Source organism: Roseobacter sp. MED193, assembly GCF_000152965.1.
Taxonomy (GTDB): Bacteria; Pseudomonadota; Alphaproteobacteria; order Rhodobacterales; family Rhodobacteraceae; genus Pseudophaeobacter.
Genome location: NZ_CH902583.1, coordinates 2,353,912 through 2,411,582, shown reverse-complemented (window position 1 = coordinate 2,411,582; position 57,671 = coordinate 2,353,912). Strand labels below are relative to the sequence as shown.

Here is a 57,671-nt window from a genome sequence, read left to right as displayed (position 1 = left end):
TGAAGGTGGTTTTGGCCTGAGTGTCACCCTGTCGGTTAAACTCCCTGGGGTAGACACCGCAGAGGCGGAACGCGTCATTGAAGCGGGTCACAAGATCTGCCCCTATTCCAATGCGGTACATGGCAATGTCGAAGTTACGACAGAGCTGCTGTGACTTTGCAGAACTACCCGTTGCGAGGCCCTGCCTCGCGCCCTGGGCTATTTTAGCCAAATGAAGGCGCCACAGGCGACAACCGCACCGACAGGTGCTCATACAGAAAAAGCGCGGAAGTTACCTTCCGCGCTTTTCCATTTTGGGAACAGTAGATGGGATTAACTACGCACCAAGGCCTCGTAGGCGGCGGCAATGTCGCGTGTCATATCTCCGACTTCAAATTTATAGGGGCCAATTGCACCAACTGGCGTGACCTCGGCAGCAGTGCCCGTCAACCAGCATTGCTCAAACCCTTCCATTTCCTCTGGTAGGATGCGGCGCTCGTGCACTACGATACCCTTTTCCTTAAGCATAGAAATGACTGTTTGACGGGTGATCCCGTTGAGGAAGCAATCTGCCAACGGGGTGTGCACTTCGCCGTCTTTTACAAAGAAAATATTGGCCCCCGTCGCCTCCGCCACATAGCCGCGATAGTCCATGAACAAGGCGTCTGAGCACCCCTTAGCCTCGGCTTTATGTTTGGAAATGGTGCAGATCATATAGAGACCTGCCGCTTTGGCATGAACCGGGATAGTTTCCGGGCTGGGCCGTTTGTATTCAGCGATATCCAATTTGGCGCCTTCCATTTTGGCATCGCCATAATAGGCACCCCAGCCCCAAACCGCGATCGCCATGCGAACTGGATTTTGGGCAGAAGCAACCCCCATATCTTCACCAGAGCCGCGCCAGACTAACGCGCGCACATAGGCGTCCTGCAAACCTGAGGCCTTTAGGGTCTGCTCTTTTGCCGCTTCGATCTCATCCACTGAGTAAGGCATTGGCATATCCAGCGCCTCGGCGCTGGCGATCAGGCGTTCAGAATGTTCACGACTTTTGAAAATCTTGCCGTTGTAGGCGCGTTCGCCTTCAAAGACAGAAGAGGCATAGTGCATTGCATGCGTGAGGACATGCACCTTGGCGTCCCGCCAGTTTACCAGCTCCCCATCCATCCAGATCAAGCCGTCACGATCATCATATCCAGCCATGCCACAGCCTCCTCAAAGCAGAAAATATTTTCACAAATTGCGCCGCAAATGGCCGGATCGGACATATTGTTGCGCCAAAGCTGCGATTCGATACATCTTCACCCTTGGAATGTCAATATAGCTGACATAAACTGACTGTCAGGGACTTGAGGCGATCAAAGGGGAGAGCACCATGACTGAGGGTGGCTCACACGGACGGCCAATGGGGCATTTTGGCGGCGAAAGCCTATTGTTTTTGACCGATGAACAGCTACGACAAGGGATTGAGGCGATGTTTTTTGCCTATCGCGGCTTTACCGCGGATCCGGATCGCATTCTGGCCCTGATGTCCTACGGCCGCGCCCACCACCGCGCCATACATTTTATCAACCGCGCCCCTGGGACCACGGTGAACAATATGCTGACCATTCTCGGCGTCACCAAACAATCGCTAAACCGAGTTCTGCGTACCTTGATCAGCGATGGGTTGGTCGAAAGCCGGGTGGGAGTCACGGACAAACGTGAGCGCCATCTGCACCTCACAGAGGAAGGAAAAAAACTGGAGGCTCAACTCTCAGATGCGCAGCGCGCCCGCATGCGCGCCGCCTATAAAGATGCAGGGCCTGAGGCTGTACAGGGGTTCAAAAAGGTGCTGGAGGCGATGATGGATGCGGATATGCGCCGCGCCTATGTTAACCTGCGGGAGACCGGATCATGAGCACCTTTGACTCACATCTCCTCATCGTGGACGACGATGAACGCATCCGCGGTTTGCTGAAGAAATTTCTGATGCGGGCCGGGTTTCTCGTCTCTGCGGCACGCGATGCCGCCCATGCCCGCCGGGTCTTGGCGGGGCTCGATTTTGATTTGATCATCATGGATGTCATGATGCCTGGCGAAGACGGAATCTCGCTAACCAAATCCCTGCGTGAAACCATGAGCACGCCGATCCTGTTGCTCACGGCAAAGGGCGAAACAGAGGATCGCATCACCGGTTTTGAGGCAGGCGCAGATGACTACCTCCCCAAGCCTTTTGAACCCAAAGAACTGCTATTAAGGGTCAATGCGATTCTGCGGCGGGTGCCGGATACCTCGGCGCAGGACAGTGCGCCCAAGGTCCTGCATCTTGGCGACATTCGCTATGATGTCGAACGGGGGGAAATGTGGCAAGGCAGCGATCTGGTGCGATTGACCGGCACCGAAAGCCAGCTGATGAAAATCTTTTCAGCCTGCCCTGGCGAACCCGTGAACCGGACAAAACTGGTAGAAGATTTGGGCCGGGATCGGGGCCAGGCGCAGGAGCGTGCGGTGGATGTCCAGATCACGCGGCTACGTCGCAAGATTGAACCGAACCCAAAACAGCCACAATACCTGCAAACCGTGCGGGGAGCGGGATATATGCTGGCACCTGACTGATCCTGTCGGCTGAGCAGCTCAGATAGGTGAGACCTCTCGGCGCCATCTTGTGACCCATGGCCCTTGATCCTTAGGTGTGGCAGGTTGAATATACCCGGGTTATTTCAATTTTGGGACGCGCCGAATGACCACCGCCCTGATCACCCATGCTGACTGCCTGCACCACGTGACTCCTGAGGGTCATCCTGAACAGGTGGCGCGACTGGAACATATCCTGCATGCGTTGGAGCCTCTGGATCTGAAGCGGGTTCCCGCGCCGATGGCGGCAGAGGACGATGTCCTGCGCATTCATCCCGTGGATCACCTGCGTACCCTGCGATCGGCCCACCCCAGCGAAGGCTATACACAGGTCGATGGCGATACCTTCATGTCGCCCGGCACGCTGGATGCAGCGTTTCGTGGGGCGGGTGCCGCGGTGCGCGCCGTCGATATGGTGCTGGGGGGGCAGGCGCAGAATGCCTTTGCTGCCATTCGCCCGCCCGGCCACCATGCCGAAACGGAAACTGCAATGGGGTTTTGTTTCTTTGGCAATGCCGCCCTGGCCGCCAAACACGCCCTCGACCATCACGGGCTGAAGCGCGTCGCGGTGGTGGATTTTGATGTGCATCACGGCAATGGCACCCAAGATCTTTTGTGGGACGAGCCCCGTGCCCTGTTTATCTCCAGCCAGCAGATGCCTCTCTGGCCCGGTTCAGGCCGCCCGGATGAGGATGGCGCCCATGGCCAGATCGTCAACATGCCGCTGCCCCCCGAATCGGGCGGCACCGAAATGCGCGCAGCCTATGAAGGGCAGGCTTTTCCGCGCCTGCGGGCCTTTAAGCCAGAGCTGATCATCATCTCAGCGGGCTTTGACGCCCATCGCGATGACCCTCTCGCCAGCCTGAACTGGAGCACAGAGGATTTTGCCTGGCTCACGGCTGAGCTGTGCGTTCTGGCAGAGGAACTGTGCCAGGGTCGTATCGTCTCGACTTTGGAAGGCGGATATGATCTGAAAGCCCTGGCGCAGGCCACCCGTGCGCATGTGAAAGAATTGATAAAGGCAGCGACGAGATGACCACCGAAACACCCGTGAACGAGATGAGCTTTGAACAGGCCATGCGTGAGTTGGAAACCGTTGTCGGCCAATTAGAACGTGGCGACGTGGCATTGGATGCCTCGATTGCGCTCTATGAGCGCGGTGCCCAGCTGAAAAAACGCTGTGAGGATGAATTGAAGCGCGCCGAAGAAAAGGTGGCCTCTTTGACGTTGGATGCCAACGGCACGCCGGTTGCGACCCAGGCTCTGGACGCGGGCTAATAGCATGGCCGTCCAGTTCACCGTTGCGCTGCAACAGGCGCAGCAAGAGATCTCTGCCCGCTTGAACACCATCATTCCGGTTGGAGCGACCCTGGGAAAACCAATGTTGCATGCCGTTTTGGGTGGCAAAATGCTGCGCGGTTTTCTGGTGCTGGAAAGCGCCCGCCTGCACGGTGTTGATGCCGAGGCCGCCCTGGATGCAGCCGTCGCCATTGAGTGCATCCACGCCTATTCTCTGGTTCATGATGATCTGCCCTGCATGGATGACGATGATCTGCGTCGCGGCCTGCCGACTATCCATAAAAAATGGGACGAGGCCACCGCCGTTTTGACGGGCGACGCGCTGCAAACCCTGGCCTTTGACCTCTTGGCAGATAGCAAATTCGGCCCCAATGCGCTTGAACTTATCCGGCTGTTGGCCCGCGCCGCAGGGCGTTCTGGCATGGTGCAGGGACAAATGCTGGATATTGATGCCGAAACCGCCAGTACCCCGCTGACATTGGAGCAGATCACCCGCCTCCAGGACCGGAAAACCGGCTGCCTGATCAACTGGTCAGCCACAGTTGGGCCCGTGATTGCCGGTGACGATTCCCGTGCCCTGTGGCAATATGCAACTGCCCTTGGCCTTGCTTTTCAGATCGCCGACGACATCTTGGATATCGAAGGAGACGCAGAAAAGGTCGGCAAAGCCCTGCGCAAAGATGCCGATGCCGGCAAGGCGACCTTTGTCTCGCTCTTGGGGTTGGAGCCCGCAAAACAGCGCGCGCGGGATCTGATAGACGAGGCCTGCGCCGCGCTCGCGCCCTACGGGGAAGCGGGAGAAACCTTGAAGCAGGCCGCCCACTTCGTTATTGCGCGAGACAGCTGACACCGGGGTGCCCCTGCTCCGCCCGCCACAAGGAAACATCATGTCTGACCGGCCCTCTACCCCGCTTTTGGACCAGATCGCGCGCCCTACAGATATGAAAGGGCTGAGTGATAGCCAACTGGTGCAGCTGGCCCATGAATTGCGGCAAGAGACCATCTCGGCGGTGTCCGAAACTGGCGGCCATCTGGGCGCCGGTCTGGGTGTGGTCGAGCTCACCGTGGCCCTGCATGCGATCTTTGACACCCCGCGTGACAAACTGATCTGGGATGTTTCACATCAAAGTTACCCGCATAAGATCCTGACCGAGCGCCGCGACCGAATCCGCACCCTGCGCACAAAGGGCGGGCTGTCGGGTTTCACCAAACGCTCTGAATCCCCCTATGATCCCTTTGGCGCTGCTCATAGCTCCACCTCGATCTCGGCGGCCCTGGGTTTTTCCGTTGCCCGCGATCTGGGCGGCGTGGTGCCCGAAGGCCTGGGTGAGGCAATCGCGGTGATTGGCGATGGTTCCATGTCGGCCGGCATGGCCTTTGAGGCAATGAACAACGCCGGTCATCTCAAAAAACGCATGATCGTGATCCTCAACGACAATGAGATGAGCATCGCTCCCCCGGTCGGTGCGCTGTCGTCCTACCTGTCGCGCCTCTATGCAGAAGAGCCCTTTCAGGAATTGAAAGCCGTGGCCAAGGGCGCCGCCTCGCTGTTGCCGGAACCCTTCCGCGAAGGGGCAAAACGCGCCAAGGACATGCTCAAGGGCATGGCAGTGGGCGGCACAATGTTTGAATCCTTTGGCTTCTCATATCTCGGCCCCATCGATGGCCATGACATGGACCAGCTGCTGCCGGTGCTGCGCACTGTCAAAGCCCGCGCTACTGGCCCGGTGTTGATCCATGTGCTGACCAAAAAGGGCAAAGGCTACGGTCCCGCCGAGGCCGCCCGTGACAAAGGCCATGCCACCGCCAAATTTGATGTGGTGACGGGCAAGCAACATAAGACCCCCTCAAATGCGCCCTCCTATACCGGGGTCTTTGGTGACGAACTGGTGAAACTGGCCGCCAAGGACGACAAGATCTGCGCCGTCACCGCCGCCATGCCCGATGGCACTGGTCTGTCGCTGATGGCAGAACGCTACCCCTCGCGCTGTTTTGATGTGGGCATTGCCGAACAGCATGGCGTCACCTTTGCCGCCGCTCTGGCGGCCGGCGGGATGAAGCCGTTTTGCGCAATGTATTCGACCTTCCTGCAGCGCGGCTATGACCAGGTGGTGCATGACGTCGCCATCCAGCGCCTGCCCGTGCGCTTTGCCATCGACCGCGCCGGTCTGGTCGGCGCCGATGGCGCCACCCATGCGGGGTCCTTCGACATTGGCTATATGGCCAACCTGCCTGGCATGGTGGTCATGGCCGCCGCTGACGAGGCAGAGCTGGTGCATATGGTCCATACCGCCGCCGCTCATGACGCGGGCCCCATTGCCTTCCGTTATCCCCGTGGTGAGGGCGAAGGCGTCGAGATGCCGGAAGAACCACAACTGCTGGAGATCGGCAAGGGCCGGATGATCCAGGAAGGCAGCCGCGTTGCTCTGCTCTCCTTTGGCACTCGTCTAGGTGAGGTCAAAAAGGCCGCCGAGGCGCTGGCGGCCAAAGGCATCACGCCAACAATTGCCGACGCCCGCTTTGCCAAACCATTGGACCGCGAGATGATCCTGGATCTGGTGGCAGGTCACGAAGCGCTGATCTCAATCGAAGAGGGCGCGGTGGGCGGCTTTGGCTCCCATGTGGCGCAGCTTTTGTCCGATGAGGGCGTGTTTGATCGCGGCTTCAAATTCCGCTCCATGGTGCTGCCAGATATCTTCATCGACCAATCCAGCCCGGCCGACATGTATGAAACCGCCGCAATGAACGCGCCGCAAATCGAAGCCAAGGTGCTGGAGGTTCTTGGTGTTGCGCAGATCGGGGAAAAGCGTGCGTAAGATTGGCGTAGAAGAAAACCGCGAACGGGACTCTCAACTTCCAGAGGCCTTCAAGTCTGCCAGATCTCGCATCATGTACATCGAGGACAAGTCAGAAGGGTTGAACGGCCCAGCCTGGATTGGACGCGTCTACTTTTCCAAATCTGGAAAATCTCTCTACTATCAAGGCAAGATGTTTCAAAGCCTCAAGGGATCAGGCTTTAAGGCTAACTTTTTTGAAACTGAAACCGGAGGTCATTACTGGATTTCCGGACCGCGCAAGGATCAGAACGACCGACTATATGGCGGTTTCAAAGATGTCTCAATCGACGAAGATGTTCAGGACGAATATCTGCAATACTTGAAATCTTGACCTGTTCCCAAGCCGGTTCGCGCGTCACAACGCTGGCGGCTCTTCCGGCGGTACAAAACGCTCCATGTCTTCTGCTGCAAGTACTGCCTGCAAACCCTCGCGGTAGCTCGGATACAAGAGCTCAACCCCCAACGCGTTTTTGATACGACTGTTGCGGACGCGCTTGTTCTCGCCGTAAAAACTGCGCGCCATTGGGGTCATGCCCGCCTCGTCAAAGGGTACTTCGGCGGGCACGGGCAGGCCCAGCAGCTCGGCCGCATGGCCCAGCACATCCTGGGGCGGCGCCGGATCATCATCGCAGAGGTTATAGATGCCGCCCGGGTTGGGCTGATCCATCGAGGCCAGCAGCGCCTGCACAATGTCATCCACATGAATGCGCGAAAACACCTGGCCCGGTTTGACAATGCGCCGTGCTTTGCCCGCCATCAGCTTGGCAAAGGGGCCACGACCGGGGCCGTAAATGCCGGCCAAGCGAAAGATATGCAGCGGCAGATCAGGGATTTCTTGCCATTGACGCTCTGCCAGGGCACGCCAATTTCCCCGTTCACTGGTCGGGGCGACCGGGGTTGCCTCATCCACCCAATCTCCGCCACGATCACCATACACAGCCGTGGTCGACAGATAGCCGAGCCACTCTAGATCAGGGGCAATGGTGGAGATTTCGCGGCTCAATGCTGCCAAGACCGGATCGCCCATTGCATTGGGCCCGATCGAGTTCAACACATGGGTGACGCCCGGCCAGATGATCTGCTCGCCAGGCCAGGTGATCATCTCCACACCAGGTGCATCTACCGGCTCACGCGCAGTCCCAATCACCCGCCAGCCACGCGCCAGTAGATGCGGCGCGAGATTGCGCGCGGTATACCCATATCCAAGACAAAGAAGCGTTTTCTGCATGGGATCTATTTGGGCAGAACCACGCGACGGTGCAAGGCTTGTTTCATCCCCGGCACCGCTCTTTTATGCCGCCATCACCTTTGACGCCCAGTTCAAATAGACCTGACAGAGGCATTTGCCCCCGCGATTTGCAATAACGCGGTAAGCAGCGCGCGTAAGCGCGCTGCCGGGCCCAACCCTAAAGCGGCAGTCTCTGACTGCTGTGGCAGGGGCGGGAGCCACACCTGGGCCTGTTTAACGCCCTTTCCAGACAGGATCGCGTTTCTCGGCAAAGGCACGCGCCCCCTCCATCTGGTCTTCGCTGGAATAGAGCACATCCACCGTGCGCAGCTGGCGCTGGGTGATATGGTTCATCGCATCCTGGAATTTGCTATCCTCTGCGTCGCGCACCACTTCCTTGATCGCGGCATAGACCAGCGGCGGGCCCGAGGCGAGCAAGCGTGCCAGATCCCAGGCGCGATTCATCAGCTGATCGGCGGGCAGGATCTCATTCACCAGCCCCCAGCGGTTGGCCTCCTCAGCGTCAAACCAGCGCCCAGTCAGCAGCAGCTCCATAGCGATGTGATAAGGAATACGCTTTGGCAACTTGATCGAGGCCGCATCAGCCACGGTACCAGAGCGGATTTCTGGCAGTGCAAATGTCGCGTGATCCGCCGCCAGGATCATATCGGCCGAAATCGCCAGCTCCAGCCCGCCACCACAAGCGATGCCATTCACAGCAGCAATCACCGGTTTGTTCATGTCACGCATTTCTTGCAGACCGCCAAAGCCACCCACACCGTAGTCGCCGTCAACCTCATCGCCATCAGCTGCGGCTTTGAGATCCCAGCCTGGGCAAAAGAACTTGTCGCCACCGCCCGTCAGGATCGCCACGCGTAATTCCGCATCATCACGGAAATCGCGAAACACCTCGCCCATGATCCGGCTGGTGGCCAGGTCGATAGCATTGGCCTTGGGCCGGTCCAGCGTGACCTCCAGAATGGCGCCTTCACGGCGGGTTTTCACTGGCCCATGATCTGTCACAGCATCGCTCATCGCAAAATATCCTTTCTCCGCATCAGCGCATCCGCCGCCACCGCCCCCTCAGGCGTACAAAGCAGCGGGTTAATTTCAATTTCTTCCAGGCCGATGGGATCAGCCTGCACATAGTCCTGCACCGCTTGCACCGCCTGCAGGATCGCCGCACGATCCGCTGCAGGCTGGCCGCGATAACCCACCAGCAATTTGGCGACCTTAAGCCGGTCCAGCGCCGCATTAACATCCGTTTCACTGGCCGGGATCAATAGCGAGGTGCTATCCTGCAGGATCTCGGTCAGGGTGCCCCCGGCGGCCAGGGTCAGCACAAAACCATGGGCTGGATCTTTGACCACCCCAATCAAAAGCTCAGCCACAGCCCCGGTGACCATCTCTTCGACCAGAAAACGCTGGGCGGGCATCTGGCTGGCCGACTCGCTGACCGCAGCGCCAGAATGGAGATTGAGCACCACCGCCCCGGCTTCGGTCTTATGGGCCACCCCTTCGCCTTTGAGCACCACCGGATAGCCGATATCCGCTGCCGCCGCCCGCGCGGCCCCAGGTGATTTGGCGCGGATTGATTTGGGCACACGCAGCCCATAGTCGGACAACCGCTGTTTTGCCTCGGCCTCGGAGATAAGGCTTGGCTCCACACTGGGTGTTGGCAGCAACAGCGGCTCTGCATCCGCTTGCTCTGGCACCCTGGCCGCCTCACTGGCAATGGCGCAGGCCATCAGAGCCTCACTGAGCCCGCAAAAGGGCACCACACCCGCCGTCATCAGACGCTCGGCCACCTCCTCTGGCATCAGTTCCGGGAGGGTCGCGACCATGGCGACATTGGCACCCGTTTGCTGACGCGCGCCAATGGCAGCGGCAATGGCGCAATCCCAATCACTGGCCGAACAACGGTCAGAGCGCGGGAAATCAACCACCAGCAAGGTCATCGCAAGGGAAGGATCCATCATCGCCGCCCAGGCCCGTGTCATCGCCTCTGTGTCACGCCAGATATAGGTGTGATAGTCCAGCGGATTGGCCAAAGCCACCATCGGCCCCAGGGCCGCGCGCAGATTGACCTGCTGGGTCTCGTTCAACGGTGGAAAGACCACCGGCAGGCCATGGCCGGTATCTGCCGCCAGGCTGGCCTCGCCTCCGGAACAACTGATCGAAGCAATGCGATTGGAGGGCAAAGGCCCGGTCACATGCATGAGTTTCAGCACTTCCAGAAAAGAGGGCAGATCATCCAGACGCGGGATACCAAGGCGTGAGAGCAAGGCTGAGGCCCCCGCGTCCCCGCCTGCGAGCGAGGCCGTATGAGAAATCGTCGCGGCCTGGGCCTCGGCGGATTTGCCAACCTTGAGCGCGATGATCGGCTTGCCTAAGGCCCGGGCCTTGGCCGCCAGGGCTTCAAAGGCGCGCAGATCGCCAAAGCCTTCGATATGCAGACCCAGTGCCGTGACGCGATTATCCTCCAGCAGTGCTTCGCCGATTTCGGCGATGCCGGACTGGGCCTGATTGCCCGCCGCCACCACATAGGCGATGGGCAGTCCCCGCATCTGCATGGTCAGATTGATGGCGATATTGGAGCTTTGGGTGACCAGGGCGACGCCCCTTTCCACCCGCTTTCCGCCATGCTGATCCGGCCAGAGCAAGGCCCCATCAAGGTAGTTGATGAAGCCATAGCAATTTGGCCCCAGAAAGGGCATATCGCCCGCCGCCGCCAGCAGCTGCGCTTGCAGATCCGCGCCTTCGGCATCTTCGGCCTGAGCCTCGAGAAAGCCCGAAGCAAAACACACTGCACCGCCTGCATCCCGTTCGGACAGAGCCCGCACCACCTCGATGGTGGCGAAGCGATTGACGCCGACAAATGTCGCATCCGGTGCGTCGGGCAGGCTGGCGACATCTTTGTAGGCCTGCAGACCTGCGAGTTCTTCCGCCTTGGGGTGTACTGGCCAGATTTCGCCGTCGAACCCCATTTTCTGGCACTGTTCGATCACCAATTTGCACCAGTCACCGCCGCCGACAACGGCGATGGTTCTGGGCCTAAACAGCCTGTTTAGAGACTTCATTTCTGTCTATTCACCACTTTTACTCCGGTCCAGATGACCGAGATCCTGTTGCGGATTAATCTGGTCGCGCACGCGGGTTTTCAGCTCTTTCACATCGGGAAATCCGCCGTCGCGTTTACGCTCCCAGATCAGTTCATCATCGACCGAGATCTCAAAGATCCCGCCGACCTCTCCTGGAACCAAGGTCACGCTGCCCAGCATATCCTGAAAAGTGCTGAGCAATTCCTGCGCCATCCAGGCCGCTCGTAACATCCAGTTGCAGCCAATGCAGTAGGTAATGGTCACCTTGGGTTTTTGGGGAGTGGTCATCGCGTATCAGCCTCCAAGCGCGCGTAGCATTTCCCGGCTGATGATATGACGTTGGATCTCGCTCGTCCCCTCCCAAATGCGCTCAACCCGCGCATCGCGCCAGATGCGTTCCAGCGGCAGCTCATCCATCAGGCCCATGCCGCCATGGATCTGGATCGCCTCATCCGCGACCATGGCCAGCATCTCGGTTGCTTTGAGTTTGGCCATGGACATGTCAGATTCAGTCACAGTGCCCTGATCGAACTTCCAACCCGCTTCCCAGGTCAAAAGATTCGCCGCCTTCAGCTCCAGCGCCATATCCGCCAGCTTGAAAGACACGCCCTGGAATTTGCCGATCTGCTGGCCAAATTGTTTACGCTCGGCGGCATATTCGACCGAATGCTGCAGCGCCCGCTCCGCCCGGCCCAGACAGGTTGCCGCCACCTGTAGGCGAGTTGCACCCAGCCAGGTGTTGGCCACATCAAAGCCTTTGTCGACCTCGCCCAGGATGGCCGAAGACGGCAGGCGGCAGTCGTCAAACTCCAGCACCGCATTGGTGTAGCCCCGGTGGCTCACGTTGCCGTAACCGTCGCGCACGGCAAACCCTGGCGCGCCCTTATCCACAAAAAAGGCGGTGATCTTTTTCTTAGGCCCACGCGGAGTGTCCTCAACCCCGGTGGCCATAAAGCAGATGGCAAAATCGGCGATATCTGCATGGCTGATGAAATGCTTGGTGCCGTTCAGGATCCAGTCATCGCCATCTTTGCGCGCTGTGGCCTTCATGCCGCGCAGATCCGAACCCGCGTCCGGTTCGGTCATCGCAAGGCAGTCCCATTTCTCGCCCTTCATGCAAGGGTACAGATATTTCTCTTTCTGCTCGTCGGTGCCCGCCAGCAGGATATTCGATGGACGCGCCACCCCGGTCCAGTGCAGCGCATAATTGGCGCGGCCCAGTTCCTTTTCGTACATAAGCCAGCTGAGGGTATCGAGCCCTGCCCCCCCCACCTCTTCGGGCATATTCGCCGCGTACAGCCCAGCCTCCATCGCCTTGGCCTGGATGTCTTTGATAACCTCCATATCCAAGTGCCCGGTGCGTTCAATTTCCAGTTCATGGGGGTAGAGCTCTTTTTCCACAAAGGCACGGGTCGTCTCGACGATCATTGCCTGTTCTTCAGTCATGCCAAACTGCATCGCGCCTATCCTTCTCTTTGACTTGCAGATCAGTCTAGTCTCGAGCTAGGTTCTGTTTGTGCAGCAATGGAAAAAATCATGCAGAGTTGGGTGAAAGAAGACGCCGCAGCGCAGCAGATTGATTTGCTGTTGTTTGATGATTTTTCCGGTCATTGCCTTGCCAATACAGTCGAGCCCCTGCGCGCCGCCAATACCCTGGCGGGACGACAGATCTATCGCTGGCGGTTCCTAACCCTGGATGGGGCCCCCGCAACCTCTTCCGCCGGAATGGAGGTGAACCCCCATGACAAGCTGGCCCGCTGCCAGGGCGATATGCTGATTGCGATGCCCTCTTATCGCTACCGTCCGCTGGCGACAGAGACAGCCAAGAAATCACTGCGGGCTGCTGCCACACGATATGCGGTGATGGCTGGGTTTGATGCTGGAGCCTGGCTGCTGGCTGCCGCTGGATTGTTGGAACAGCGCCGCGCGACCATTCATTGGGAGGAGCTGGCAGGCTTTACTGAAGATTTCCCTGAGGTCCACGCCCAACGCCTGCGCCATGTGCAGGACGGTAACCGCATCACCTGCACTGGCGCGTTGGCGGCCTTTGATTTGATGATGGAACTCATCGGGCAGGCCCATGGCCAGGCCCTGCGGCTAGAGGTTGCGGCCCTGTTTATGAGCCCCGAAGTCACTGAGGCAGAACCTGCCACCCCTGCGATAGGCTCAGCCCGCAGCCGCTCCGTCGCCAGGGCACTGGCCTTGATGCAGGCGCATATTGAAACACCTCTCTCGGTGCCTGAAATCGCCCGCCAAATCGGACGCAACCGCAAGGACCTGGAACAGCGCATGAAGGCCCAGCTGGGTGCTCCCCCGCAGGCAATCTACCGGCATCTGCGCCTCATACAGGCTCGAAAACTTGTATTAGAGACACAGTTGTCGATCGCTGAAATTGCCCTGCGCAGCGGCTACGAGGATCCCAGTGCCATGACCCGTGCCTATCGCGCCGAGTTTGGCGCCACCCCACGCCAGATGCGCAGCGACATCAAATGAGGCCCCCACCCCCGCAGGGCGCGTTAGCTTGCATAGCTCGAGCCTTCTCCATCAAGGATCAGCTTGACCTCCCGCAATAGAGCCTCTGCCTGGGAGGGGTAGTCTTCCAGCTCCTGCGCGGTTTTCTCCGCTATCTCATCGGACAACACACGCAGCTTCTGGCCAGTTTGCAGCGCCCGAATATAGGTCTCAGCGGCGCGTTCAAAGTAATAGAGCCTGTTCAGTGTATCCGCCGGGTCAGAACCAATCACCAGCACGCCGTGGTTGCCCATGATCATCACCTTTTGCTTGGGATCAGTCAGCATCGCCGCACAGCGCGCGCCCTCGTCCTCGAATGCCAAACCGCCATAGCCATCATCAATGACATAGCGATTGAAAAAGGTCGCGGTGTTTTGATCAATTGGCGGCAGAGTGCTATCCGCCAGCGAGGCCAGTACCGTGGCAAAAATCGAATGCACATGCATCACGCAACGCGCCTGCGGACACAGACGATGGATTGACCCATGCAGCCCCCAGGCGGTGGGATCCGGAGCGCCAGGTTTGGCCATTGTGTCCGGGTCATTCGCATCCAGAAACAACAGATTTGACGCCGTAATGCGGGCGAAATGCATCTGATTGGCATTCATCAGGAATTGCGTGCCCTCTTCATTTACCGCCAAACTGAAATGATTGGCGACACCTTCATGCATATTGAGCCGCTCAACCCAGCGAAAGCTGGCGGCAAGATCAACACGCTCTTGCCAGTGGTCCATATTGGGGCGTGTCTCTGGGGTGTTCATCCGGGGGCTCCTGAAGCAATTTTGATTGTCCAGAACCTGAGCCGCAACGGCGCCTTTGACCAACGAAAAAAATATCGGCTTGGCATTAGCTGAACTTATGACAAACTTATGGCATGAAAAATTCTCTCCCTCCGCTCGGCTGGCTGCGAACATTTGAGGCGGCCGCCCGACACCTGTCCTTTACTGGCGCGGCCCATGATCTGAACATGACCCAAAGCGCGGTCAGTCAACAGATCAAGGGGTTGGAGTCACACCTGGGCAAAACCCTGTTTCATCGCCGCCCTCGCGCACTGGAGCTGACCCCCACCGGAACCACCTACCTGCCAGTCGTGCGCGAAGCCTTTCGCACCCTGACCAATGGCACCCGCGCCATTTCTGGCCCGTCAAAGAATGTGGTGCAGGTGCAGTGCAATATCTCCTTTGCAGTGCAGTGGCTTTCGCCCCGGCTAGGGTGCTTCTACGATTCCCACCCGGATGTGCTCTTGAATATCTCGACTGAGATCTGGGAACCGCGCGATATGGCCGAAGGCGCAGATGTGGAGATCCGCTTTTCGCTGGGGCTGGCCGATACGGTGCGGGGCGAGCTGTTGCACCGCGATCATTATTACCCTGTCTGCGCCCCAAGCTATGAGGTGACACTGGAGACGCTGCACCAGCACCGGCTGTTTGACTGTGCCAACCTGATGGCGAATTTCCCGGCCTGGGCCGAGGACCGAGGCATCGACTGGCCCAACCCGCCGGTGACCTATACCACCACCTATATGGCCTGCCTGCCCGCCGTGGTTGCGGGCGCAGGTGTTGGCCTAGCACATGATATCGTGGCTGGTGATTTGATCCGGCAGGGCAAACTGGTGGCACCGTTTGAGCACCGTACCCCCGTCCCTGAGGCCTATTACCTGCTGCTGTCCGTGCAGGCAGAGCAGTCTCCCGGTGCGTGTGCCTTTGCAGATTGGCTACGCCAAGAGATGGCCCAGGACCACACAGGCGGCAAAGACTGGCCAGCTGACCTACGCCACAGCTGACAGGCTCCTTCAGAATCCGCCGCTTGACTGCAGATCTGTACTTGCTGTCATCCTCTTGCCATATCGATAGGTCTTTCTAAAGGAACAACAGAGTGCAGGGCTTGCACTTGCCCTCGCAATCATAACAATTGGCACATGACAGATAACGCTTTCCCGAGTTGGCCCGATATCGCCCCTGAATTGATCGATGTTGCAGCAGGACGCGCGTCCGCTGACACAGTTATCCGGCAGGGCAAATGGGTCAATGTCCACACCCGCGAGGTGCTGGACAATCACGACATCGCCATCAAATCCGGTCGTATTGCCTATGTTGGACCCGATGCCAGCTATTGCACCGGGCCGGATACGCAGGTGATCGAGGCACAGGGACGCTTTATGGTTCCCGGCCTGTGTGATGCCCATATGCACATTGAATCCGGCATGTTGACCCCGGCGGAGTTTGCCCGCGCGGTGATCCCCCATGGTACGACTTCCATGTTCACCGACCCCCATGAAATCGCCAATGTGATGGGGCTAGAGGGCGTGCGCTTGATGCACGATGAGGCCCTCTTGCAGCCAGTGAACATCTTCACCCAGATGCCATCCTGTGCACCCTCCGCGCCAGGTCTGGAAACCACCGGGTTTGAGATCACCGCCGAAGACGTGGCCGAGGCCATGGCCTGGCCCGGCATCGTCGGACTTGGCGAAATGATGAACTTCCCGGGTGTTGCCAATGCCGACCCCAAAATGTTGGCCGAAATCGCAGCCACCCAGCGTGCTGGCAAAACCGTCGGCGGACATTATGCATCGCCAGATCTGGGGCGGGACTTTGCCGCCTATGTAGCCGGTGGTCCAGCGGATGATCACGAAGGCACCTGCGAGGCCGATGCCATCGCCCGGATGCGCCAAGGCATGCGCGCCATGGTGCGACTGGGGTCCGCCTGGTACGACGTCGAGGCCCAGATCACCGCCATCACGGAGAAGGGCCTGGACCCGCGCAATTTCATCCTCTGCACCGATGATTGCCACTCCGGTACGCTGGTGCATGACGGCCATATGAACCGGGTGGTACGCCATGCCATAGCCTGCGGCTGTGACCCGCTGATTGCGCTACAGATGGCGACGATCAATACGGCCACTCATTTTGGCCTGGAACGCGACATCGGCTCTATCACGCCAGGACGGCGCGCCGATGTGATCCTCACCTCGGATCTGACCGACCTCCCGATCGACCTGGTGATCGCCCGCGGACAGATCGTAGCTGAATCCGGCTCTATTACGGTAGATTGTCCGCATCTTGACTGGCCTGAAAGTGCCCGTGGCACCATCCATCTGGGCCATGAACTGACGGCGAAAGATTTTGAAATTGCAGCCCCCGAGGGTGCCAATGCTGTCACCGCCAATGTCATTGGAATGGTGGAAAACCAGGCTCCAACCAAGGCGCTGAAGGCCGAGCTGCCGGTGCATGACGGCTTGGTCGAAGCCACCATGGCCACCGAAGGAGAGACCTGCCAGATCGCGCTGGTAGAACGTCACCAGGCCACTGGCGGCGTTACAAATGCCTTTGTTTCGGGATTTGGCTATCAAGGCAAAATGGCCATGGCTTCAACTGTGGCCCATGACAGCCACCATATGATTGTGGTGGGCACGGACCGGGACCAGATGGCGCTGGCCGCCAATCGCCTGGCTGAGGTCGGCGGCGGCGTCACCATCTTCCGCGATGGCCAAGAACTCGCCCTGGTCGAGCTGCCCATTGCGGGCCTGATGTCCGATAGCCCAGCGACCGAGGTTGCCGCCAAGGCGCAAAAACTGGGCGAGGCGATGGAGGCCTGCGGCTGCTCGCTCAACAACGCCTATATGCAGCATTCCTTGTTGGCGCTGGTGGTAATCCCTGAACTCAGGATCTCTGACCTAGGATTGGTGGACGTGCGCACGTTTGAAATGATTCCAGTGATCGAGACCATTACATGACACCAGCCACCCCCATTGCGCAGATCAAACAGCCCGAAACACCCGCCCCCGAGAGCTTTACCGATGCTGGTGCCGCTGTCGCCCGGTTGGAAGAGCTCTATTCCCAGGCCACCACCTTCCTATGTGATGAATTTATTTCCAGCATGGCGATGGCAGAGAAGAGCACGCAGCGTATTCGCGCCTTTTATCCCGAAATACGCTTTACCACCTCCAGCTTTGCGCAAGTGGACAGTCGTCTCAGTTTTGGCCATGTTTCCGCGCCTGGCACCTATGCCACCACGGTGACGCGGCCGGATCTGTTTCGCCATTATTTGACCCAGCAAATCGCCCTGTTGATCAAGAACCACGGCCAGCCGGTCACCATTGGTGCCTCAACCACGCCAATTCCTGTGCATTTTGCCGTTGCCTCGCGCCCGGACCTGACCGTGCCGCAAGAGGGCGCAGCAGGCTTTACCCTGCGCGATGTCTTTGACGTTCCGGATCTGGCCACCACCAATGATGATATCGTCAACGGAACCTATCAATCCGAAGACGGTATTGGCCCACTGTCCCTGTTCACTGCACAACGCATTGACTACTCATTGGCACGGCTCTCCCACTATACCGCCACCGCGCCTGAACATTTTCAAAACCACGTTCTGTTCACCAACTACCAGTTTTACGTGGCCGAGTTTGAGGCCTATGCCCGCGCCCAGCTGGCGGATCCGAACTCCGGCTACACCAGCTTTGTCAGCACCGGCAATCATGAGATCACCGATGCAGAAGCAGAGATCCCCGCGATCGCCAAGCTGCCGCAGATGCCAACCTATCATTTGAAACGCGCTGACGGCAAAGGCATCACCCTGGTCAATATCGGCGTCGGCCCTTCCAATGCCAAAACCGCCACCGACCATATTGCGGTCCTGCGTCCCCATGCATGGATGATGGTCGGTCACTGCGCTGGTCTGCGCAATACCCAGGCGCTGGGAGACTTTGTTCTTGCCCATGCTTACCTGCGCGAAGATCATGTGTTGGACGATGACCTGCCAGTCTGGACGCCTATTCCAGCCTTGGCAGAAATCCAGATCGCGCTGGAACAGGCCGTGGCCGAAGTGACCAAATTTCAGGGCTACGACCTGAAGCGGATCATGCGCACTGGCACAGTCGCCACCATCGACAACCGTAACTGGGAGCTGCGTGATCAATCCGGCCCGGTGCAGCGGCTCAGCCAGTCTCGTGCCATCGCCCTAGATATGGAAAGCGCCACCATCGCCGCCAATGGCTATCGCTTTCGGGTGCCCTACGGCACGCTTCTATGTGTGTCGGACAAACCGCTGCATGGTGAGTTGAAACTGCCTGGCATGGCCTCGGACTTTTACCAAACACAGGTTGCACGTCATTTGCAAATTGGCATATGCGCTATGGAACAGCTCAGAACCATGCCCTTGGAACGCCTGCACAGCCGAAAACTGCGCTCCTTTGATGAAACCGCCTTCCTCTAGCACGAGTTTTCCACTGTTTTCTGCAAAAAACCGCTGGTTTCTATAGTGTTTTGTAACACAACGCGTTGTGTTCCTACACAACATAACGATAATGTTGCGCGATGAGGCCCCATAGTTCGGGCAGTTTTAAGGAGATCTGAGAATGTCCAAACCAATGACAAAGACCCAGCTGGTTGCAGCTCTGGCTGATGAAATGGGCGAAGACAAAAAGACAGCAGGCGCAGCACTGGAAGCTGTTTGCGCGCTGATCACAAGCGAAGTGTCCGCTGGCGGCGCCGTGACTTTGCCTGGCGTTGGCAAAATCTATTGCCGCGAGCGTCCCGAGCGCGAAGTGCGCAACCCAGCCACTGGCGAGAAGTTCATGAAAGAAGCTGACAAGGTCGTGAAAATGACCATTGCCAAGGCTCTGAAAGACAGCGTCAACGGCGAAGCCTAATCCAGGAATTTCCGGATTACAGCTACCGAAATCAGGGTCGCCTTTGGCGGCCCTTTTTTGTGCCCGCAGATCTGCCGTCTGGGGGGTTAATGCCAATCCTGTGATCCCAGCACGAATGTGCATTCCCACAGTGTACTTGCCTTGCTAAAGACCTGAGACAGCTATCAGCCCCCTGGGAGACACCGGTATGGATCTACGCGCAGTTACCATGGGGCTCACCTTTGCCTTCATGTGGTCATCAGCCTTTACTTCAGCCCGGATCATCGTAATGGATGCATCGCCGCTGTTTTCCCTGGCAGTACGGTTTCTGATCTCAGGCTTGATTGGGGTTGGTATCGCCCTGGCCCTGGGCCAGACTTGGCGCCTGACCCGCGGCCAGTGGCGCGCAACCATGATCTTTGGCCTCTGTCAGAATGCGCTCTACCTAGGGCTCAACTTTGTCGCCATGCAATGGATCGAGGCCTCTCTGGCGGCAATTATTGCCTCCACAATGCCACTGCTGGTCGCCATGGCCACCTGGCTGATCTACGGCGATAAGCTGCGACCGCTGGGGGTATTGGGGCTGCTTGCAGGTGTGGCTGGCGTGGCCTTGATCATGGGGACTCGCATCAGTGACGGAGTGGATCTTTTTGGCATGCTTCTCTGCGTCATTGGTGTTCTCGCTCTGGCCGTGGCGACGCTAGCGCTACGCGGCGCCACCTCAGGGGGCAACTTCATGATGGTTGTTGGGCTGCAGATGCTGGTTGGCTCTGCCATCCTGTTTGTCGCCGCGCCGCTGACCGAAGAGATCTTTGTCAATCCAACCCTGCGGCTGGGCCTCGCCTTTGCCTATACCACCATCGTGCCCGGCCTGATGGCGACCTTTATCTGGGTCTTGCTCCTCAACCGTATTGGCGCCATCCGCGCTGCCACCTTTCACTTTCTCAATCCGGTCTTTGGCGTAGCCGTTGCCAGTGTCCTCTTGGGCGAAAAACTGGGGTTGCTGGATATCATTGGCGTGGCCGTCGTGACCCTGGGTATTCTGGCGGTGCAACTGTCACGCCAGGCCAAGCCGCAATAGTCGCCCCTGCCGCCAACCGGCGCTTCCCCACACAGAGACGCGATCGCGGTGAAATGCTCTTTGCATTTTGCCCACAACACCCCATCTTTACCAATACAGCGAACAGAGCGGCCTGAGAGAGAAGACCGCACCAGACGGAGAATGATATGCGTAAATACAGCAAAGACCCGGCAGCCATTGCCGCCCTTTCCGAAGAACAATTCTACGTCACGCAAAACGCTGGCACCGAACGTCCCGGGACCGGCCAATTGCTCGCCAACAAAGAGGTCGGTATCTATGTTGATATCGTCTCTGGCGAACCGCTGTTTGCTTCAAGCGACAAATATGATTCTGGCTGTGGCTGGCCCAGCTTTACCAAACCCATTGAACCCGCATATGTCAGCGAGCTGGAAGACCGCAGCCTGGGCATGATCCGCACTGAGGTGCGTTCGACCCATGGTGACAGCCACCTCGGTCACGTCTTCCCTGACGGGCCCGTGGATCGCGGCGGCCTGCGCTACTGCATCAACTCAGCCTCGCTGCGATTTATTCCACTGGCCGAGATGGAGGCCGAGGGCTATGCAGACTACATTAATCAAGTGGAGGAAAACGCATGAGTGTGACCGAGCGCGCCGTCCTGGCAGGGGGTTGTTTTTGGGGCATGCAGGATCTGATCCGCAAGCGCAAAGGCGTGTTGAGTACCCGCGTCGGCTATACTGGTGGGGATGTGGCCAACGCGACCTATAAGAACCACGGCACTCATGCCGAGGCCATAGAGATCGTTTTTGACCCGAGCCAGACATCCTATCGCGATTTGCTGGAGTTCTTCTTCCAGATCCACGACCCCACCACGCCAAATCGCCAGGGCAATGATCTTGGGATGAGCTACCGTTCGGCCATTTACTACGTGGATGAGGCGCAAAAAACAGTGGCCCTGGACACCATTGCCGATGTTGAGGCCTGCGGCCTCTGGCCTGGAAAGGTAGTCACCGAGGTCGAAGGCGTTAGCGATTTCTGGGAGGCTGAGCCTGAACATCAAGACTATTTAGAACGCCAACCCAATGGCTACACCTGCCATTTTGCACGCCCTGACTGGGTATTGCCCAAACGTGCGTCAGCGGCAGAATAGCCCTTATTAGAGCCTCTTTTACGCCAAGGCCCGCCTCATCTCGGGGTGGGCCTTTTGATTTCTATCTCTTAGCCTCTGGCGACTCGTGGACGCCCACTGGCCTCAACCGTCAGCAGGGCCTCAACAAAAACTTCACGCGCCTCAACCTCGGCCATGCGCATATCCCGGGTGACATGAATATGAATATCCTCCGCCCCCGCCGCTTCGGCCTCAGCGTGGGCCTGTTTCCGCAGGGCCTGCTCCAACGCCTGCAAAGCCTCTTCAGAGGTGGTGAAATCTAACGGCTCACTGTCAAGGTGGACCCGAAACTTTCCCTCCGCCGGCGCGGTGACGCTGCCGCTGCGCCGCATGGTGATCCGCCCCACAACCGCGCCAATTGCATTGGCCACCCCTGCATGTTCTGGCAGCAACATCTTGCATTTCAGACGCTCTCCCACGGCTGGATAATAGCAGGGTGCCGAGGCACCAAGCCCAACCACATCGATGTTGACCGACAAATCCAGAGAGAGCACCCCACGATGCGAGGAAAGCCCCTGCTGCGTGAGCACATGCCGCGCCAGATCTCCGGGCGGTAGAGGAAAATCCTCTGCCTCCTCTGCAAAAGCAGACTCCAATAAGGTAATGGCGGTCTGTTCCGTCAGCTGATCCACAATGATCTGTGCCAGGCCCTGAGCATCCTTAGCCAGGCTTTCTCCACTGCCAACGCGCCGCCGGGCAAACAGCGTCAGTGCCTTGACTGCCGCTTCTGCATCCCAGGCCGCAACCCGGCCCAGAACATGACTGGCATCCGACGGGGTCACACCCGAGACCTGTACCAACCCACGATCCACCAGTCGGCTCAGCGCACCATGTTCCATCCGGGTACGCAAAATGGCGCCTAGGGGATGCACCTCGGTACCAATTCGCCCCAGCAGCGTATGTTCTCGCTCTCCCAATCCAGCCGCGGGGAGCCCCAGAACGGCACGTACAAACTTGCCATCATGCTCTCCGACCACAGGTGCCAAAAGCTGCTTATCCAACGTCGCGTGCACCAACTCCGGAGCTTCGGCCGCCATCAGAGAAATTGGTACAACGCGCCGCGGGCCAAGTGTCACGCCGCCCTGCAAGCCGCTGGCCTGCAAATGGACCTGACTGTCCCCGCCAAGCCCCGTGGTGCGCATCGCCACCGCCTCGACCATAGTGCGAAATTCGCCCACCCGCGCGCCTGCCGGATCAATGGCTGGTTTGCCATCCCGGATCAGCGCCACATCCGTGGTGGTGCCGCCAATATCACTCACCAGTGCATTCTCCGCCCCGGTCATCCAGCGCGCACCGACAATCGAGGCCGCAGGACCACTCAGAATGGTTTCAATCGGGCGTTCGCGCGCCTGATGTGCCGACATCAAAGCCCCATCCCCGCGCACCACCATCATAGGCGCGGTTACACCTAACTCGGTCAGCACGTGCTGCGCCCGGCCAATCAGCCGGTCAATCATGCCAATAAGGCGCGCATTCAGCACAGCGGTCACCGCCCGCTTGGGTCCGTTCAATTTGGCCGATAACTGATGCGAACAGGTCACTGGTGCCTGTGTCATCTCGCCAATGATCTGCGCCACCTTCAACTCATGCGCCGGGTTGCGGGTGGCAAAGACCGAGGCCACCGCAAACCCCGAGACCCCGGCCGAATGTGTCTTTAAAAAGCCTCTCAGCGCCTCAGTATCCAGGGCGCAGGCTTCCACGCCAGCGTGATTGTGACCACCGGCCAGAACCAGCGCCGGGTCGCCTTTCAGCGCATCCTTCAGCCCATGGCGATCGAGATCCCCCTCACCAAAACCCACATAGATCAGCGCGACACGCCCCCCCTGCCCTTCGACCAGGGCATTGGTCGCCAGGGTGGTCGACAGCGCAGCCATCGAAACCTCAGCAGCCGCACGGCCTGATTGCTCCAGAACCGCCCGTATGGCACCGCCAACTCCAATGGCAAGATCCGCCCGTGTCGTCAGCGACTTGGCACTTGCAATCACCTCTTTCTCGTCACGGATCAATACCGCATCCGTATAGGTTCCGCCCGTATCCACCCCCAAAAGCAGTGCCATTTCAATCGTCTCCAAGCCATTCGCCCAACAGGTTCTAGCGCCTATTTGAGACGGATCCATTCTGTTTGCGTCATGAAAGCTGCTGAACCGCCCATTGTGCCGCGTCAGCCACCGTCGGATCAGGATCCTCGACCAGCCCCTGTGCCACGCTACGCAGCGCCGGAAGGTCCGAATTGCCGATGGCATAAAGCACATTGCGCACAAAACGATCCCGCCCCACCCGTTTGATCGGTGAGCCTGAGAAAAAAGCCCTAAACTCGGCGTCATCCAACACCGCCAATTCAGCCAGCTTGGGCGCCTGTAACTCGGCCCGGGCCGCATAGCGCAGATCACTGGCCGCAACTGCAAATTTGTTCCAGGGGCAGGCTGACAGGCAATCATCACAGCCATAGATTCGATTGCCCAGCTTGCCGCGCAGCTCCTCGTCAACAGGACCTTTGTGCTCGATTGTCAGGTAGGAAATGCACCGTCGCGCATCCATTTGATAGGGGGCAACAAAGGCCTCCGTTGGACAGGCGGTTAAGCAAGACGAACAGGACCCGCACCGATCGGGCTCAGGAGCATCCACCGGCAAATCAAGCGTGGTAAAAACAGAGCCTAAAAAGGCCCAATTGCCCCAGTCGCGGCTCACCAGATTGGTGTGCTTTCCCTGCCAGCCAAGTCCCGCCGCCTGCCCCAGGGGCTTCTCCGGAACCGGAGCGGTGTCGACAAAAACCTTCACCTCAGCCGCCTCGTCCTGAGCCTTGGACTCCTCAATAAGCCAGCGCGCCAAACGTTTCAGGCGTTTCTTGACCAGATCATGATAGTCCTTGTTGCGCGCATAAACCGACACGGCGCCCCGATCAGGGCAGCCGACAACCGCCATGGGATCTTCATCAGGGGTGTAGCTCTCCGCCAGCATGATGACCGAGCGCGCCTCAGGCCACAAAACACTCGGATCACCGCGCCAATGGCTGCGCTCCGCCATCCACCCCATCTGCCCATGATAGCCTTTTTCAAGAAACTGCTGCAGCCGCTCTGGCACCTGTGGCACGTCCCAGGGGCGACAGATCTTGCAAGCGACAAACCCCTCGGCAATCGCCCGCTCCACCAGTCGCGCCTTCAAGTCAGCACCATGTTTCATTTGGCCGGAAATATCCTCGGGGGTGATTTGTCTTTAGCAAAAGGCAAGAGGGGGCAGACAGCCCCCTCACTGTGCCAGCAACTCCGCCATAACGCCAGCCGTTCAGAAATCGAGATCAGCATAATGTGCCGGCGGACGAAAACCCGATATCTGGTCAGCCAGGATAGAGCGAAAGGCAGGGCGGGATTTGATCTTGGCATACCAGTCCTTGACCACAGCCGAACGGTTCCAATCCACATCCGAAATATAGTCAAGTGACGACAGATGCGCTGCGGCGGCAAAATCTGCCAGGCTCATCTGATCCCCCGCCAACCAGCGCCGGTGATCCAACAGCCAGGTCATATAATCGAGGTGATACTTGATCGCTTTTGCCCCGGCCTTGACGTTCTTACTGTCCGGGTAGCCTTGCCCTGTGACCTTCTTGTTGACCCGCTCATACAGCAGTTTTGAGGTCACCTCAGAATGAAACTTATCATCAAACCAGCTCACGATGCGACGCACCTCATAGCGCCCGTCCGCATCGCTGGGCATCAACGAAGGCGTCGGTCGCGTTTCTTCCAGATATTCACAGATGGCGGCGCTTTCCGACATCATCTTCCCATCCAGACGAATGACCGGCACCTTTCCCGCCGGGTTACGGCGCAGGAAATCCGGATCTGCTTCCCAATAGCGCTCTTCGACCAACTCTACTTCGATCTTCTTCTCCGCCAAAGACAGGCGGATTTTCCGACAAAAGGGTGAAAGCGGGACATGATAGAGACGGGCCATAGGGTCTTTTGGAACTCCGGATCGAGCTGCGAGGGTCTGTTCCAGCAATGCCCTGTGCGCAGCAAAACTTCAATCCTCGAAACAGCGCGATCGTCCATCTGCGCGGATGGTAGCCGCCCCATCCTGGATTTTTGCCGCCCGACGCAGCAGGTTTTGACTCGGACGCGCAGCAGATCGCTGCTTTGGATTTGGCAAAACAGCCGCAATCAATGCCGCCTGACGTGCATTCAGCTCATCCGGTCCGACACCAAAATAGTGCCGGGCTGCCGCCTCTGCGCCAAAAATCCCCTCGTCCATCTCTGCAACATTCACATAGACTTCCAAAATGCGCTTCTTGCTCCAAATCGCCTCCACTAGCGGGGTCAGCAGGGTTTCCAGCGCCTTGCGCCCCCAGCTGCGTCCCTGCCAGAGAAAGACATTCTTCACCACCTGCTGCGACAGGGTAGATCCACCGCGCTGCCCTCCCTCAGCCAAAGCAGCCCGAATAGCCTGAACATCAATACCCCAGTGTTGGCAGAATCGCGCATCTTCCGCGGCCACAACGGAACGCGCCAGAACTGGCGCAATATCTTCCATCGGAACCCATTCTTGATCCACCTCACCAAGACGGCGCTTTTCACTCCAGATTGTATGAGTGGTTGGCGGGTTCACCACTGAAAACAACAGCACCATCAGAGTCGCCACCAGTACAAAAGCCAAAACCCCCCTCAAGATCCAGCGCCGTACCCAGCGCAGCGGTTGCGCCAGACGGGCTCTGATCCAGGAACGGCTCGATTTGGTTTTTTTGGTTTTTTTCGCTGCCTTTGCCATACCCCTCTATAGGATAGCCAAGCCCTCGGAACCAACCAAGAATCGCAGCTCACAACTCGGGTACCTCGGGAAAAGATACACAGCCCAAAACAAAAAGCCCCGCAAGCGACCAGCTTGCGGGACAATTCTTTAGGGACAGCGCTATCCTGATTTATTCAGCAGGAACCGCCGATTTTTCCAGGCTCAAAGGATGGGCCAGCTTATCGAGCATCTCGGTTGGGCAAACCTGCAAGAAGCTGCCTTTCTCCAGATCCCAATTCTGCAAGATCTCAGCGGCCTTGCGGCTACCGGTCTCTTCCAAATGTTGTTCAATCAGCCCCTTCATCTGAGCCTCCCAGTGATCCACAGTCACCGCGCAGGTCACCAGGCCTTCCATGTTCATCATGGTTTCAGCCTTGCCCTCTGGATCATAAAGATAGGCCATGCCGCCGGTCATACCGGCCCCAAAGTTGGCGCCAATGGAACCAAGGATCACAGCGACACCACCGGTCATATACTCACAGCCACAGGCACCGCAGCCCTCGATCACGACCGATGCGCCCGAGTTGCGCACGCCAAAGCGTTCACCAGCACGGCCCGCCGCAAAGAGATATCCATCAGTGGCACCGTAGAGCACGGTGTTGCCGACAATGGTATTCTCGCTGGCAGTCAGAGGAGAGGACATCGGCGGGCGGACGACAATGGTGCCTCCCGACAGGCCCTTACCCACATAGTCGTTGGCATCGCCAGACACTTCCAGTTTCAGCCCGGGTGCCGCAAAGGCCCCCAGGGATTGCCCGGCAGAGCCCTGCAGTTTCACCGTCAGGTGATCCGGCTGGAAGGCATTGCGCATGCCAAAGTTGCGCACGATGTGACTCGAAGTGCGAGTCCCCACCGAACGATGGGTGTTTTGCACCGCATAAGACAGCTGCATCTTTTCGCCATCCTGCAGGAAACGCGCCGCGTCGCGGACGATTTCGCTATCCAAGGTATCGGGCACTGCATTGCGATCCTTGTCGCGGTTGTAGACAATATCAGCCGCGCCATCGACGGTGATCAGCAGCGGGTTGAGATCCAGATCATCTAGATGCGCCGATCCCCGGCTAACCTGAGCCAGAAGATCCGCACGACCAATGACATCGTCCAGGCTACGCGCGCCGATAGAGGCGAGGATTTCCCGCACTTCCTGCGCATAGAAGGTGATCAAGTTGACAACCTTATCCGCATTGCCGGTGAATTTACCGCGCAACGCTTCGTCCTGGGTGCAGACACCTACTGGGCAGGTGTTGGACTGACACTGGCGTACCATGATGCAACCCATAGCAATGAGCGCCGCGGTGCCAATGCCGTATTCTTCTGCGCCCAGCATCGCCGCCATAACGATATCACGTCCTGTGCGCAGGCCCCCATCGGTCCGCAGGGTGACACGTTCGCGCAGGTTGTTCATCGCCAACACCTGATGCGCCTCGGTGAGGCCCATTTCCCAGGGCAGACCCGCATATTTGATCGAGGTCGCCGGGGAGGCTCCGGTACCGCCGTTATGGCCCGAGATCAGGATGATATCTGCCTTCGCCTTGGCCACGCCCGCCGCGATGGTGCCCACACCAGAGGAGGCCACCAGTTTAACGGTCACCTTGCAGCGCGGATTGATCTGTTTCAGATCGTAGATCAGCTGCGCCAGATCCTCGATCGAATAGATATCGTGGTGCGGCGGTGGCGAAATCAGGGTCACACCTTTGGTCGAGTGACGCAGACGGGCAATCAGGTCGGTGACCTTCATGCCGGGCAGCTGGCCACCCTCGCCGGGCTTAGCGCCCTGGGCCACCTTGATCTCCAGCTCTTCGCACTGGTTCAGGTATTCCGCGGTCACACCAAAACGACCCGAAGCCACCTGCTTGATCTTGGCGCTTGGGTTGTCGCCGTTTGGCTCTGGCACAAAATGCGCCGGATCTTCGCCACCTTCACCGGAATCGGATTTGGCACCGATGCGGTTCATCGCCACGTTCAGGGTCTTGTGCGCCTCAGGACTCAAAGCGCCCAGCGACATACCTGGGGTGACAAAACGTTTGCGGATCGAAGTGATACTTTCCACCTCTTCGATCGGAACCGCCTTGCCCATGGGTTTGATGTCCAGGAGATCGCGCAGATGGATCGGCGGGTTCGACTGCATCTTGGCGGAATACTGTTTCCACATCTCGAAAGAGGCGCGGTTGCAAGCCATCTGCAGCATATGCATCGAGGTGGCTTCCCAGGCATGGGTCTCGCTGGATTTGCGTGCCTTGTAGAAACCACCGATGGGCAGGATGTTATCTTCACCCCCCCAACCCTTTTTGTGGATTTCCTCGGCCTTAACCTGGATACCGCTGACACCAATGCCGGAAATCCGGCTAGTCATACCCGGGAAGAACTCGGCGCACATGGCACGCGACAGGCCGACGGCTTCAAAGTTCAGCCCCCCACGATAGGAAGAAATCACCGAAATACCCATCTTTGCCATGATCTTGAGCAGACCCTGGTCGATAGCGTCCCGGTAACGGGCGACATTTTCAGTGAGAGTGCCATCCAGCAATCCCCGCTCAATACGGTCAGCCAAGGAATCCTCGGCCAGATAGGCGTTGACCACGGTGGCACCACAGCCAATCAGCACGGCAAAGTAATGCGGATCCACACATTCCGCTGCCCGCACATTCAACGAGCAGAAGGTGCGCAGCCCTTTGCGGGTCAGGTGGGAATGCACCGCCGAGGTCGCCAGGATCATTGGCATGGCCACACGGGTTGCATTCGAAAACTGATCGGTCAGAACCAAATGGCCAGCGCCAGAGCGCACCGCGTCTTCTGCCTCTGCACGAATACGGTCAAGCGCAAGACTCAGGGAACCCTCAGCCGGATCAAACGAGCAGTCGATCTCCACTAGGGGCGCATTGAACTGCCCCACCAGCTTATCCCACTGGGCATTGCCCACAAAGGGGCTCTCTAGCACCACGATCTCTGTCTGGCTGCTGTCTTCGTCCAGCACGTTTTTCAGGTTACCAAAGCGCGTCTTCAGCGACATCACCCGAAATTCACGCAGGGAATCGATAGGCGGGTTGGTTACCTGGCTAAAGTTCTGGCGGAAGAAATGCGACAGCGGGCGGTACTGTTTCGACAGCACAGCCGACGGCGTGTCATCCCCCATCGAGGCCAGGGTCTCTTTGCCATCTTCGGCCATTGGCGACAGGATCTGCTCCAGCTCTTCGATGGTATAGCCCGCAGCCACCTGACGGCGACGCAGCTCATCGCCGGTGAAGATCGGCGCCTCTGTCACGGTGGCCAGGGTGGCATCAACGTCGTTGATCTTGCTCACCCACTCGCCAAAGGGCAGCGCGGCCGAGAGCTTGTTCTTAATCTCAGTGTCGTGAAACAGCTTGCCCTTTTTCATGTCCACAGCCAGCATCTGGCCAGGGCCCAGCGCGCCTTTTTCCACCACAGATGCCTCGTCGATGGGCACCATGCCCGCTTCAGACCCCGCGATCACCAGGCCATCGCCGGTGACCACATAGCGCATGGGACGCAGCCCATTGCGATCCAGGCCGGCGCAGACCCAGCGGCCATCGGTCATTGCTAGGGCCGCCGGACCATCCCAGGGTTCCATCACCGAGTTGCAATAGGAATACATGTCACGCCAGGCCTGTGGCAGCTCCACTGCCTGCTTGGACCAGCTTTCCGGCACCAGCATGGTTTTAGCCATGGGCGCAGAGCGACCCGCGCGCACCAGAACCTCGAACACGCCATCCAGTGCTGCCGAATCGGACGCACCGCCTGCGATGATGGGTTTGATGTCTTCGGCATGATCGCCAAAGGTCGCAGAGGCCATGCGGATTTCATGGCTCTTCATCCAGTTGACGTTCCCTTTCAGCGTGTTGATTTCGCCGTTATGGGCCAACATGCGGAAGGGCTGTGCCAACCACCATTGCGGGAAGGTATTGGTGGAATAGCGCTGGTGATAGATCGCAAAAGCGCTCTCAAAGCGTTCGTCCATCAGATCGGGATAGAAGACCGCAACCTGCTCGGCCAGCATCATGCCCTTATAGATGATTGAACGACAGGACAGCGAGGCGAGATAGAGCTCGCCAATACCAGCGGCAGCTGCGGCCTTCTCAATCCGACGACGGATCACATAGAGCTCGCGTTCGAATGTTTCTTCATCAACGCCTTTAGAGTTCGAAATCAGGATCTGCTCGATCTCAGGACGTGTCGCGTTGGCTTTCGCGCCCAGGCAAGTCACGTCGACAGGCACGTGGCGCCAGCCGTAAATGTAATAGCCCATACGCAGAACTTCGGTCTCGACGATGGTCCGGCAGGTCTCTTGCGCACCAAAATCGGTCCGTGGCAAAAAGACCTGACCAACAGCCATCAACTGATCTTCACGCGGCTCATGGCCCGTGCGCTTAATCTGGTCATAAAAGAACGGAACCGGGATCTGGACGTGGATACCTGCGCCGTCTCCGGTTTTGCCATCAGCATCAACAGCGCCGCGGTGCCAGATGGCTTTCAGCGCATTAATACCGGCTTCAACCACGCTGCGGCTGGATTTGCCATCAACGGCAACCACCAGACCCACACCACAAGAAGAATGCTCTTCTTCCTCGGTATAGAGCCCATTCTCGGCCATCCACTTACGCTTCGTTTCCTCGGCGCGGACCCAGTCAGCATCAAATTTGGTCATGAGTTTCTCCGATCAATTAGTGGCATAGCTTGTCGTAAGCTGGGCATTCAGAGCCCGATTATTGTTAAGGTCTTCAGCGCGTTCTCCCGGTCGTCGTTGAAGGGCGCTGATTTTGCGCATCAGACTGCGCATTTTGGTCCGATCTTTCCCCCATGCAGCATCGACAATCGGGTACAACACCCCCGCCTCGCGTAGAGGATCGATAACATCGTGGCTTTTGCGATCGGCCAGGAAATGGTCAATATTGGAGCCCTGTGGGAAAGCCTGCCAATGCAGGCTGTCCTCAGCACTCCAGCGGCCGTGCAGCAGCGTATACTGTGTTTTTGAACGCATAGATTCATGCAGCGAGGGGCGGGAAAACTCCCGGATCCGCGCACGGGCCTCCGCCCAGCGGGTATCTTCAGGAAAGCGATCCGGGTGCGGGCAATACTGCGGAGCAAAAGCCAGGGCGGAGTCCGCTCCGATCTGTGCGGCGTAGGAAATGGCGCCATATCCCCCCATGGATACACCCACCGCCATCAATCGTTTCAGCCGGTAGCGCGCGACATAGTCGGAAATTGTCCGCAAGACCGCAGATGAGAAATCGCTCCCCTGAAACCAACCCTGCCGACGGTCCGTCACAAAGATACAATGACGCGCGCCCTGGTTTGACGCGCTGGCTGCAAATTCGAGCAGACCGCGTTTTGCCGCATTGGCGTTGTAACTTGTGAAAACCACTATCCCTGCGTCTTCGCGACCGGAAAGCGCGCGAATATCAGCCCCAGCCTCATCGCAGAGGCTGCGTGACTTCAGGCGAAACAAGGCCTGACGAAGTGATTTGCGGATCCCGATTTTCATTTTAAGTCAGCAACGATCACAGGGATCCTAGCTTTTTCCTTCTTCTGCCGCAGGGCGAAACGCTGCCATGACATCTGCTTCGGTCATCTGCCGATGCTCTCCCGCAAAGGCGTAGCCCTTGGGCTTTCTGTCGATATAAAGTTCCAGACCGAGCTTGGTTCCACCGGCATTGTCAAAAAGGCCCGCCGCCATCTGAACCTGGCCATGCATCTTACCGGGAGCTGTGATGCGATACCAAAGAGCTGAACCGCAATCGGCGCAAAACGCGCGTTCGGCCCAGTCTGACGACACATATGTCTTTACCGGGCCAAGCGCCGCATAGCCTGGCGCCGCCGGAATGGTCATCAAGGCCGAACTGGTCCAGCGACGACACATATCACAGTGGCAAGCCCCAAGGGCCGGGCGTGCTGGCGTCATCGAAACGGTAACGGCGCCGCACATACAATGTCCTTGTAACTCGCTCATCTACCCTGGCTCCCTTACGGTGGCTTTGCTGAATTACTCTGCCGCGACCTGCGCAGCGGCACTGTTGAAACGCTCAACAAGGGCCTCAGCGCAGTCGCGCCCGTCCTTGATTGCCCAGACCACCAGCGAGGCACCGCGCACGATGTCACCAATGGCATAGACACCGTCCAAATCGGTAGCCCCGGTGCGGAAGGCGGCCTTGACTGTGCCCCAGCGGGTCACGGGCAGATCCGGCTGACCCCAGAGAGTGGGCAGCGCTTCGGGTTCAAAGCCCAGCGCCTTGATCACCAGATCGGCCTCTTCAACATAGTCCGCACCCTCGATCACTTCGGGCGCCTGACGGCCTGTAGCATCGGGCTGCCCCAGACGCATCTTTTGGACCATCACGCCAGACACCTTGCCCCCGTTGTCCGCAAAGCCCTTGGGCGCGGTCAGCCATTCAAACTGTACGCCTTCCTCTTCGGCATTCTGCGTCTCACGCTGCGAGCCAGGCATGTTGGCACGGTCCCGACGATAGAGACATTTGACCGAGGTCGCCCCCTGACGGATCGAGGTCCGCAGACAGTCCATCGCGGTATCGCCGCCGCCAATCACCACGACCTTTTTGCCCTCGGCATTCAAAGTGCCATTTTCAAACTCTTCTACCGTATCGCCAAAGTTTGACGCGCGGTTGGCGGCGGTCAGGAAATCGATTGCCTTTACGATGCCAGTAGAACCGGAGCCCGGCATTTCCAGATCGCGAGATTTGTACACACCGGTAGCAATGATCACCGCGTCATGTTTTGCACGGATCTCGTCAAAGCTGATGTCCTCGCCGATGTTGCAGTTCATCACAAAGGTGACGCCGCCATCTGCCAGCAGCTGGTTGCGGCGCATGACCACGTCTTTTTCCAGCTTGAAACCGGGGATCCCATAGGTGAGCAAGCCGCCCGCACGATCATAGCGGTCATAGACAGTCACCTGAATTCCGGCCTTGCGCAGCATGTCTGCCGCCGCCAGACCACCGGGCCCAGCCCCAATGATGCCAACGCTTTCCGCGCGCTCCTGTGACGGGGCATTGGCTTTGACCCAGCCCTTGTCCCAGGCGGTATCGGTAATGTATTTTTCCACCGCACCAATGGTCACAGTGCCGTGGCCGGACTGTTCGATCACACAGTTACCTTCGCACAGCCGGTCCTGCGGGCAGATACGGCCGCAGATCTCGGGAAAGGTGTTGGTTGCCTGGGATGTCTGATAGGCCTCTTCCAGACGGCCAGTGGCGGTGAGGCGCAGCCAATCGGGAATATTGTTGTGCAGCGGGCAGTGTGACTGGCAATAGGGCACGCCACATTGACTACACCGGCTCGCCTGCTCTTCCGCTTTAGCCGCAGCGAATTCCGAATAAATTTCGTCAAAGTCTTCGCGGCGTGTGTCAGCTGCGCGCTTTTGCGGCATATCGCGATCGATCTTCACGAATTTGAGCATCGGTTGCTTGGCCATGGGCGAACTCCCTATTTTGGCTGGCTGCGACAGGTCCGGACAGGAGCCTTGCAATTGATTGGTCAACAATGCTGACCTAAAAATGATAACTTCCTTCTCTGATACTGCTTCTCACGGGAATGTACAGCATTTTTAGGTCCATATCGGACCTAAAACTGTTCTTTCTTATCTGACCCCAAGTTTTATACAGAAACATATTGCCTTAACCCAACCACGACTCATCCAGACCATCCTATTTCAGGACATCATTTTATGCCGTTTTTACAGCTTGTTCTCGTCGCGCTGATCCAAGGAATCACAGAGTTCCTTCCCGTGTCCTCCTCTGGCCATCTGATTCTCCTACCTGGACTGACGGGCTATTCAGACCAAGGCCAGGTTATAGACGTGGCCGTCCACCTGGGCACCCTGGCCGCGGTGGTGCTGTACTTCTGGCGTGATGTGCGTTTGGGGCTGGTTGGGTTGACCTGCCTTGCCTGCGGGCGCAACGACACTGAGGGCTCTCAGCTGGCACTGGGGCTGATCATTGCCACCATTCCCACGGTTCTCTTTGGGGCCTTCCTGCATTTCTCAGGCCTCAGCGATGCGCTACGCTCTCCAGCTGTGATTGGCTGGACCATGCTGGTCTTTGGCGTGGTTCTCTATGTCGCAGACCAGAAAGGCGCGCACCAAAAGACCGCCAGCGACTGGGGGATCCGTGACGCGCTGATCATGGGACTTTGGCAAATGATTGCCCTTATCCCCGGCACTTCGCGGTCCGGCATCACCATCACTGGCGCCCGGCAACTGGGTTACACCCGCGAAGATGGTGCCCGTATCGCCATGCTGATGTCGATCCCCACCATCATTGCCTCTGGAGTATTGCTGGGCACCGAGGTCGCTCTTGAGGCCAATATGGCGCTCATCCGGGACGCTGGTATCGCCGCTGTTCTGGCCATGCTCTCTGCCCTGGCGGCACTTAGCCTGATGATGCGCCTGCTGCGTTCGGTCAGTTTTACCCCCTATGTTATATATCGTGTTATTCTGGGGCTGATCCTGCTGGGCTATGCCTACAGCGCCTAAGGCCAGACGGAGCATTGCCCTGACACAGAAAAAGGGCGCGGAGAGATCCAGCACCCTTTAAGTTATTTGTACTCTGTCAGCGGCAAAGGAACCTGAACTCAGGCATCACCCTTAAGATTCCGCGCCGAGGCCGTCATCTCATCGTATTGGCCAGCAGGGCGGAACTTCCACAGGTAGCTAGGCAAAATCGGCCCCATCCGCTCAGGCGTGATCCCGAGATCGGCAAACCCCTTGGCGCCCTCGGAAACAACATTATCCGTTCCCAGGCTCTTCAACTGGTCGCGGGTCAGGACTTTGTTTTCAATCAACTGCAGGCTCACCGCCTGCAGCATGTCAAAGCCAAAGGCCAGCGGCCAGACGGCAAAGCCTGGCAGCGACAGAACAATACGACGACGCATGATCACATCACACATCTGACGCATCAACGCGGCAAAGCTCTTTACCTCAGGCCCACCGAGCTCATAGATGCCAGGCTCCGCCCGCCCCAGAACGCCCTGAACTGCAGCCCGCGCAACATCATCAACATAGACCGGTTGAAACAGGGTTTTGCCCTTGGCGATCGGCAGCAGTGGTGACAGGCTGGCCATACCGGCAAAACGATTGAAGAACTCGTCCTCGGTGCCAAAAATGATCGAAGGCCGCAGGATGACCGCATTGGCAAAATTGCTGCGCACAGCCTCTTCGCCTTGAGCCTTGGTACGGGCATATTCGCTTTCGCCTTCGGCGTCAGCCCCCAGCGCTGAGATATGCACCAACTGGCCGATGTCCTGCTGCTGCGCCAGTCGCGCCACCCGCGCCGCGCCCTCTGCCTGAACTGCGTCAAAGGTGTTTTTACCATGGGCGTTCAGAACCCCAACGCAGTTTACCACGGCATCCGCGCCCTGCATCGCTGCCGCAACAGAAACATCATCACGGATGTTGCACAGCACAGGTTCAACCTGACCCGGCACACCATAGGGTTTGACATGCATGGCCTCATTAGGCCTGCGCACGGCGATCCGAACGCGCCAACCCTCTTTTGCCATGCGGCGTGCGATGTAGCGGCCGACAAAACCAGACCCGCCATAAATCGTGACCAGTTTGGACATCTCTTGGCTCCTGCAAATAGCTATGCCTCCGATCTACCGCTCCTACGCCTTTCAAACAAGGCGCAAAACGCGAGACCAAAGGCACAATGCGTATAGAACCTGCATTTGACGTTAACAAAGTTTGCAGAGGTTCAATTTGCCTTCCCACACATTCAAAACTAGTAATAGATACTGAAAAGTGATCGCCTAACATGCTCATAACATACAATTTAGATACATAATTTCGAAAATCGAGGACCAACTTAGTGGAAACCAATCTCTGCAACGCCTTAGTACTCCGCAGCTTTGAAAGTGACCGGATGGACCTCGAAGCTTTCATTCCCGCCTTTTACCAAACCTTTTTTACCGCTTGCCCCGAGGCGAAGGTTTTCTTTCCCACCGACACTGAACGCTTGGAAGCCAAGATGCTTGCCTCGCTGACACATATGGCTGAGGCTCTGGAAAGTACCGAACGGCTGGATGGCATACTCAGCGAACTGGGTGGCAAGCATCGCAAAATGGAAATCTCGGATGCCCATTTTGACCAGTTCATCCATAGTTTCACCAACTCCCTGTCCAAGACCCTTGGTCCTGAGTGGAACGATGAAATTCATGAAGCCTGGACTCAATTCCTGAAATTTGTGGCCAAAAGAATGAACTTTTTTACCTCTTCCGACCACCCAGAAACCAGTGCCTGATCACGCTGCCAGATCTTACGGGGAGACGGGAAAGCATGACCGGTGGTGGAGTTTTTGCAAAAATGTCAAAAATCCGTTTGACGCCCCCGACACAGCGGCCTATACGCCCCTCACGACACCTGCCCAGGTGGCGGAATTGGTAGACGCGCTAGCTTCAGGTGCTAGTATTGGCAACGATGTGGAGGTTCGAGTCCTCTCCTGGGCACCACTTATTCCCCATAAAAATCTGTAAAAATGACCCCTCTATCAACGGGGTTAAATTGGTATGTTGCCCCAACACGTACAGATCACCTGACATCATAACACACTGCGACACTGGCACTGGGAAAGAGCAAACTCCGCTGGTCGCCTTCCTGACCAACGCGATGCAGCTTTAATCTGCCGTTCAGGGTCATCGCCTAGGTATGGAAGTCCAAGCTCAAAACCAATGCGAGACCAAGTTCCCCAAACTGGACCATAGCGGGCATAATATAAATTTCCGGCCCCAGCAGAGGTTCCGTGCGGCCTGGGAGTTGAGTTCACGCTGCATTGCGCTTATTTCGAGATCACCGGCGCAAGACGCCAAACCATGAACCAGACTGTGACCAGGATGAGACCCGCTAGGGTCCGCCATCGGCAAAGGATTTCTGCATTGGCCAACCATCTGTATCAAAACGACCTGCCTGACGATCTAAAACTAGGCCCGGTCGTGGCGATTGACTGCGAAACCATGGGATTGAACCCCCATCGTGATCGGCTCTGCGTCATTCAGTTGTCTGATGGCGACGGCAATGCCCATATCGTGCAAGTGGCAAAGGGGCAGACCGAAGCTCCGAATCTCTGCGCTATGCTGGAAGATCCTGAAACACTCAAGCTGTTCCACTTTGGCCGCTTTGACATTGCCGCCATGTATCACGCCTTTGGCGCTCTGACTGCGCCGGTCTATTGTACAAAAATTGCTAGCCGTCTGGTGCGCACCTATACGGATCGCCATGGGCTCAAAAACCTGACGCAGGAGTTGATCGGTGTCGACATCTCCAAACAGCAGCAGATGAGCGACTGGGGCGCCAAGGTGCTGACGGAGGCGCAACTGGACTATGCAGCCTCGGATGTCTTGTACCTGCATCGCCTGCGCGAAGCCCTGAACAAGCGACTGGAACGCGAAGGACGCATGGAAATGGCCCAGGCTTGTTTTGACTTTTTGCCGATGCGTGCCAAACTTGACCTGGCCGGCTGGCCCGAAACGGATATCTTTGCGCACTCATGACCTCCTCTGAACAACTCCTCGCCACCGCCCGCCAGGTGGCCACAGACGAGGCCCGCGCCCTCGAGGCCCTGGCCGAAAGCTTTGATGAGCGCTTTGTCGAAGCCGCCAATTTGGTTCTGGCGGCAACCGGGCGTATCATTATCAGCGGCATTGGCAAGTCTGGCCATATCGGGCGCAAGATTGCGGCCACCCTCGCCAGCACCGGCACCCCTGCCTATTTTGTTCATCCCGCCGAGGCCAGCCATGGCGACCTGGGCATGTTATCCAAAGGCGATGTGGTTGTCGCAATCTCCAACTCCGGCGAAGCGCCGGAACTGGCAAACTTGTTGGCCTTTACCCGCCGCTTTGACATCCCGCTGATTGGGCTCTCCAGCAAACCCGACAGCACCCTGATGACCCAGGCAGATGTGCAGTTGCAGATCCCTGCGATGGGAGAGGCCTGCGGTTATGGCATTGTGCCCTCGAACTCTACCACCCTGACCCTGGCCATGGGCGACGCACTGGCCATTGCCATTATGAAACATCGTGATTTTCGTCCCGAGAATTTTCGCGACTTTCATCCTGGTGGCAAGCTGGGCGCGCAGCTCAGCAAGGTCAGCGATCTGATGCACGGCGATGAGGCCCTGCCTGTCGTCGCCGCTGACACCCCGATGTCGGACGCGCTGATCGAGATCAGCCAAAAGGGATTTGGCGTCTCTGGTGTTACCGATGCCACGGGCAATCTGCTGGGCATCATCACCGACGGTGACCTGCGGCGCCATATGGACGGCTTGCTGCAAAAGGAAGCCGCCGCCGTCATGACGAAAGACCCCACAACCATCTCACCTGATGCCCTTGCGGCAGAGGCAGTGGCCATCATGAACCAGCGCAAGATCACCTGTCTGTTTGTGGTTGATCCGGCCAAGGGGCAACGCGCCGAGGGGCTGTTGCATATTCATGATTGCCTGCGGGCGGGTCTCGGTTAGGAACTGGATAGCACCTCAATATGGATCAGTATTCCCGCATGGTGAGCTACCTCAAGGTGTTTCTGCCGCTGGCAGCCCTGGCTCTGTTGTCGACCCTGTTTCTGATCTCGCCCAGCTCTGACAACGAGGTGGTTATCCCCTTTGCTGATCGCGAAATAGAAGAGCGCCTGCGTGGTCAACAGGTCACCGCGCCGTTTTTCTCTGGCTCTACCCTTCAGGGAGATGAAATTTGGGTCACAGCCGACGTGGCCCGCGCCAGCAACGACCAGCCCGTAATTGCCAGCGCCCTTAAGGCAGAGATCCGCATGGTCACAGGGGGGCAAATCACTCTGACCTCGGATCGCGGAACAGTGCACCCGGATCAAGATCTCGCACGCTTTGTCGGCAATGTCGAAATCACCACGACGGAGGGCATGGTGGTTACAACCGAGGTGCTGAAAACGCAGCTCAGCGCCGTGCACGCTGAAAGCCCCGGAGCTATACGGGCAAAGGGGGATTTAGGAGAACTGACCGCCGGGCACATGGAGATCAGTTCAGAAACTGTGGGTGGTCCCGTGCATCTGCTCTTCACCAATGACGTCAAGCTGGTATACGCTCCTTAAAAATTGGAAAGATAGATTGTGACTCATTTGCGTGCCCTATTCATTTTCCTGATCTCAACCCTGTGGTTCACTCTGCCCGCTGCCGCGCAGAATGTTGCCTTTGGCGCCGTCAAGGCAGACCCCTCTTTGCCAGTTGAAGTCACCTCCGATGCTCTATCGGTGAATCAGGCTGATGGTTCAGCTGAATTTACCGGTAGTGTCTTGATCGTGCAGGGCGTGATGAAGCTTTCCGCGGATCGGGTCCTGGTCATCTACAAAACCGATGACACCGGCAAACGCGCGATCGACCGTTTAGAGGCCACCGGAAGCGTGCTTTTGGTCAGCGGCCCTGATGCGGCCGAGGCGCAGCGCGCAGACTATACCATTGACGAGGGCACCATCGTCCTGACCGGGGATGTTTTGCTCAACCAAAGCGCAGGTACACTGGCGTCGCAGCGTATGGTGGTCAATCTCACCACTGGAACCGCCAGCATGGCCGGGCGCGTCAAGACAATTCTGAATCCCAGCTCCAGTGACAATAACTGATGTCCCCGACACCTGATCTTAAACTGACCGAAGGGTCTTCGGGGCTGCGCATTGAAAAGCTGCGCAAGAGCTACCGCAAAAAAGTCGTGATCCGCGATGTCTCTATCACTTTGGATCGCGGAGAGGTGGTTGCACTTTTGGGGCCAAATGGCTCTGGCAAAACCACAAGCTTTTACGCCATTGCCGGGCTCATCTTCCCAGAGGCTGGCACCGTTACGATTGACGGTCAAAACGTTACCACGTTGCCGATGTATCGACGTGCCCGCCTTGGCATTGGCTACCTGCCACAGGAAATGTCGATCTTCCGCGGTCTCTCTGTCGAGGATAACATCATGGCGGTGTTGGACATCGCTGTGAAACACAGCCACCGTCGGCGCGAGCGGCTGGAAGAACTGCTCTCGGATTTCTCCATCGAGCATCTGCGCCGTGCGCCCGCTCTGGCGCTATCGGGCGGTGAACGCCGCCGGGTTGAGATCGCCCGCTGCCTGGCTGCAGATCCAAAATACCTGCTTTTGGATGAACCCTTCGCCGGTGTTGATCCTATTTCTGTGGGTGATATTCGCCATCTGGTGGCAGATCTGAAAAAGCGTGGCATTGGCGTACTGATCACCGATCACAACGTGCGCGAGACTCTCGAGATTGTTGACCGCGCCTATATCCTGCACGATGGCCAGGTCCTGATGTCAGGCACACCCGCCGAAGTCGTTGAAAATGAAAACGTGCGCCGCGTCTATCTGGGCGACAATTTCCGTATTTCTTAACCCTAAATTTACGCGCCGCTTTTTCTGCCAGGCACCTACAGGTTGCCTCAAATTTGCCGCGAATGCTGCGGCTATTTTCCGCCAACCAACCGGAGCCCGGACCATCAATTTGCCGCAACTCCATTGACTCTCTGCCTCATTTGTCATCGAATTGATACATGGCAAAAGTGCAGTATGAGGTAATCCGACGCGTGGTCTTGGCAACAAGACCCGAAGGGTTGCAACCCTGTGCGCTGCCTAATCCCCCGACCCAAAACTGACGACACCCCTGCGGGCCCGGCCCGGAGGGTGTTTTGGGTGGAAATTTGTGAAGGAGATCACATGCGTTACAAAATCACCGGTAAACAGATCGACATTGGCGAAGCCCTGCAGACCCATGTTCAGACCGAGCTGGGGACTGTCGTCTCGAAATATGCAGAACGCCCAACAGATGCAAATGTCGTTTTTTCCAAATCTGCACATGAATATGTCTGCGAAGCAACGGTCCACCTATCAACCGGGTTGACCGCCCAGGCCAAGGCGCATGCCACTGAAATCTATTCGGCTTTCGAGGCCTGCAACGAAAAAATGGAAAAACAGCTGCGCCGCTACAAGCGCCGATTGAAAGATCATCATCGTGATCGCAGTGAACCGGTTGAAATTCTCGGCGGCAGCTCCTATATCCTCGCCTCTGATGAAGCGGAAACCGAAGCCGAGCCTGAAACGCTGCAGCCGATCATCGTTGCCGAGATGGAGACCCGGATTCAATCCCTCTCTGTTGGCGAGGCAGTGATGCAGATGGAGCTGGCGGGCGCCCCGGTGCTGGTGTTCCGCAATGAAAGCAAAAACGGGGTGAACGTGGTTTATCGCCGGGAAGATGGCAACATTGGTTGGATTGATCCCACGGCATAGGCAGTACATAGGCCAAACCACGGCATCTGAACGGAGCAGGTGACAATGCAGATTTCCAGCATCCTTAAGCCCGGCGCAGTCCGGGTTATCGGAGCCGTATCCAGCAAAAAGCGCCTGTTTCAAGAAGTCGCCGACGTGGCGCAGACCTCTTATGGTCTCGCTGCTCAATCCACTGTTGAGGCTCTCCTGGATCGGGAGAGCCTTGGCCCTACCGGGGTGGGTCACGGCGTTGCTCTGCCCCACGCTCGGCTTCAAGGCCTGGATGCGGTGCGCGGAGTGTTTTTGATTCTGGAAAAGCCCCTCGATTTTGACGCAGTTGATCGCCAACCAGTGGACATTGCCTTCTCTCTCTTTGCGCCCGAAGACGCCGGGGTAGAGCACCTCAAGGCCTTGGCACTGGTCTCACGCACCCTGCGAGAGCAAAGTTTCTGTACCAAGCTGCGCGCCAATCACGACCCAGCCACCCTGTTCACGATCCTAACCGAATCTCAGCCGGTACAAGCCGCCTGAATACTGTCTCAGAGCGCGGCGTGAACTAAATATAAAACCGATGCGGGCGCATCGCCCTGGGACCTAGTGCGGCCACCAGGCCCTCAGTACTCCCGTCAAGCCCCCCAGTGCCCCGCCGCTCGGGTGATCTTTATCAAAGCTCCCTCCCCGGTGGGTCCCGCATGAAACCTCAGACTGAGTACTCAAGCGTCCGCAGAGGAGAGGCAAGGCCCTCGGCGAACAGAGCCCTTTGGCAATCTGCTGACCGCTCCCACTGGCATCGTTCCACGAATCCCACCTTCTCTATGTCACAGAACATATGCCCTCACGCGGGGGAGCGCCGCTCGAAGGGCGGCGCCGGGCCCAACGCCGTTTTTGGTATCTTGATACCAAACGGGGGCGGGAGCCCCACCCTCGCGACCTTCACTGGTACGAGAAGACTACTAGGCCTCTCCTCTCTCGCCGCGCCAAGGCCCGAAACCAAAGAGCAAATAGTCCCGCTGGTAAAGAGTGGACACCTGCTTCTCTAGGGCGGCATCCCAGATCTCGTCCAAACGATAGGGCAGATCTGCCTCTGCGCCCGAGGGCGTCCCCGGGGCGCTACGACCCAGCTTTTGCGCCAAGTCAGGTAAGGCTTCGGCCAGTTCCTCCTCCCGCAGCACCAAATCAGGCGAACCTAGTTCCGCGAATCCAGACAGAGCCTGCGATTGACTGGCCCATTCAGCATCCACCCGCACCGAAGTCTGCCCTGCGAGATTGGCCCGTAAGAACGTCAAAAACTCCGCGAAAGCTGCATAGTGATCCGCCTTGCTATAGGAGGCGTCCGGGCCATCCTTTGGCAGGGGCAGTTTAAACTGCCGACGCAAAGTTTCGCGGATACTGCCGTAGCTATCGCCTCCCTTTTGCAAAATCCTGCGGCAGAAGACTGAATGCACCCGCGCTGCCGGATGCCGCAACACGGTAAAGCTGCGAAAACCAGGGTTTCCCCGCTTCCATTGCCGCAGTTGCTTCTGGTTCATCTTTCGGATCAACCCCTCAGGGGCTACCTTGTCCAGTCCAGCCATCCAGGCGGTGACCTCGGCCTCTGGCCCACCCTTGATCGGCAGGTAGAGCAGCGGCGTCACCACCCCGGCGACATAGCCTGGCACCGATGGTCCCCGGCGAGGTTCAAAATTTGGGGTTCGGCTCAGGTTGAAACGATCCATCCCAGCCAAGGCTTCTTCCATGACGGCAGGGTTTTCCACTTTTGAAACCACTGGCGCCGGATTTTGCCGCTTCAGACTGTCATCCAGCGCCTCAAGCTGTGATCCAACCCCAAGCCATCGCGCCAATCCGTTCATCACCTCTAGATTCTGGAGATCCTCATAGGCCACATAGAAGGCCGTTTGCCCGGATTTTTGCAGCCGGTTCAGCAGGGTGATCTGAAAGTCCTGGAGCGCCTCCACATGATGGGAGAATTCTGCACTATCAAACCGGGCCAGGGCCTCTTTGCGGCGCTTCACATTGGTCAGTTTCCACTGGCCTGTGGTTTTAGCAATTTTCCACGACACATAGCTGTCCAATGGGTTTCTGGTGAGAACCACCTTGGCGCAACGGGGATCCTCCAGCGCCAGGTCCAGAACCCGCGGGTCATGATCATGGAAATAGCGAAATCCCCCAAGAACGCCGGGATCCGCTTTGATCTGTGCGATTAGACAGGCAGGATTGTCCTCTCGCATGTTTTGGGTAATGCCCAAAATACTATCTTGATTGGGATAGCCTATGAAATGTGGGTTAAAGGCTTCGCCATGGCAGGCTAACCCGTCAAAAGCATTCAGATTGGCTTCCAGAAAATTGGAACCAGTCCGCATTTCGGCAAAGACTATGAAGTAGTCAAACGTGGCTGTCATAATTTATTTTCGCACCAGATAGGGTTTTCTGGGAGGTTTTGGCATGTTCACCGGCCCTTGCTCTACCGGAAAGTCTCCCATCAGATAGGGATGCATGCCCTGGTTTTTCAGGTTCTGCAAAAACTGCCCAAATCCATCAAGGTTCACCATTGTCGGGGCCTCGCTTAAATGGCGGGGCATCTGGGGGCCCAGCTCATCAAGAATGGTCTGCAAAGGCTCCATTGGGGCTTCAATGAATTCGGCCATTGTCCAAATCCGCACCCGTGCCTTGGTTTCCTGGCTGCGCAGCAGTTCCAGATATTTCGCCTCTACCTGTTGCAGCCGGGCAGCCGCGCGGCGCAGCTCGGTGAAATTCTGGTTTGAGCGAAACAGCGGTACTGCCCATGCGCCGCTGATTACCGAGATCTGCGCGTTGGGGTCGCGGGCTAGAATGCCGCAGATCTTCTGGTTGTCACCTGGACCAAATTGAAAGCATTGACGCTCGCCGCGCGTATTCCAGATCAGGTTGGTCAGAAAGCTCTGAACATTATAGTCGCGTGTCTTGGCGTTATCCGTCAACGCGCCATTTATCATGGTACCTCCCCCGGCCAATTCAGCCCGGTCAGGTGCAAAAAGATGGCCATGAACACGGGCCCCGGTGATCCGCGTCAACCAGCTTTCAAAATCTTCAAACAGCTCGGTGAACCCCTGAAACACAGAATAGGGATTGGAGGTCACACTGTTGACCGACCAGCGCCCGGGAAAGCGGCTCTGCATATAGAGACCCGGACGGCCTCTCGTTCGACGCTCTACCGCCTTGGCAAAGATGCGATCAATCTTACCGGGGTTCGGCTCTGTTTTCTTCATCGCCCCAGCTCTATCGGTCAAAAAGGCCTGATACAGCCGGTCGGCGCGCGGCCAGATCTTACGTGCAACAAAACAGTCGGATCGCCGTAACAATTGCAGGTGATCGTCATAAAAGATATGCGGTTTGCCCTGAAAGTCGAATTTGGACAGAGTCAGCGAACGGCTCTCGATATTGGTCGAATACTGCCGCGCCAGCGTCTGATAGTAGCTTTCGTCCGGAATCCAGACCTTCTCGAAATAGTTGTCATAGGTCGAGCGCTCAGGATCCTCCAAGATAGCAGACAGGGTTTGTCGCGTCAGGCACCACCATTGGCTACCCATATGGGGCACCAATCCCTCCGGGATACGTCGGCGCATACCAAGTTTGCGTTGCAGATCAACGTAGCGATCAAACAGATAGCGGTGCTTTTTCCAAGAGAACGGGAAACGCAGAGTAAAGCGTTCAAAGTCCAACCCACCCACAATCCAGGGCACATCCGCCGTGGTCGCACTTTCGATAAAATCAGTCCGCGGGCGAGCGGCAAGGTAGTCCACCAGCTCTTCAACCGGGCGCAGCGGCAGGCACGAGCCAGAGGAAAGATAGACATGGCGCACTTGTGAAAACTCCTGCAGCAGCAGCGCCGAAGCCGATTGCGAGGCTGCTACAATGCCCCAGGTGCCCCATTCACACCGATGTCTTTTGCAGAACTTAACCAAAGGATCCTGTGCCAGGCTTTGGCGGAAATTACGGAAAGTCGCCCTGTCGACGTTCTTGTCCACATGCACCACCACCGGGCAACCGCTGGCAGTCCAATGGCGCGCCACCTCAGCGGCACGGTCCAGTGCGGTATGCACCAGCATGATGATACCAACGGTGCTCATGCCCAGTTGCCCTTGGACATCAGACCCAGGATCTCCAGCTGACGCCAGTTGATGTATTTTTCGCTCCACTTGCACCAAAGCTCGGGCTGCTGCTCCAGACCTTCGGCATAGGCTTTATATTCGCGTGAATTGGCATAGTGCTCGCTGCGCGCCAATTCTTCGTTCGCCTTGGCACCCAAAGTGTCGAGGAACTTGGTGTGCAGTAGCGCACCACTGGCCTTTTCACCGCCGTCGGTCTCGTAGACCTGGTTCAGACCGCGCGGCAGCAGCGAGTGCGTCGAGCTGACAAAGGCATAGCGTCGATCCCATTTCACCAATGGTGTCTTGTTCAGAGCCGGCGCCTTTTTGGGCTCATCCGCAAAAAACACCCGAGCGCGCGGCCCGCCCTGGATCCACAAATTACCATACATTAGGTTCTTGCTGATCGTGTAATTGCCACTGTCGAACCAATTCGCGATCTCCAGCGGGTTTTGCCCGGCCTGGTAAGGCACATCGCCGAGACGACCCTTGGGGTAAGTATCAATCAACATCGAAGAGAAACTGCGGATCGCCGAATTGTCCAACCAGTCCGTCAGCGCCTGAATGGGGCGGGTATCGCAGAAAGGATAGATAAAGAACTCATCCGGATCGACCACCAGAACCCAATGCCCATGGGCATATTTGCGCTTGAGGTAATTCATCCAGTCGACGCCGTAGTGGGAGCGCCGATAGCTGGCATATGTCTGCCACAGTGAAACATCGCCCATACCGGCCAGGTACTGCGCGGTGTCATCATCCGATCCATTGTCGACAAAAAGGAAGTGATTTACCCCTAGTTTTCGATAGTAGTCCAGAAAATAAGGCAACCGGATCTGTTCGTTCCGCATGGTTGAGACCAGCAACACATCATCGGGTTTAATCGCACGTGTATTGTCTTGCAGACAGGTCAGCTCGCCCGACTTGCGCAGAGCCCGAACCAGCCTGCGCTTGCGCCGAACGCGCATCCGGTAAGAATCCCAAAGCCCCACACTAACTCCATGCCCGTTTTGCAGAATGCCCTACAGCTGAGGCCGCAGCGAAACTATGGCGCCAGTTCTCTTGGCGCGCTGATCCCAGCCTTAGAGGATAATATGTCACGGAAGAACACTACAAACAACGGATTTAGAAACAGTTACACAGGGTCTGGCCTGTAAAACGCAGTGTATTTCATGCAAATCCCTGCACCAGATCCATCTTCACCATTGAAGCTCGGGCATCAACCCGAGATCACAAAGCTGCGCAGGACCCATATATTGCTGCGAATTTTCGAACCACAAGTCCGGCGCCGCGCTGAGCGCATCATAGTAGTGCTCAAAATCCTGTGGCGTATGAAAGTGTTGTTGCCGCTGTTTTTCAGTTGCCGATTTGGAAACAATCTCAGGCAGGAATTTCGTGTGCAGCAGCACCCCAGCTGGCACATCTCCCCCCGGCCCTTGGTAGATTCCGTTCAGCGCAGGCGGCAACAGAGAATGGGTTGAATTCACGTAGGCATAGCGCCGGTTCCATTTCACCAACGGGATCTTGTTCAGGGTCGGCGACCGCTCTGGCTGCGCAGCAAAAAAAGCCCTTTCACGCGCTCCCCCTTGCAGCCAGAGATTTCCCATAGGGCTTTGGCGGCTGGCGCGGTAGGGGGCCGCGTCAAACCAATTCAACACCTCGCAGGGATCCTGCCCTGGCCTATAGAATTGATTGCCAAGCGCCCCCTTGGGATAAAGATCCAGCATCATGGCACCAAACCCAGCAAGCCCCTGCTCCTGTAGCCGCATCGTCAACTCAGTCAGATCATGCTCTTCCACGCCGTGGTACACCAGAAGCTCATCCGCATCCACTGTCAGGCACCAATGACCGTGGCCGTAGCGTATTTGCAGCCAGGTGCTCCAATCCAGGCCAAAGCGGGCCTCCCTGTAGCCCGCCGAGGTTTGCCAGAGCGAAACATCCGATTGATCCGCCAGAAACTGCGCACTGCCATCCGTGCTGTCGTTATCTACCACCAAAAACTGCGAGACACCCAGGGCACGGTAGTACTGCAGAAAATAGGGCAGCCGAGCGCTTTCATTGCGCAGCACCACAAAGCCCAGAAGGTCATTGGGTTTGATCAGGTCACTGCGATCCACCAGGCAGCGCAGCTGATGGCGCGCGCGTAAGGATCGCCACAGCAGCTGCCGCCGCTTTAGACGCAGCCGGTACCTTTGTCGCCAGCCCGGCGGCGAGACTGCGGCTGCGCGGGCGGTCCCCATATTAGGCCTCGTAATGGCCTGTTTGGTGCCACTTCCAGGCGTCTGCAATCATGGTGTCCAGGTCAGAGCGCTGTGGCGTCCAGCCCAGATCCGTGATCGCACGGGTGGACCCCGAAACCAGTTTGGTACAGTCTCCGGCCCGGCGTGGACCAGTATTGCAAGGCACGGGACGACCGGTGACAGCTGCGCCCCGGTCCATGACCTCGCGCACCGAAAAGCCGGTGCCCGTGCCCAGATTGAAGACCTGGCTGCCCTTGCCCTCCTGCAGCCATTTCAGGCCCAGAACATGTGCATCCACCAGATCACAGACATGCACATAGTCCCGAATGCAGGTGCCATCGGGGGTGTCATAATCGGTGCCAAAAATTGTCAAGGCGTCGCGCTTGCCATCAATGGCATCCAGCACCAACGGCACCAGATGAGTCTCGGGGCGATGAAATTCGCCCACCTCAGCCTCGGGATCGGCGCCAGCCACATTGAAATAGCGAAAAATCACTGACCGCAGCCCATGCGCAGCGCCAAAATCCTTGAGGATATCCTCAACCGCGCGTTTAGACGCCCCATAGGCGTTCAAAGGCAACTGCGGCGTGCTCTCATCAAGCACAACATTGTCATGCTCGCCATAGGTGGCGCAGGTAGAGGAGAACACAAAATCCAGACAGCCCGCAGCCACCGCAGCCTCAATCAAATTAAGCGAACCGCCCGTATTATTGGCCCAATAGCGCCCAGGCTCGCTCATGGCTTCGCCAACCTGGCTAAGGGCCGCAAAATGCATCACTGCAACAGGTTTATGCTTGGCAAAAACGTCATCCAGCCGGGCACGATCCTGTAAATCGCCCTGCTCAAAGGGGCCAAATTTTACTGCATCTTTCCAGCCCGTCACCAGGTTATCAAAGGTCACCGGGATATAGCCCGCAGCCTTTAGCGCCTTACAGGCATGCGAGCCGATATATCCGGCACCGCCGGTCACAAGAACAGTCTTCACGTCAAAAATGCCTTTCAAAGGTCTTTGTAAAAGGTAACCCTGCCCACCCGGCAGGGTCCAGATAAATTACTCTGCGGCCTTGTCGAGCTGTGTGACCTTGTGCAGGTGGGCCATCAGATCGTCGCGCAGCTCGGGGCGGGAGAGGGCAAAGGAGACGGTGGCCTGCAAGAAACCTGCCTTGGAACCGCAGTCATAGCGCTCGCCCTTGAAGCGGAAGCCATGGGTCGGCACCTCTGTGGCGATATCCTCGGCGATGGCATCGGTGAGCTGGATCTCGCCGCCCGCCCCCGATTTCATCTTGTTGAGATTGCGCAGTACTGAGGGCGACAGGATATAGCGGCCGATCACCGCCAGGTTTGAAGGCGCCTCAGCCGGATCGGGCTTTTCCACCATGCCCCGGGCGGCCACCACCGCGCCGGAGGTCTCGGCGCCTGCGCTGGGATCCAGCACCCCGTAAGAGGCGGTCTGCTCGGGGGAGACCTCCATAGTGGCGACCATATTGCCGCCCAGCTCCTCATAGGCTTCGACCATCTGCTGCAGGCAGGGTTTGTCGGCGGCGATGACATCATCGGGCAGGATCACCGCAAAGGGTTCATTGGCGATCAGGCGGCGCGCGCACCAGACCGCATGGCCCAGCCCCAGGGCGCGGCGCTGGCGCAGATAGGCAATAGCACCGCTGTCCATATTGGTGTCCTTGAGGATCTCCAAGAGCGCGTCCTTGCCCTTTTTGCGCAGCTCCTGTTCCAGCACGGGCGAGTGGTCAAAATAATCCTCCAAGGCGCCCTTGCCGCGGGAGGTGACAAAGATGAATTCCTTGATGCCGGCAGCCCGCGCCTCGTCGATGGCATATTGCACCAGCGGGCGGTCCACCAGGGTCATGATTTCCTTGGGCACCGATTTGGTCGCAGGCAGGAACCGGGTGCCAAGACCCGCAACCGGGAAAATCGCTTTTGTTACTTTTTTACGCATCGAATTTCTCACTCATCAACGTCCGAGGCCAAAACCAAGGAAAATTTATTCTTGCGCGAAAACAGCCATCAAAATGTACTGTTCAGCAGCAGAGCCAAGTTAGGGCCCTGCTCAGCGCTGCTCTCATAAAGGCAGGAAATGATCGTGTTCCTGCAATTACTTTACCCACAAATTACGCAGTTTTCATGACCTAGCTCAACTCTGCCCCCCTGATGTTTAGGAAAAGCACGCAGGCAAACAGGGGAATTTTGCCTAAATTTCGCCCATCTTAGTCATCATCGCCTCAATACGCGCCACATCTTCAGGATTGTTCAGCTCCCAGAACTCACGCCCGCGCGCTTCAACCTCTACACAGAGAATCTTGCGGCCATTCTCCAGAAAGCGCAGCTGCTCCAGTCCCTCGAGTTGCTCCAGGGGGCCAACCGGCCAACTGGGGTAGGCGGCCAGCGCATCGGGCCGATAGGCATAGACTCCGACATGATGGAAAACAGGTGTCAGCGCCGCACCGTCAAATCGTTCTGCACAAAAGGGAACCACCTCTTTGGAGAAATAAAGGCCGCTGTGATCCTGGCCAAAAACCGCCGTGGTGCCACCAACGCGGCCTTCTGCGCGATCCTGCAGCAGACTGTTGAGCGTGTCACCATCACATTGCAGAACCGGAGTCGCCAGCCCCATGCCTGGGGCAGCGCGCAATCCCGCCACCAGATCTTCGATAAACCAATGCGGCGTCAAAGGCGCGTCGCCTTGCAGGTTTACTACCACCTCATAAGTCCCGCCCAGCGCGGCATGGGCCTCGGCGCAGCGTTCGGTGCCATTGGCACAGCTTTCAGAGGTCATCACCACCTCGGCACCAAAGCCTTCCGCAGCGAGCCGGATACGATCGTCATCCGTTGCCACAACCACGCGATCAACACCCTGAACTGCGCAGGCCGCGCGCCAGGAGCGTTCAATCAATGTGCGCTTATCCCCCTTGGCCCCTGTGAGTTCCACAAGTGGTTTGCCAGGGTAACGGGTGGAGGCATAGCGGGCAGGAATGACGATCAGGACGGACATCAGGCTTCTTTCAACTCAACATCAGGCGCATAGGCAATAAAGAAGGGATTCGCATAATCTTCTTTGCCGTAAACCAGCGGCGAATGGTCATCAAAACGGACAACTTTGCCACCCGCGCCGGATAAGACCGCATGCCCAGCAGCTGTATCCCATTCCATGGTACGTCCAACGCGAGGGTAGATATCGGCCTCACCGGTGGCCACCAGGCAGAACTTCAAGGAAGAGCCCGCGCTTTTGCTGTCTTTGACACTATACTTGTTGATGTAGTCCTCAGTCGCCTGATCGCGATGCGATTTTGAGGCCACCACCATCAGTGCCGCATTGTCGCTTTTTGCGACGTTGATTGGGCTTGTGTCACCGATCACTACAGGATCAAAAGCGCCGGTTTCTTCCACAGCAGATCCATCAGCCAAAGTGAAGAACATACGGTTCTTGGCCGGTGCATAGACCACACCACGGGTTGGCACGCCTTTTTCAACCAGCGCAATATTCACGGTGAAATCGCCACGGCGGTGAATGAATTCTTTGGTGCCATCCAGAGGATCAACAATCAGGAATGTATCGCCACGTGTCTTATGCGATTCAGACTGCTCTTCGGTGACCAGCATCAGATCCGGAAAGGCGCTGCGCAGACCCGCTGAAATCAGCGCATCCGCGGCTTCATCTGCAGCCGTTACCGGGCTATCATCAGATTTAACCTTCACATCAAAATCGTCAGAATTATAAATTTCCATGATCTTGCCACCGGCTTCGATCGCCAGACGTCGGATCACCGGAATAAGCTCTTCGTAGGTCACGCCAGACACTCCCGCTCAAAAGGGTTAATTGAAAATTTTCCTCTGGCCCCTTATGCTGACTCGCAGGTGGATCATCAAGAAGTCCATTAGGTTATTGGCCAGTTCATTTGGCCTCAGTTCAGATTGCAGGCAAAATGTTTCAGGTCCGCACAGTAGAGACACGGTTTTCCAGCGCCATCTCATTGTCTGAGGTGGTGTTCCACTCCATCGTGCGCAGTGTCCGCTCAAAGCATAATAATGCGCTCATCGCCCTGGCTATGAATATCATGCAGGCGGTGATGTTTGTCGCTGTCTTCTACGCTATGTTTTCTATTCTTGGCATGCGCGGCTCTGCTATTCGCGGCGATTTTCTGCTCTATGTCATGTCCGGGATTTTTCTGTTTCTGACTCATACCAAAACCGTTGGCGCCGTTGCCGGAGCCGAAGGCCCGGCCAGCCCAATGATGCAGCATGCCCCCATGAACACCATGGTTGCGATTCTTTCAGCGGCGCTTGGCTCTCTATATATCCAAACGATTTCCCTGTTCCTGATCCTCTTTGTCTACCATGTGGCCTTCACGCCTCTGGAGATCGAACAGCCCATTCAAGCCTATGGCATGGTCCTTCTGTCCTGGGTCACAGGTGCTGCGGTTGGGCTGGTGTTTTTGGTGCTGAAACCCTGGTCCCCAGGTGTTGTCGGCATCATGACCACAATCTATCAACGTGCCAATATGATTGCCTCAGGCAAGATGTTTCTGGCCAATACCCTGCCGACTTTCATGCTCAAAATGTTTGACTGGAACCCACTGTTTCACTGCATTGATCAGGCGCGCGGCTTTGTCTTCATCAACTACAACCCACACTACAGCAGCTGGCAATATGCCGCCTGGGTAGCGCTGGGGTTGGTGATGATTGGCCTGATGGGAGAATTCTACACCAGACGCCGCGTTTCGATCAGCTGGAATGCACGTCGCTAATCTGTATCTCTTATTAACTGTGCATCGCTCTTTAGGTCACCACCCGCAGCGTCAAGTTAATGCGCCCCCCCTTGGGCAGCAGTCGCGATGATTGGAACCGGATCCGGTCCACCCCGTGATAGGCCAGCCGCGCCGCGCCGCCCATGACCACCACATCGCCAGAGTTGAGCCAGATACTATCCGTTTTACCACCACGCTGGGTGTCGCCCATGCGAAACAGCCCGTCATCGCCCAGGCTGATCGACACCACAGGAAAGGAAAAGTCCGCCTCATCCTTGTCCTGATGCAGCCCCATTTTGGCATCCGGACCAAAATAATTCAGCAGACAAGAATCCGGTTGCCGCTGCAAACCCGTAACCTCGTGCCAAAGCGCCAGCAGGCTGTCAGGGATTGCAGGCCAGCCCATGCCCTTGGGGTGTTTTTCGACGTAGCGGTAGCCGGTCTCATCTGCGATCCAACCGAATTTCCCTGCCGATGTCATACGCACCGACAATTTCCTTCCCCCCGGCGCAGTAGGAGAGAACAGCGGCGCGGTCCGTAAGATTGGCCGCAGGACCTCGATCAGCGCGCGCTGTGAGGCCAGATCCAGATAGCCCTTGTGGATTTCAAATCCACGCAATCGCAACAAGCTCATGGCGATTATTCCATTCTTAACTACATCACATGCAAAAAAGCGCACTGAATCGCATTTCTCGGTGCGTTCTGGCGCTTGCAGGGTCAATTTCTGCTCCCTATATACGCCGTGACGCAGTGAGGTGCAGACCCCGCTGCAACAAAATCGGGGCCTGGATGCCACAACGGGTTCAGGCCGCGGGTAATCGCCTTAGTAAGTAAAGGGATCAAAATGAGCAAAGTTATCGGGATTGACCTCGGAACAACCAACTCCTGTATTGCGATCATGGACGGCTCGCAGCCGCGCGTTGTAGAAAACGCCGAAGGTGCGCGCACCACGCCCTCTATCGTCGCCTTCACCGACGATGAGCGTCTGGTTGGCCAAGCCGCCAAGCGTCAGGCCGTTACCAACCCAGACAACACCATCTTTGGCGTCAAGCGCCTGATCGGTCGCCGGTTTGATGATGCAGACCTGGCAAAAGACAAAAAGAACCTGCCGTTTGAGCTGATCAGCGGTGGCAATGGCGATGCATGGGTCAAAGCTAAGGATGAGAAATACTCTCCTTCGCAGATCTCCGCCTTTATCCTCGGCAAAATGAAAGAAACCGCAGAGTCCTATCTGGGTGAAGATGTCACTCAGGCGGTGATTACGGTTCCTGCCTATTTCAATGACGCCCAGCGTCAGGCCACCAAAGACGCCGGCAAGATCGCCGGTCTCGAAGTGCTGCGCATCATCAACGAGCCAACAGCCGCGGCCCTGGCCTATGGTCTGGACAAAGAAGAAACCCAGACCATCGCGGTATATGACCTTGGTGGTGGTACTTTTGATGTGACCATCCTGGAAATCGACGACGGTCTGTTTGAGGTGAAATCCACCAACGGCGATACCTTCCTCGGCGGTGAAGACTTTGACATGCGAATCGTCAACTACCTGGCGGGCGAGTTCAAAAAAGAACACGGCGTTGATCTGACCAAAGACAAAATGGCCCTGCAGCGTCTGAAAGAAGCCGCTGAGAAAGCCAAGATCGAACTGTCTTCTTCCAGCCAGACCGAAATCAACCAGCCCTTCATCTCGATGGATCCCTCCTCGGGCCAGCCACTGCACATGGTCATCAAAATGACCCGTGCCAAGCTGGAAAGCCTGGTCAACGACCTGATCAAAGCCTCGATGAAGCCCTGTGCTGCGGCACTGAAAGACGCCGGTCTGTCGGCCTCGGACATCGACGAAGTCGTTCTGGTTGGTGGTATGACCCGGATGCCAAAAGTGATCGAAGAGGTCACCAAATTCTTTGGCAAAGAGCCCCACAAGGGTGTGAACCCCGATGAAGTGGTTGCCATGGGTGCCGCCATTCAGGCCGGCGTTCTGCAGGGCGACGTGAAAGACGTTGTTCTGCTCGACGTAACCCCTCTGTCGCTGGGTATTGAAACCCTGGGCGGTGTCTTCACCCGCCTGATCGACCGCAACACCACCATCCCGACCAAAAAGTCTCAGGTCTTCTCGACCGCCGAAGACAACCAGTCGGCTGTGACCATCCGGGTTTTCCAGGGTGAGCGCGAAATGGCGGCGGACAACAAGATGCTGGGCCAGTTCAACCTCGAAGAGATCCCACCAGCGCCACGTGGCCTGCCACAGATCGAAGTGACCTTTGACATCGACGCCAACGGCATCGTCTCGGTTTCGGCCAAGGACAAAGGTACTGGCAAAGAGCAGGTTATCACCATCCAGGCTTCTGGTGGCCTGTCCGACGCTGACATCGACCAGATGGTCAAAGACGCGGAAGACAACGCAGAAGCGGATAAAGAACGTCGCGAGCTGATCGAAGCGCGGAACCAGGCCGAAAGCCTGATCCACTCCACCGAAAAGCACGTGGAAGAGCACGGCGACAAAGTGGATCCTTCCACTGTCGAAGCCATCGAGCTGGCCCTGGCCGCGCTGCGTGACGACCTGGAAGGCGACAATGCCAATGCCGAAAAGATCAAGGCAGGCATTCAGAACGTCACCGAGGCCTCCATGCGTCTGGGTGAAGCCATCTACAAGGCTGCCCAGGAAGAGGCGGGCGATGAGCCTACCGCTGCTGATGAAGGTGCCGCTCCCGGTGACGACGACATCGTCGACGCCGAATTCGAAGATCTGGACGGCGACAAGCGCTAAGGTCTGAACACTTGGCCACGGCGGGCCGGTCCGACCACGGACCGGCTCGTTGTCGTTGAGGCAGCAGGGGTAAACCGATGTCGAAACGTGACTATTACGAGACTCTCGGAGTGGCCAAAGGGGCCAGCGCCGATGAGATTAAAAAGGGCTTTCGCAAGAAGGCCAAAGAACTACATCCAGATCGCAACAGCGACAATCCGGATGCCGAAGCACAGTTCAAAGAGGCCAACGAGGCCTATGAGGTCCTGAAAGACGCTGAGAAAAAGGCGGCCTATGACCGTTTTGGGCATGCCGCTTTTGAAAACGGCATGGGCGGCGGTGGCGGCCAGCGTGGCGGGCATCCCGGTGGTGGCGATTTCTCCTCTGCCTTCTCCGATGTCTTTGACGATCTGTTTGGCGACTTCATGGGCGGACGCAGTCAGGCCGGCGGCGGGCGTCAGCGCGCCTCGCGCGGGGCAGATCTGCGCTACAACCTGCGTGTTTCGCTGGAAGAAGCCTTCTCGGGCCTGCACAAGACCATCAAGGTGCCCACCTCGGTCTCCTGTACCGCCTGTGACGGTTCCGGTGCCGAAGGCGGTGTGGAGCCCACCACCTGTCCGACCTGTTCCGGCATGGGCAAGGTTCGCGCGCAACAGGGTTTCTTTACCGTGGAACGCAGCTGCCCAACCTGTTCCGGTCTGGGTCAGATCATCAAGAACCCGTGTAAGACCTGCCATGGTCATGGCCGGATCGAAAAAGACCGCTCCCTGTCGGTGAATATCCCCGCTGGCGTGGAAACCGGCACCCGTATTCGCCTGGCTGGCGAAGGCGAGGCAGGCCTGCGCGGTGGACCTCCGGGTGATCTCTACATCTTTGTAGAGGTCTCCTCCCACGATCTGTTTGAACGCGACGGCAACAATCTATATTGCCGCGTGCCCGTCTCCATGGCCAAGGCCGCGCTGGGTGGCGCCATTGAGGTGCCCACCATCGACGGTGGCCGTGGCCGCGTGCAGATCCCCGAAGGTAGCCAGTCCGGTCGTCAGATGCGTCTACGCAGCAAGGGCATGCCTGCGCTGCGCGGCGGCGGCGTTGGCGACATGTTCATCGAATTGGCCGTCGAAACTCCGGTCAATCTGACCGCCCGGCAAAAAGAGATCATGCGCGAATTCGAGGACCTGTCGGAAGACAACACCAACCCCGAATCCCGTAGCTTCTTTTCCTCGGTCAAAGGCTTCTGGGACGGCATGAAGGGGTGAGGCGCATCTAGGAAACGATCAAGTGGATCGTTTCAGCGCCGAACGGGCAGAGCCCAGGCAGCTTATGCCCAAAAGAACACGACAGATTAAAAACTAACGGAAGACGCCCTAATTTGGGGCGTCTTCTTGTGTGGGACACCTCCTAATGTCGAAAATCTGTGGCGGCCAGAAGATGGCAATGAAACCTTGATGGAAATCTTGAACAGGGTCTCCTCAAAAAGGGATCCGGCTATTGATCAGGTTTTTGGGGATGGCGGAGCAAAGCCACCATGGGTGATCAATCCAGGCTACGAGCGGGCGTCTATGGGTTGGCGCATGGGAAGTGGTGAGGACTTTATGGTGAGTTTCCGAACATGGTTCTCTCGCCTGTCTCAGGATGAACAGCACAGGTTTGAAAGAGATTTCCCAGAACCTAAAGGCTGGAATGGCTTCTACAATTCGGTTCGACAAAACAGTCGTTAACACGCACAGTCTTTTGTGATCCGGCGCTTGAGTTCGCCTTTGGTCCGCTACCTCAGCACAAAAAAGTTCCAATTTGGGCGCTTTTCTTTTGCCCGCCGCCAATTCCTGTCTAGCCTTCAACCACTCGTACCTTTTGGGAAGAGGCATCAAATGGCACGCAACAAGGCAGGCGCCACCGGTACTCTGCCGCTATTTTCAGACGAAGTTCTAGCGCAGGAGGCACCGCCTTCTGCCGCACTGCGACCTGCGCGCTTGCCTTCATACATCAAGGACCACCGCCTGCGCCTGCGCCAACGCTTTCGTGAGGGCGGGGCAGCCGCGATGCCGGATTACGAACTGCTGGAGCTGGTGCTGTTCCGCTCATTACCGCGGCAGGATGTCAAACCCCTGGCCCATCAGCTGCTGCAACAGTTTGGCGATTTCGCCCGCGTCGTAAGTGCACGCCCCGAACGACTGGCCCAAATCAAAGGCGTCGGTGAGGCGCTGATTACCGATCTCAAGGTACTCGAGGCCGCAGCACAGCGTATGGCGCGGGCAAAGGTGATGCAGCGGCAGGTGATCTCCAGCTGGGACGCGCTGCTGGATTACTGCCACACGGTGATGGCCCATCGCAGCCTGGAACATTTCCGGGTGTTGTTTCTCGACCGCAAGAACTGCCTCATCGCTGAT

General features: G+C 57.5%; 55 protein-coding genes and 1 tRNA gene (2 of these 56 only partly in view). 31 read left to right on the top strand and 25 right to left on the bottom strand.

Annotated features, from left to right (window positions below; genetic code table 11):
- Positions 1-154, top strand: the 3' portion of a protein-coding gene (locus MED193_RS13950; RefSeq protein WP_009810383.1) for an organic hydroperoxide resistance protein. It extends 275 nt beyond the left edge of the window; the window shows 154 of its 429 coding nt (coding positions 276-429); its start codon lies beyond the left edge, outside the window; it ends in the stop codon at positions 152-154.
- A gap of 158 nt (positions 155-312) precedes the next feature.
- Here MED193_RS13950 and MED193_RS13945 read toward each other — a convergent pair whose 3' ends face one another.
- Positions 313-1,179, bottom strand: coding sequence for a branched-chain amino acid aminotransferase (locus tag MED193_RS13945; protein WP_009810382.1), 867 nt, complete (start codon positions 1,177-1,179; stop codon positions 313-315).
- A 172-nt stretch (positions 1,180-1,351) separates the two neighbouring features.
- Here MED193_RS13945 and MED193_RS13940 point away from each other — a divergent pair, with 172 nt between their 5' ends.
- The 7 genes from MED193_RS13940 (at position 1,352) to MED193_RS13910 (ending at position 7,059) form a co-directional block, all read left to right on the top strand.
- Entirely contained in the window at positions 1,352-1,876 is a 525-nt protein-coding gene (locus MED193_RS13940; protein ID WP_039966198.1) for a MarR family winged helix-turn-helix transcriptional regulator, read from the top strand.
- Entirely contained in the window at positions 1,873-2,574 is a 702-nt protein-coding gene (locus MED193_RS13935) for a response regulator (RefSeq protein ID WP_009810380.1), read from the top strand. Before MED193_RS13940 ends, MED193_RS13935 begins: the two co-directional genes overlap by 4 nt.
- A 124-nt stretch (positions 2,575-2,698) precedes the next feature.
- Positions 2,699-3,628 (top strand): histone deacetylase family protein, encoded by a 930-nt coding sequence (locus tag MED193_RS13930; RefSeq protein WP_009810379.1) that lies wholly within the window; start codon positions 2,699-2,701, stop codon positions 3,626-3,628.
- Positions 3,625-3,870 (top strand): exodeoxyribonuclease VII small subunit, encoded by a 246-nt coding sequence (locus MED193_RS13925; protein WP_009810378.1) that lies wholly within the window; start codon positions 3,625-3,627, stop codon positions 3,868-3,870. The genes MED193_RS13930 and MED193_RS13925 overlap by 4 nt, the downstream gene beginning before the upstream one ends.
- 4 nt (positions 3,871-3,874) lie before the next feature.
- Entirely contained in the window at positions 3,875-4,738 is an 864-nt protein-coding gene (locus MED193_RS13920) for a polyprenyl synthetase family protein (RefSeq protein WP_009810377.1), read from the top strand.
- A gap of 40 nt (positions 4,739-4,778) precedes the next feature.
- Positions 4,779-6,707 carry a 1-deoxy-D-xylulose-5-phosphate synthase gene (dxs, locus tag MED193_RS13915; protein WP_009810376.1) on the top strand — a complete coding sequence of 643 codons (1,929 nt, stop codon included), beginning with the start codon at positions 4,779-4,781 and terminating at the stop codon, positions 6,705-6,707.
- Entirely contained in the window at positions 6,700-7,059 is a 360-nt protein-coding gene (locus tag MED193_RS13910) for a hypothetical protein (protein ID WP_009810375.1), read from the top strand. Before dxs ends, MED193_RS13910 begins: the two co-directional genes overlap by 8 nt.
- A gap of 24 nt (positions 7,060-7,083) precedes the next feature.
- Here MED193_RS13910 and MED193_RS13905 read toward each other — a convergent pair whose 3' ends face one another.
- From MED193_RS13905 to MED193_RS13885, 5 genes are all read right to left on the bottom strand, one after another.
- A complete protein-coding gene (locus MED193_RS13905; RefSeq protein WP_009810374.1) occupies positions 7,084-7,956 on the bottom strand; it encodes an SDR family oxidoreductase in 873 nt (290 codons plus the stop codon).
- A 234-nt stretch (positions 7,957-8,190) separates the two neighbouring features.
- The gene (locus MED193_RS13900; RefSeq protein WP_009810372.1) at positions 8,191-8,991 is read right to left on the bottom strand and encodes a carnitinyl-CoA dehydratase; all 801 of its coding nucleotides are present in this window, start codon (positions 8,989-8,991) and stop codon (positions 8,191-8,193) included.
- Positions 8,988-11,036 carry an acetate--CoA ligase family protein gene (locus tag MED193_RS13895; RefSeq protein ID WP_009810371.1) on the bottom strand — a complete coding sequence of 683 codons (2,049 nt, stop codon included), beginning with the start codon at positions 11,034-11,036 and terminating at the stop codon, positions 8,988-8,990. The genes MED193_RS13900 and MED193_RS13895 overlap by 4 nt, the downstream gene beginning before the upstream one ends.
- A gap of 6 nt (positions 11,037-11,042) precedes the next feature.
- A complete protein-coding gene (locus MED193_RS13890; RefSeq protein WP_009810370.1) occupies positions 11,043-11,345 on the bottom strand; it encodes a SelT/SelW/SelH family protein in 303 nt (100 codons plus the stop codon).
- A gap of 6 nt (positions 11,346-11,351) precedes the next feature.
- Entirely contained in the window at positions 11,352-12,515 is a 1,164-nt protein-coding gene (locus tag MED193_RS13885) for an acyl-CoA dehydrogenase family protein (protein WP_009810369.1), read from the bottom strand.
- 78 nt (positions 12,516-12,593) lie between these two features.
- On the opposite strand from MED193_RS13885, the gene MED193_RS13880 reads away from it, so the two are divergent.
- Positions 12,594-13,550 (top strand): GlxA family transcriptional regulator, encoded by a 957-nt coding sequence (locus MED193_RS13880; RefSeq protein WP_039966197.1) that lies wholly within the window; start codon positions 12,594-12,596, stop codon positions 13,548-13,550.
- 23 nt (positions 13,551-13,573) lie between these two features.
- On the opposite strand, the gene MED193_RS13875 is transcribed toward MED193_RS13880, so the two are convergent.
- Positions 13,574-14,329 (bottom strand): class II aldolase and adducin N-terminal domain-containing protein, encoded by a 756-nt coding sequence (locus tag MED193_RS13875; RefSeq protein ID WP_009810367.1) that lies wholly within the window; start codon positions 14,327-14,329, stop codon positions 13,574-13,576.
- Between the two features lie 113 nt (positions 14,330-14,442).
- Here MED193_RS13875 and MED193_RS13870 point away from each other — a divergent pair, with 113 nt between their 5' ends.
- The 7 genes from MED193_RS13870 (at position 14,443) to msrA (ending at position 21,386) form a co-directional block, all read left to right on the top strand.
- Positions 14,443-15,351 (top strand): LysR substrate-binding domain-containing protein, encoded by a 909-nt coding sequence (locus tag MED193_RS13870; protein WP_009810366.1) that lies wholly within the window; start codon positions 14,443-14,445, stop codon positions 15,349-15,351.
- Positions 15,352-15,486: 135 nt separating this feature from the next.
- Positions 15,487-17,301 (top strand): adenine deaminase, encoded by a 1,815-nt coding sequence (ade, locus tag MED193_RS13865; RefSeq protein ID WP_009810365.1) that lies wholly within the window; start codon positions 15,487-15,489, stop codon positions 17,299-17,301.
- A complete protein-coding gene (locus MED193_RS13860; RefSeq protein ID WP_009810364.1) occupies positions 17,298-18,782 on the top strand; it encodes an AMP nucleosidase in 1,485 nt (494 codons plus the stop codon). Before ade ends, MED193_RS13860 begins: the two co-directional genes overlap by 4 nt.
- Positions 18,783-18,924: 142 nt before the next feature.
- Positions 18,925-19,218, top strand: a complete 294-nt coding sequence (locus tag MED193_RS13855) for an HU family DNA-binding protein (protein WP_009810363.1) — start codon at positions 18,925-18,927, stop codon at positions 19,216-19,218.
- Positions 19,219-19,405: 187 nt separating this feature from the next.
- A complete protein-coding gene (locus MED193_RS13850; protein ID WP_009810362.1) occupies positions 19,406-20,278 on the top strand; it encodes a DMT family transporter in 873 nt (290 codons plus the stop codon).
- A gap of 146 nt (positions 20,279-20,424) precedes the next feature.
- Positions 20,425-20,874: a peptide-methionine (R)-S-oxide reductase MsrB gene (msrB, locus tag MED193_RS13845; protein ID WP_009810361.1), complete on the top strand. Its 450-nt coding sequence runs from the start codon at positions 20,425-20,427 to the stop codon at positions 20,872-20,874.
- Positions 20,871-21,386, top strand: a complete 516-nt coding sequence (gene msrA, locus MED193_RS13840; protein WP_009810360.1) for a peptide-methionine (S)-S-oxide reductase MsrA — start codon at positions 20,871-20,873, stop codon at positions 21,384-21,386. Before msrB ends, msrA begins: the two co-directional genes overlap by 4 nt.
- Before the next feature lie 68 nt (positions 21,387-21,454).
- Here msrA and MED193_RS13835 read toward each other — a convergent pair whose 3' ends face one another.
- From MED193_RS13835 to MED193_RS13800, 8 genes are all read right to left on the bottom strand, one after another.
- Positions 21,455-23,461 (bottom strand): hydantoinase/oxoprolinase family protein, encoded by a 2,007-nt coding sequence (locus MED193_RS13835; protein WP_009810359.1) that lies wholly within the window; start codon positions 23,459-23,461, stop codon positions 21,455-21,457.
- Between the two features lie 70 nt (positions 23,462-23,531).
- Positions 23,532-24,584 carry a tRNA epoxyqueuosine(34) reductase QueG gene (gene queG, locus MED193_RS13830; RefSeq protein ID WP_009810358.1) on the bottom strand — a complete coding sequence of 351 codons (1,053 nt, stop codon included), beginning with the start codon at positions 24,582-24,584 and terminating at the stop codon, positions 23,532-23,534.
- Between the two features lie 102 nt (positions 24,585-24,686).
- Entirely contained in the window at positions 24,687-25,352 is a 666-nt protein-coding gene (locus MED193_RS13825) for a glutathione S-transferase family protein (RefSeq protein WP_009810357.1), read from the bottom strand.
- Positions 25,353-25,421: 69 nt separating this feature from the next.
- Positions 25,422-26,162, bottom strand: coding sequence for a monofunctional biosynthetic peptidoglycan transglycosylase (gene mtgA / locus MED193_RS13820; protein WP_009810356.1), 741 nt, complete (start codon positions 26,160-26,162; stop codon positions 25,422-25,424).
- Between the two features lie 151 nt (positions 26,163-26,313).
- A complete protein-coding gene (gene gltB / locus MED193_RS13815; protein ID WP_009810355.1) occupies positions 26,314-30,846 on the bottom strand; it encodes a glutamate synthase large subunit in 4,533 nt (1,510 codons plus the stop codon).
- 12 nt (positions 30,847-30,858) lie between these two features.
- Positions 30,859-31,683 (bottom strand): hypothetical protein, encoded by an 825-nt coding sequence (locus tag MED193_RS13810; protein WP_009810354.1) that lies wholly within the window; start codon positions 31,681-31,683, stop codon positions 30,859-30,861.
- A 27-nt stretch (positions 31,684-31,710) separates the two neighbouring features.
- On the bottom strand, positions 31,711-32,148 hold the full coding sequence (locus MED193_RS13805; protein WP_039966196.1) for a GFA family protein: 438 nt from the start codon (positions 32,146-32,148) through the stop codon (positions 31,711-31,713).
- 33 nt (positions 32,149-32,181) lie between these two features.
- Positions 32,182-33,627, bottom strand: coding sequence for an NAD(P)-dependent oxidoreductase (locus MED193_RS13800; protein ID WP_009810352.1), 1,446 nt, complete (start codon positions 33,625-33,627; stop codon positions 32,182-32,184).
- A gap of 252 nt (positions 33,628-33,879) precedes the next feature.
- On the opposite strand from MED193_RS13800, the gene MED193_RS13795 reads away from it, so the two are divergent.
- Positions 33,880-34,686, top strand: coding sequence for an undecaprenyl-diphosphate phosphatase (locus tag MED193_RS13795; protein ID WP_009810351.1), 807 nt, complete (start codon positions 33,880-33,882; stop codon positions 34,684-34,686).
- A 98-nt stretch (positions 34,687-34,784) separates the two neighbouring features.
- Here MED193_RS13795 and MED193_RS13790 read toward each other — a convergent pair whose 3' ends face one another.
- Positions 34,785-35,774 carry a complex I NDUFA9 subunit family protein gene (locus MED193_RS13790; RefSeq protein WP_009810350.1) on the bottom strand — a complete coding sequence of 330 codons (990 nt, stop codon included), beginning with the start codon at positions 35,772-35,774 and terminating at the stop codon, positions 34,785-34,787.
- A 245-nt stretch (positions 35,775-36,019) separates the two neighbouring features.
- On the opposite strand from MED193_RS13790, the gene MED193_RS13785 reads away from it, so the two are divergent.
- The 9 genes from MED193_RS13785 (at position 36,020) to MED193_RS13745 (ending at position 41,951) form a co-directional block, all read left to right on the top strand.
- The gene (locus MED193_RS13785) at positions 36,020-36,451 is read left to right on the top strand and encodes a globin (protein ID WP_039966195.1); all 432 of its coding nucleotides are present in this window, start codon (positions 36,020-36,022) and stop codon (positions 36,449-36,451) included.
- Positions 36,452-36,572: 121 nt separating this feature from the next.
- Positions 36,573-36,659 (top strand) — tRNA-Leu (locus MED193_RS13780).
- Between the two features lie 423 nt (positions 36,660-37,082).
- Entirely contained in the window at positions 37,083-37,697 is a 615-nt protein-coding gene (locus MED193_RS13775) for a ribonuclease D (RefSeq protein WP_009810348.1), read from the top strand.
- On the top strand, positions 37,694-38,662 hold the full coding sequence (locus tag MED193_RS13770; RefSeq protein WP_009810347.1) for an SIS domain-containing protein: 969 nt from the start codon (positions 37,694-37,696) through the stop codon (positions 38,660-38,662). Before MED193_RS13775 ends, MED193_RS13770 begins: the two co-directional genes overlap by 4 nt.
- Positions 38,663-38,682: 20 nt before the next feature.
- Positions 38,683-39,264 carry an LPS export ABC transporter periplasmic protein LptC gene (lptC, locus tag MED193_RS13765; protein ID WP_009810346.1) on the top strand — a complete coding sequence of 194 codons (582 nt, stop codon included), beginning with the start codon at positions 38,683-38,685 and terminating at the stop codon, positions 39,262-39,264.
- Positions 39,265-39,282: 18 nt separating this feature from the next.
- On the top strand, positions 39,283-39,789 hold the full coding sequence (locus tag MED193_RS13760) for an LptA/OstA family protein (protein ID WP_009810345.1): 507 nt from the start codon (positions 39,283-39,285) through the stop codon (positions 39,787-39,789).
- Positions 39,789-40,550, top strand: a complete 762-nt coding sequence (lptB, locus tag MED193_RS13755; RefSeq protein WP_009810344.1) for an LPS export ABC transporter ATP-binding protein — start codon at positions 39,789-39,791, stop codon at positions 40,548-40,550. The genes MED193_RS13760 and lptB overlap by 1 nt, the downstream gene beginning before the upstream one ends.
- A 321-nt stretch (positions 40,551-40,871) precedes the next feature.
- Positions 40,872-41,441 (top strand): ribosome-associated translation inhibitor RaiA, encoded by a 570-nt coding sequence (gene raiA, locus MED193_RS13750; protein WP_009810343.1) that lies wholly within the window; start codon positions 40,872-40,874, stop codon positions 41,439-41,441.
- A gap of 45 nt (positions 41,442-41,486) precedes the next feature.
- Positions 41,487-41,951, top strand: a complete 465-nt coding sequence (locus MED193_RS13745) for a PTS sugar transporter subunit IIA (RefSeq protein ID WP_009810342.1) — start codon at positions 41,487-41,489, stop codon at positions 41,949-41,951.
- Between the two features lie 422 nt (positions 41,952-42,373).
- Here MED193_RS13745 and MED193_RS13740 read toward each other — a convergent pair whose 3' ends face one another.
- From MED193_RS13740 to cysQ, 8 genes are all read right to left on the bottom strand, one after another.
- Positions 42,374-43,819 (bottom strand): sulfotransferase family 2 domain-containing protein, encoded by a 1,446-nt coding sequence (locus MED193_RS13740; protein ID WP_009810341.1) that lies wholly within the window; start codon positions 43,817-43,819, stop codon positions 42,374-42,376.
- A gap of 3 nt (positions 43,820-43,822) precedes the next feature.
- A complete protein-coding gene (locus tag MED193_RS13735) occupies positions 43,823-45,526 on the bottom strand; it encodes a beta-1,6-N-acetylglucosaminyltransferase (RefSeq protein WP_009810340.1) in 1,704 nt (567 codons plus the stop codon).
- Complete coding sequence (locus MED193_RS13730) at positions 45,523-46,509, bottom strand: glycosyltransferase family 2 protein (RefSeq protein ID WP_009810339.1); 987 nt, start codon at positions 46,507-46,509, stop codon at positions 45,523-45,525. Before MED193_RS13730 ends, MED193_RS13735 begins: the two co-directional genes overlap by 4 nt.
- A gap of 231 nt (positions 46,510-46,740) precedes the next feature.
- Positions 46,741-47,781 (bottom strand): glycosyltransferase family 2 protein, encoded by a 1,041-nt coding sequence (locus MED193_RS13725; protein WP_009810338.1) that lies wholly within the window; start codon positions 47,779-47,781, stop codon positions 46,741-46,743.
- 1 nt (position 47,782) lies between these two features.
- A complete protein-coding gene (gene galE, locus MED193_RS13720; protein ID WP_039966892.1) occupies positions 47,783-48,766 on the bottom strand; it encodes a UDP-glucose 4-epimerase GalE in 984 nt (327 codons plus the stop codon).
- A 66-nt stretch (positions 48,767-48,832) separates the two neighbouring features.
- On the bottom strand, positions 48,833-49,735 hold the full coding sequence (locus MED193_RS13715; RefSeq protein ID WP_009810336.1) for a UTP--glucose-1-phosphate uridylyltransferase: 903 nt from the start codon (positions 49,733-49,735) through the stop codon (positions 48,833-48,835).
- Between the two features lie 252 nt (positions 49,736-49,987).
- A complete protein-coding gene (locus MED193_RS13710) occupies positions 49,988-50,788 on the bottom strand; it encodes a 3-deoxy-manno-octulosonate cytidylyltransferase (protein ID WP_009810335.1) in 801 nt (266 codons plus the stop codon).
- Positions 50,788-51,585 carry a 3'(2'),5'-bisphosphate nucleotidase CysQ gene (cysQ, locus tag MED193_RS13705; RefSeq protein ID WP_039966891.1) on the bottom strand — a complete coding sequence of 266 codons (798 nt, stop codon included), beginning with the start codon at positions 51,583-51,585 and terminating at the stop codon, positions 50,788-50,790. Before cysQ ends, MED193_RS13710 begins: the two co-directional genes overlap by 1 nt.
- Before the next feature lie 134 nt (positions 51,586-51,719).
- Here cysQ and MED193_RS13700 point away from each other — a divergent pair, with 134 nt between their 5' ends.
- Positions 51,720-52,541 carry an ABC transporter permease gene (locus MED193_RS13700; RefSeq protein ID WP_039966890.1) on the top strand — a complete coding sequence of 274 codons (822 nt, stop codon included), beginning with the start codon at positions 51,720-51,722 and terminating at the stop codon, positions 52,539-52,541.
- Positions 52,542-52,572: 31 nt separating this feature from the next.
- Here MED193_RS13700 and MED193_RS13695 read toward each other — a convergent pair whose 3' ends face one another.
- A complete protein-coding gene (locus MED193_RS13695; protein WP_009810332.1) occupies positions 52,573-53,175 on the bottom strand; it encodes an alpha-ketoglutarate-dependent dioxygenase AlkB in 603 nt (200 codons plus the stop codon).
- A gap of 210 nt (positions 53,176-53,385) precedes the next feature.
- Between MED193_RS13695 and dnaK the strand changes: the two genes are divergently transcribed.
- The 4 genes from dnaK to radC all read left to right on the top strand — a co-directional run.
- The gene (dnaK, locus tag MED193_RS13690) at positions 53,386-55,305 is read left to right on the top strand and encodes a molecular chaperone DnaK (RefSeq protein ID WP_009810331.1); all 1,920 of its coding nucleotides are present in this window, start codon (positions 53,386-53,388) and stop codon (positions 55,303-55,305) included.
- A 77-nt stretch (positions 55,306-55,382) separates the two neighbouring features.
- Entirely contained in the window at positions 55,383-56,540 is a 1,158-nt protein-coding gene (gene dnaJ / locus MED193_RS13685; RefSeq protein ID WP_009810330.1) for a molecular chaperone DnaJ, read from the top strand.
- 189 nt (positions 56,541-56,729) lie between these two features.
- Positions 56,730-57,002, top strand: a complete 273-nt coding sequence (locus tag MED193_RS13680; RefSeq protein WP_039966194.1) for a hypothetical protein — start codon at positions 56,730-56,732, stop codon at positions 57,000-57,002.
- Positions 57,003-57,152: 150 nt separating this feature from the next.
- Positions 57,153-57,671, top strand: the 5' portion of a protein-coding gene (radC, locus tag MED193_RS13675; RefSeq protein WP_009810329.1) for a DNA repair protein RadC. 258 nt of this gene lie beyond the right edge of the window; only the first 519 of its 777 coding nucleotides appear in the window; it begins with the start codon at positions 57,153-57,155; its stop codon lies off the right edge, out of view.

Bases quoted from the DNA above. Each gene is read 5' to 3' on its own strand.
- MED193_RS13945 (WP_009810382.1), bottom strand. From the start codon at position 1,179: ATGGCTGGATATGATGATCGTGACGGCTTGATCTGGATGGATGGGGAG.
- MED193_RS13940 (WP_039966198.1), top strand. From the start codon at position 1,352: ATGACTGAGGGTGGCTCACACGGACGGCCAATGGGGCATTTTGGCGGC.
- MED193_RS13935 (WP_009810380.1), top strand. From the start codon at position 1,873: ATGAGCACCTTTGACTCACATCTCCTCATCGTGGACGACGATGAACGC.
- MED193_RS13930 (WP_009810379.1), top strand. From the start codon at position 2,699: ATGACCACCGCCCTGATCACCCATGCTGACTGCCTGCACCACGTGACT.
- MED193_RS13925 (WP_009810378.1), top strand. From the start codon at position 3,625: ATGACCACCGAAACACCCGTGAACGAGATGAGCTTTGAACAGGCCATG.
- MED193_RS13920 (WP_009810377.1), top strand. From the start codon at position 3,875: ATGGCCGTCCAGTTCACCGTTGCGCTGCAACAGGCGCAGCAAGAGATC.
- dxs (WP_009810376.1), top strand. From the start codon at position 4,779: ATGTCTGACCGGCCCTCTACCCCGCTTTTGGACCAGATCGCGCGCCCT.
- MED193_RS13905 (WP_009810374.1), bottom strand. From the start codon at position 7,956: ATGCAGAAAACGCTTCTTTGTCTTGGATATGGGTATACCGCGCGCAAT.
- MED193_RS13900 (WP_009810372.1), bottom strand. From the start codon at position 8,991: ATGAGCGATGCTGTGACAGATCATGGGCCAGTGAAAACCCGCCGTGAA.
- MED193_RS13895 (WP_009810371.1), bottom strand. From the start codon at position 11,036: ATGAAGTCTCTAAACAGGCTGTTTAGGCCCAGAACCATCGCCGTTGTC.
- MED193_RS13890 (WP_009810370.1), bottom strand. From the start codon at position 11,345: ATGACCACTCCCCAAAAACCCAAGGTGACCATTACCTACTGCATTGGC.
- MED193_RS13885 (WP_009810369.1), bottom strand. From the start codon at position 12,515: ATGCAGTTTGGCATGACTGAAGAACAGGCAATGATCGTCGAGACGACC.
- MED193_RS13880 (WP_039966197.1), top strand. From the start codon at position 12,594: ATGCAGAGTTGGGTGAAAGAAGACGCCGCAGCGCAGCAGATTGATTTG.
- MED193_RS13875 (WP_009810367.1), bottom strand. From the start codon at position 14,329: ATGAACACCCCAGAGACACGCCCCAATATGGACCACTGGCAAGAGCGT.
- MED193_RS13870 (WP_009810366.1), top strand. From the start codon at position 14,443: ATGAAAAATTCTCTCCCTCCGCTCGGCTGGCTGCGAACATTTGAGGCG.
- ade (WP_009810365.1), top strand. From the start codon at position 15,487: ATGACAGATAACGCTTTCCCGAGTTGGCCCGATATCGCCCCTGAATTG.
- MED193_RS13860 (WP_009810364.1), top strand. From the start codon at position 17,298: ATGACACCAGCCACCCCCATTGCGCAGATCAAACAGCCCGAAACACCC.
- MED193_RS13855 (WP_009810363.1), top strand. From the start codon at position 18,925: ATGTCCAAACCAATGACAAAGACCCAGCTGGTTGCAGCTCTGGCTGAT.
- MED193_RS13850 (WP_009810362.1), top strand. From the start codon at position 19,406: ATGGATCTACGCGCAGTTACCATGGGGCTCACCTTTGCCTTCATGTGG.
- msrB (WP_009810361.1), top strand. From the start codon at position 20,425: ATGCGTAAATACAGCAAAGACCCGGCAGCCATTGCCGCCCTTTCCGAA.
- msrA (WP_009810360.1), top strand. From the start codon at position 20,871: ATGAGTGTGACCGAGCGCGCCGTCCTGGCAGGGGGTTGTTTTTGGGGC.
- MED193_RS13835 (WP_009810359.1), bottom strand. From the start codon at position 23,461: ATGGCACTGCTTTTGGGGGTGGATACGGGCGGAACCTATACGGATGCG.
- queG (WP_009810358.1), bottom strand. From the start codon at position 24,584: ATGAAACATGGTGCTGACTTGAAGGCGCGACTGGTGGAGCGGGCGATT.
- MED193_RS13825 (WP_009810357.1), bottom strand. From the start codon at position 25,352: ATGGCCCGTCTCTATCATGTCCCGCTTTCACCCTTTTGTCGGAAAATC.
- mtgA (WP_009810356.1), bottom strand. From the start codon at position 26,162: ATGGCAAAGGCAGCGAAAAAAACCAAAAAAACCAAATCGAGCCGTTCC.
- gltB (WP_009810355.1), bottom strand. From the start codon at position 30,846: ATGACCAAATTTGATGCTGACTGGGTCCGCGCCGAGGAAACGAAGCGT.
- MED193_RS13810 (WP_009810354.1), bottom strand. From the start codon at position 31,683: ATGAAAATCGGGATCCGCAAATCACTTCGTCAGGCCTTGTTTCGCCTG.
- MED193_RS13805 (WP_039966196.1), bottom strand. From the start codon at position 32,148: ATGAGCGAGTTACAAGGACATTGTATGTGCGGCGCCGTTACCGTTTCG.
- MED193_RS13800 (WP_009810352.1), bottom strand. From the start codon at position 33,627: ATGGCCAAGCAACCGATGCTCAAATTCGTGAAGATCGATCGCGATATG.
- MED193_RS13795 (WP_009810351.1), top strand. From the start codon at position 33,880: ATGCCGTTTTTACAGCTTGTTCTCGTCGCGCTGATCCAAGGAATCACA.
- MED193_RS13790 (WP_009810350.1), bottom strand. From the start codon at position 35,774: ATGTCCAAACTGGTCACGATTTATGGCGGGTCTGGTTTTGTCGGCCGC.
- MED193_RS13770 (WP_009810347.1), top strand. From the start codon at position 37,694: ATGACCTCCTCTGAACAACTCCTCGCCACCGCCCGCCAGGTGGCCACA.
- lptC (WP_009810346.1), top strand. From the start codon at position 38,683: ATGGATCAGTATTCCCGCATGGTGAGCTACCTCAAGGTGTTTCTGCCG.
- lptB (WP_009810344.1), top strand. From the start codon at position 39,789: ATGTCCCCGACACCTGATCTTAAACTGACCGAAGGGTCTTCGGGGCTG.
- raiA (WP_009810343.1), top strand. From the start codon at position 40,872: ATGCGTTACAAAATCACCGGTAAACAGATCGACATTGGCGAAGCCCTG.
- MED193_RS13745 (WP_009810342.1), top strand. From the start codon at position 41,487: ATGCAGATTTCCAGCATCCTTAAGCCCGGCGCAGTCCGGGTTATCGGA.
- MED193_RS13740 (WP_009810341.1), bottom strand. From the start codon at position 43,819: ATGACAGCCACGTTTGACTACTTCATAGTCTTTGCCGAAATGCGGACT.
- MED193_RS13735 (WP_009810340.1), bottom strand. From the start codon at position 45,526: ATGAGCACCGTTGGTATCATCATGCTGGTGCATACCGCACTGGACCGT.
- MED193_RS13730 (WP_009810339.1), bottom strand. From the start codon at position 46,509: ATGCGCGTTCGGCGCAAGCGCAGGCTGGTTCGGGCTCTGCGCAAGTCG.
- MED193_RS13725 (WP_009810338.1), bottom strand. From the start codon at position 47,781: ATGGGGACCGCCCGCGCAGCCGCAGTCTCGCCGCCGGGCTGGCGACAA.
- MED193_RS13715 (WP_009810336.1), bottom strand. From the start codon at position 49,735: ATGCGTAAAAAAGTAACAAAAGCGATTTTCCCGGTTGCGGGTCTTGGC.
- MED193_RS13710 (WP_009810335.1), bottom strand. From the start codon at position 50,788: ATGTCCGTCCTGATCGTCATTCCTGCCCGCTATGCCTCCACCCGTTAC.
- MED193_RS13700 (WP_039966890.1), top strand. From the start codon at position 51,720: ATGTTTCAGGTCCGCACAGTAGAGACACGGTTTTCCAGCGCCATCTCA.
- MED193_RS13695 (WP_009810332.1), bottom strand. From the start codon at position 53,175: ATGAGCTTGTTGCGATTGCGTGGATTTGAAATCCACAAGGGCTATCTG.
- dnaK (WP_009810331.1), top strand. From the start codon at position 53,386: ATGAGCAAAGTTATCGGGATTGACCTCGGAACAACCAACTCCTGTATT.
- dnaJ (WP_009810330.1), top strand. From the start codon at position 55,383: ATGTCGAAACGTGACTATTACGAGACTCTCGGAGTGGCCAAAGGGGCC.
- MED193_RS13680 (WP_039966194.1), top strand. From the start codon at position 56,730: ATGGAAATCTTGAACAGGGTCTCCTCAAAAAGGGATCCGGCTATTGAT.